Source organism: Candidatus Marsarchaeota archaeon, from assembly GCA_023485295.1.
GTDB lineage: Archaea > Micrarchaeota > Micrarchaeia > Micrarchaeales > Micrarchaeaceae > Micrarchaeum_A.
This window is the reverse complement of record JAMCZQ010000002.1, coordinates 56,204-113,874: the sequence shown is the minus strand read 5'-3', so window position 1 is coordinate 113,874 and position 57,671 is coordinate 56,204. Positions and strand designations below refer to the sequence as shown.

Sequence of the window (57,671 nt, the reverse complement as noted above, 5' to 3'; positions counted from 1 at the left end):
TCATCTGCAGGAAGACTATCTGCAAGAATAATATCCCTACAAGCCCAGCCTCGAGCAGCTGCGGGGTAACTGTGAAAAGCGCTATGAACGTCGTGAGTATGGTCACGACTGCTATGCCCATGCTTGGCAGTATTACTCCGAACAGCATGTAGAACATGGCTATGGCATTCAGCCTCTGGCCATACCTTCTTATTTCTATGACGCGCTCCTGCGAGAGCTGGTCTATGACGCTTTGCAATGCGGTTACGGTATCTCCGCCTGCCTTTATGCTCACTGATGCCTGCAGCATAAGCCTGCGAAACGAGTCGCTCTTCGATTCCGCTATCGTCTGGTCTATTGCAGATTCCAGCGGCATGCCGAGCTGTACCCTCTCTACCACTTTTTGGAATTCCCTGCTCGCGTCGCCGTAGCCTGTGCTCACCGAAACAAGGGTATTGAAAAGCGGCATTCCTGACCTGAGCGCTATTATCATGTCCCTTGCTGCAAACAGTATATCGCGCTCGACGCCCTTGGCGTTTTTCTTGCCCTTGTGTTTCGGAAAACTCATGAATGCGTTCATGCCGAAGTAGAAGACCATAAAGCCTATCAGCACCGCGAGAATTACAGCTGCAGGAAGCGCGACATGCAGATGGGTGAACAGCACGAAGAATGTTATCCCCAATACAACGCCTATCATCATTGCAGCTATGATCATGCGCTGCACGAACGAATAAAGCGTGCCTTTGACCCCTTGCTCCCTGAGGGCCTCTTCAAGGCCTTTTTGCTTGGCCCCAATGCTTTCCACGAATAAGTGCCATCTGCCTGGCCTCTGCGCGGCTGTGAATTTTGGCGCGGGCTTGGGCTGCTGAGGAATCTGAAATTGCGGCTGTGGCTGTGACTGCGGCTGGGGAGAAGGCACGGCCTGGGCCTGCGCATCGGAATTCGGCTGCGATGAGAAGAGCTTTGAGCCAATGCCTGGCTTCGGCTGCAGCACTACATCCTTCCCGTCTACGTTTATAACCCTTGGTTTTTTGCCTCCAAACATCAACTTGCACCTGTGCCTGCTGCAATCAAGTTCATGGCTTCCTGAAGCCTCTGGTTCCTCATGTTCCACATGGACTGCTCAGTCTCATTCAGGGTTATGCGCCTCTTCCTCAGGTCTTTTGACGATTTGTCTATGTGTGCGCTTAAGCCGTATACCTCCTGCATTACCACCTCCATGTGGCCTTCATCGAAAACGTGCTCCTTCAATCCCTCTATTATGCGCTCCAGCTCTGATATTTGGTCGGCTATGGAGAGCTTTGGAAGAACAAGGTCATTTTCGTTATATTTTATCTTTATCTTCAGCTTTTTCTGCGGCTGGGGCTGAGGCACTTCAAACTTGCCCTGCTGCGGCTGGGGCGCTTGGTTGGTGACCTTGCTTATAGACGGACCAGAAGATATCAGCTCCGATGGTTCAATCGGGGCGGTCTTTTGCACACGGACCCTCTGGCCCTCGCGGCCAGTCTCTATCGAATCTATGAGATTGAGCAGGTCTATGTATGTGTGCTTATGCTCTTCTTGTGGGGCAGTATTGAAAAGGCTCGTTAGGTCTATCGTGGCTTGCGGATACTTCTGCGCGTCATTCTCTATGCTGTCTATAAGCGCAAGCATGCGTTTGTATTCGCTTGCATTCTCATCATCTGCTTCAGCCATTAAAACAACTCCTTCGAATATGCAACGTCGTTATTGACAACATCTATTACCCTATCCTTGTTCCTGTAATAATTGCTTACCAGAAAGCCGGCATTGTTTATGTCAGTGACGTTATATTTTATCATCCAACGTATTATCTTAGCCTTTGTTTTTATATCTTCCGCTATCTCGCTTTTAGTCAATCCGCCGTAGAGCGACATTGTTTCTGCGAGGTTGGTCATGTCGCTTATCTGGGCGAACGTATCATCCCTCATATTCCACCTATAAAGCACGTTTGCGTCTCCGGTCCTAAGCATTTCTGCAAATTCCAGCGTTCGCCTTATGCCCTTGCTCCTGTGCCTAAAGAGGCTTACGATTGCACCCAAAGCATTCATCTGTATCTTAGGCGTCGCAATTGGAGGGTTTGTCATCCTGACTATAGTATCCTGAGCGTTGTCTGCGTGCACTGTGGCATAGACTGAGTGGCCAGTATGTATGGCCTCGAACAAGGTTTCGGCGTCCTTGCCAGTCCTGACTTCTCCTACAAGCATTATATCTGGCCTCTGTCGCAGTGCATTGACCATAAGATCGTACAGTGTAACTTCTCCCTTGCCTTCTGGATTTGGCTGCCTTGATATCATTGATACCCACTGCATAGTGTCAGGCAGCGCAAGCTCCCTAGTCTCTTCTACGGAAATGATTCTCCTTGTCGGCGGGAAGAATATGCTAGCGGCATTGAGGAAGCTGGTTTTCCCGCTTGCAGTTCCCCCTGATATCAGTATGCTTATTTCGTTCTGTATGCAGAGCCAGAGCAGGCCGGCGATTTCCGGCGTAAGGCTTCCTGCCTTTACCAGTGCAGGCATTGTCCACGGGTTCTTTGCAAATTTCCTAATAGTTATTGTGTTGCCAACCTGCGATATGGGGTAAAGAGTGGCGTTTACCCTGGAGCCGTCTACCAGCTCTGCGTCCATCAGCGGCGCAAGGTTGTTGAGTTCCCTGCCGACCCTCCTCCCTATTTGCTCTGCTTGGTCGTATATGGCATCCTCATTCTGTGGCTTTATGTTCGTTTTGCACCAGCCTATCCTCTTGTGGAATACCCATATCGGCGAGCGCGACCCGTTTACGGCTATTTCTTCCAGGTTTTCATCGGAAAGCGGCACTTCCAAGTCGCCCAGGCCGAGCATCATGTTCAATATGTAAGCAGTAAGCACGCTCTTTGTCTCTGCATCGGTACTGGGCAGATACCTGTCTATTAGTATGTTGCTAGCCTGCACATACCTCTTGTTCAGTTCCTCCACATAAGACTCGACCTCTACCTTTGTAGGGTCTATCGGAACCATGGTTATCAGCTCGCGCCTGAAAGACATCAGCAGCAGCCTCGTGGCTTCGCTGACCCCCTGGAACGAAACGTAGTAGATTGGCACGAACTCTGCAGCGCTGGATTTTATTGTTACATCGATTACCATGCCATGCGCGTTGAGCATATAGTGCTCTAGCACATTTTCCTGGTCTGCTTCTGCCTTATGACCAGCATTGGCCTGGGCCTGCGCAGCTGCAACATTCCCGTTTTGCGCTTGCGGCTTGTCGGTTTCCTGCTTATTTTCCTCGGCCATTCACACATCACTTCTGGCTATTATCATCCTTATTCTCAGGCGGGTGCTCAAACCTGGTCCTCACGCGCTTGAGGGAAGCTGAAAGTTTCGTCTTGTCATCAAGAATGCTTTTTTTGACGTTTTTGTTCCTTTCATCCAGTTTGCTCAGCATTTCATCCTTTTTCGTAGGGCTTATGTTCTTCATCGTATTGATTGCAGTAAGCTCATCCTTTATCTTCTGCAGCTCCTGCTTGTATTTGTTTATGCTTGGCTCGGTCTCGGATATTGAAGCCTTGACATCTGCGAGATCTTTCATAATGTCGCCAAAATTCCCGAATCCGGAAAGGAGCTGGTTTACCTTTTCCATCACCTCGTTATATTTCGGCGCGAATTCGCCATCAAGCTTGTTTATCGACTCTTTGAATTTGGAAAAGTTGTTGTTGAACTCTGCATGGGCCTGATTGAGCTTTTTCGACATTTGCTCCTCCTCGTTGTGCAGATCCTGCATCTCCTTTATTATGCCCTTGTATTCTGCCGCATGCTTTTCAAGCTCCTTAGCCTGCAGGTCCACCTGCTCGTGCGATTGCTTTATAACCGCATCCAGCCTTCTGTTCTCCTGCTTTATCTGCTCTTCGATGTTCTTTTTCATGTCCTCTATGGTTGAATTAATGTTCTTGCGCATCGTATCCAGTTCCTGGATTGCCGACTTTGCATCACTAATCGTTTGCGTTATCCCTGGAATCTTCGCAGAGTCAAGCTTTGACTGCTCGCTTTCTATCTTCTGCATTTTTTCTGACACTGCGGCGAATTTCTTCTCCATTGCATCGTAATCATCAGCGACAGATTTTTTGACCTTTTCTATATTGGCGTTGTATGCCTTTGCCTCCGAATACAGCTTCGTCAATTCGGAGATCTTCTTTTCCACGTCTGGCGATTCCTTTGATACGCTCTGGTCTGCCTGCATAATATTTGTGGAAAGCGTTTTCAACGTCTGGGCAAGCTTGTCCAGGTTAAGCATTTCCGCATCGACTTCTTCGTCAAGTATAAATTTTTGCTGCTCGACCTTTGATTCCGTAGCCTGCAGCTGCTCCTTTGTGAGCTCCATGGGCGTTATGAACATTTTGCCTACTTCATAGCTGAGCTTTACCAAGTTGCCTGATTCCAGGACCTTGGCCCAGCCTTCCACTACGCTAGGGGCTATGCCCAAGGCGGATGCAACGCTGTTCAAGTCAATCCTCCCCTTAGAGCGTATAAGCTCGAGCATAGTATCTATGGTCGTTTTTGCTTCGGGTTTGCCTTGTTGCTCCATTCCTCAGTGCACCTTATTTTATATTTGCCGCTTAGGCTTAAATACCTTTATAAGTGCATGCATGCAGCTTCAATATGACGGGTATACGGTAAAAAGACCTTACAGCACATTCCTGTAGAACATGGAGAAGAACACCGCTATGAAAAGCATGAAGAATATCTCTATTATAAGACCTGCGATGCTTTGGAAAAGTGCGTAGTAGGCTATGCCCATCAGCACCAATATTGCGCCTAGCGATGCACCGTACACCTGCCTGTTCCAGTACAGCACCTTGGCCCCATCAAGCGGCATTATGGGAAGCATGTTGAAGAACGCAAGCAGTATGCTTATGAACATTACGAATTCTGCAAGCAGGCCTATGTACGTTGCATGGTTTACCATCAGGTATATTATGAAAAATACGGCGAACACTGCAAAGTTGGTGAGAGGGCCTGCAAGGGATGTTAAGCCGTTCTGCCTCTTTGAAAATGAGCTGGTGTATATGACTGTGGCCCCTGGTATGCCGAACAGAAACCCAAAAAGGCTCGTCCCCAAGGTTATGATAAGGCCCATGCGCGATGTGCGGAACGCGGCTATCGCGCCGTAATGCTGTGCAACGTATTTGTGCATGAGCTCATGAAGCACGAAGCTCAGCGTGACAGCGACGAACGCTATTGGAATTATGAGTATGAAGCGGGTGCTTGATATGCCGAACAAGCCGCCGCTCAGTGCCAGTGCAAATGCGAAAGTAAGCACAAGGTCTGCTATGGCTATCTGCTTAAGTTCCTCCTTGCGTGGAATGTTCTCCCTAACGCTCATAAGCAGTATTAGATGGGTAAAATATTAAAATGCATACTTACATATATTAGCACATTAGCTCCATCGTCTAGTGGACATTGCAATCGCAACCGTAAAAGGACGGCGGCCTCTGGAGCCGTAAACGCCAGTTCGAATCTGGCTGGAGCTAATCATATTTCTTTAATGCTTATTTTGAGCGCTATGGCCCTGCTATGGCGTGATTTGGGACTTGCATCTGTAAAACTGCGTTGCCCTTGCGGATTTGACTTTACAATGCCGGTTTAAAAAGCGTGCAGTGCACAACACATTATTATTTAAATTTGAATTTGCATTTTTAAAGCGCAGGTGTTGTTTTTGGAATCGCTTTCAGGTCATACGATAGTTTGCGGCTATGGCATTGTCGGGCAACACATAGTTGAGATACTTGCCGAGCATGGAATACGATTTGTTATAGTTGAAAGCAACCACGATACGGCTGAACACGCCAGGGAAAAAGGCTATTCCGTCATAGAAGGCGACGCCACGACGTCGCATGCGTTGAAAAACGCAGAAATAGCATCTGCGAGGGCCATAGCGATTGCCATGGACAATGACGCCAAAAACCTTTTCACGGTACTCACTGCCAGGGACCTTAACAAGAGCATATTTATAGCTACGCGCGCTAGCGACAATCTGGTCAGGGAAAAAATGTTAGAGGCAGGCGCAGATTACATAGTAATGCCGCAGAATAGCGCCAGCGACGAGATATTGTCGGAGCTTACAAAGTAGTGGATTGCATGAGCGTTGGCAATACCAAAATAGATATGCCATTGGAGTACATTACAGTTTTGGTAGCAATAGTATTGGCCTCCGGGATTATTACCACAATTTATGTCAATTCGAGCGTACACAATATATACGATTCCTCGTATTTTACGCTTTCTGCGCTATTTGACATAAATGGAGTGAAACTGAATCCGACCATTGGCTATTACAGCACGGTGCTCGCAGCGCCCTTCTATTCGTCATTTACAATTTTGATGTTTGACGGCGTTATAAAGATCGTAGCTATAGGTTTCATACTTGCTGGCGTTGTAGAGCTTATAACTTCAATAGATATCTTCGAAAGGCTTAACATAGCGAATATAAAGAAGATGAAGAACGGAATAATAGTGTGCGGGTACAACAGTTTGGCCGAAGACCTATGCACAAAGCTAAAGAGCAAAAAAAAGAGCTTTATTGTGATAGACAAGGACCAAGCAAAGATAGACATCCTGCACAGCATGGGCTATACCTCGATCAGGGGGGATTTTACAGATGCAAACATACTTAAAAAATGTTCTGTAGGAAATGCGAAGTCGATAGTGTTTACAACTGAGAACGATTTCGAGAACCTTCTTGGTACGGTAACTGCCCACTACCTAAATCCGAAATTAAATATAATAACTAGGGCAAGATCTGAGCAGAGCATAACAAAAATGCATAGGGCTGGAGTGACGCTTTGCGTTGTGCCTGAGATACTGGCCGGGTTGGATTTGGGCGACAGGATAAGCGAAACGTTTGGTTTTGGCAGATAGCATGGTCGACGAAAGGCTCTTGGTGATAGTTTACGTTTCAATCGCGCTTTTCATAGTCGCCGTAGGGCTTACTGTTGCTGCTGGCATTGGCTTAGGCGTAGCAGTTGCATGGAATATGCTCCTCGCATTTGACATAGAATATTTCAAGCTCCCAATAGGCGTTGCTGAAACTCCTTTGCTCATACTTGCCAACATAATTGACGTTATTGTATTTGCAATGCTTGCTGTGTGGATAGCGAGCATTTTCTTCGACTTTATAAAGGGGCTCGGCCTGAAGGAGAGGTACATGAAGGCCAAAGTAAGAAGGCTGAAAGGGCATGCGATCGTCGCGCCTTATAACGGCTTCAGTACCACGCTTTACAAAGGGCTCGCTGAAAAAGGAATACCGACCGTTTTTATAGTGAAAAACAAAAATGAGCTAGATAGGGTGATAGAGCTAGGCGCTTTTGGCATAATTGGAAATCTTGATTCAAAAGAGGTGCTGCATAACGCAGGGATTGAAGCGGCAGCCTATGCAATTGCATGCAGTGACGATGATATAAGCAATGGCCTTATGGCAGTTTCAGCAAAATCTGCAAATCACGCAATAAAACTCATAACAAGGGTGGCGCACCAAGAAAATATACCAAAGCTCAACAGGAGCGGAGTATACAAATGCATAATGCCAGAGATGAGCGCAGGCGCAAAGATAGCTGGCAGTATAATAAATCTCTATTCATAGAAGCATTTGATTAAATAGGTAAATCCGAAAATGTGATCAGGCTATTGCTCTGCTTGGTCCTCGTTTTCGCTTCCTTCTTTTTCCTGCTCGGAATATTTCTGCTTTTCTTTATCTGAGTTTTTCTCTTCATCGCGTGCTTTTTCATCCTCTTCCTTTTGCTGCTTTTCTTTTTCGGCCTCATCTTCGTCCTCTTTGCTTTTCTTTTCCTCCTCTTCACTTTTAGACTTCTTAAGCTCTTCCTGCTTCTCTTCAAGGTCTGCCATCCTTTTATTCCTCTCCTCCCTTTTGTCTTTCTCGCTAGTAGCTTTTTCCCCTTCTTGCTTTTCTTTTGCCTGTTTATTCTTCTGCGAAGTGTTACTTCCTTCGCTTTCCCCTTCTTGCTTTTCTTTTGCTTCTTTATTCTCATGTGAAGTATTACTTCCTTTGTTATCATTATTTTGCTTTCCAGTAGTTCCTTCGCTATTATTACCCTGGGCCTTTTCATTTTCTTTACCGCTTCCCTCTCCTTTGCTAGAGGTATTGTCTGTTTTAGACCATGGACCTGATCCAGTAGCATAACCTGCCCCTTCGCCACTTTGTGATGTCATTGAAGGCTTTGAAGAGGATGTTGATGGTTTAGGAGATGGAGATGCAGAAGGCTTTGAAGATGAGGACATTGAAGGCTTTGAAGATGAGGACATTGATGGTTCTGAAGATGTTGATGTCGAAGGCTTTGAAGATGTTGACGTCGAGGGCTTTGAAGAGGATGTTGATGGTTTAGGAGATGGAGATGCAGAAGGCTTTGAAGATGAGGACATTGAAGGCTTTGAAGATGAGGACATTGATGGTTCTGAAGATGTTGATGTCGAAGGCTTTGAAGATGTTGACGTCGAGGGCTTTGAAGAGGATGTTGATGGTTTAGGAGATGGAGATGCAGAAGGCTTTGAAGATGAGGACATTGAAGGCTTTGAAGATGAGGACATTGATGGTTCTGAAGATGTTGATGTCGAAGGCTTTGAAGATGTTGACGTCGAGGGCTTTGAAGAGGATGTTGATGGTTTAGGAGATGGAGATGCAGAAGGCTTTGAAGAGGATATTATTTTTGGATTTGAAGATGAGGACATTGAAGGCTTTGAAGATGTTGACGTCGAGGGCTTTGAAGAGGATATTATTGTTTGGGCCGAGCCTGCTGCTGCAGCTGCTGCTGCGGCGCCTACAGGTGCTGCATTAGCTGCGCCTCCGCCTGCGGCCGGGCCACCAGAACCTGGTGGATTTGAAGGCGGTATCACCCCTCCCTTGCTTTTTGGGTACTTTTGCACCTGCTTGGCAAGTTCAGACTTTACATTTTCCTGCTGTCTTCCTACTTTCTCTATTTGCCTTACCATCTTTTTCCTTTCCTTGAATTGCGCCCTTGTTTCACCAGATTCCTTTACAAGCTTATGTGATGTAAAGTGCTGGCCTATAGGCTTAAGCACTGCAGGTAAAACTGGCACCCCAATAGCCATGGTGTTTTCACGTGCTTTTCGCGGTGTCCCGAAAGCCACAGTCTTTAAAATTGACTGCTGCGGCGCACTGCCTGGAACATTTGCATTGGCCTTATCGCCCTGCACTGAACCGACAAGAAGGGCATTTCTTCCATAAAGCCTATTGTTCTCTTTAAATTCACCATATTTCTGCGAAAATACAGGAACTGAAGTGTTGAATGCTTTGAGATTTTTTACAGCAACATCCTTTTCTTTGCTAAGTTCTGCAATGCGCTTGGAAGATTCATTTCTGAGTACCTTCTTTTGCCTGTTTATTTCATTAGCTAGAGCAAATGCTTTAGCAGGGTCTTGTATCTTAACGCGTTGCAACGAATCGTCCAGCTCCTTTAGCTTTCTGTTTATGTCCGCTTTCTCTTTGGCAATCTTCGAATCTGCGTCCTTGACTTTACCTTCAAGCGTCTTGCGGCTTTCATTTATCTTTTTCTTGATTGCTTTACCACCGAATATACTGCCTACAAATAAGCCTCCAGCCTCGTTTATGCCTGCAACCCTGCGCTTTACAGTAGCTTCTTCAAGGGGTTTTCCAAACTTTTGGCCGTAATTCTTAGTTAATTGGTCTATTTGCTGGCCCAAATTATTGTATTCATTTACTTTTTTGCCTACTTTAGTATTTATTTTATTGATTTTGCGCACTTTCCGCGGCGAAGCTGTGCTCAGCTTTACTCCACCGCCCTGGCCGCCTGGCGTTGCGCTGCCTCCAGAACCGCCACTGGACTTCCTTCCTGCAATTCCTGCTGCACCTGCTGCGCCAGCAGATATGCCAAGTATCGCAGCAGCTTCAGGAGCGTTTGTAAGTATTGCTGCGTTTTGCAGCTGTTCTGAGGACTGCATCTCATGGACCCTTTTTAACTTTCCCATCGATTTTTTGGCTTTTTGATCATAGCTATTTGCTTTTCGCACATATCTTTGCTTCTGCGCTGCCAGCAGACCTGGCTTTTGGGCCTTTGTCCTGTACTTTTGAGCCTTTGCTTCGGCTTTATTAATCCTGTCATTTATTAGCTTTTCCCTATGCGTTAATGCATTCTCGCTGTTCCTGTTCTTGACTGCTTTATGTATGTTCTTCAGCCTGCCAGGAACCCCTGTGTCACTGGCCTTTGAGGCTGCCTTGCCCCTTTGTATAACGTTTGCGCCATATCGCAGCTTTTTCATGCCTTTGCCTGCGCCGCCGCCGCCGGCTTTAGCAAAACCCATTATTGCGCCAAGGCCGAGCAAAGCGAATATGTCAGAGCCTCTGGTGAGGCCAGCTGCAGCTGCTATTAGTATCAAAACAAGTATTACTGGGACTAATGCGAGTATGACATTGAAGCTAAGAAGTATAGGTATCAACCCAAACATACTCTCCAGTATTATATTAGCGTTTTTAATATAAATACCTATTTGTTGGCCCTTTTTCTTTTGCTGCGGTAAGCTTTTGGGCTGAAATACATGTATGCCATTATGCCGGCTATTGCCAGTGCGGTTATTACAAGGCTTATGTCTCCAAAGCTAAGGAAGTAGCTGCCTGTGTCGAACGATACGGCAGTCAGGTTTGGCGCATTCGTATAATTATACTCGAATGTTTTTATAGGAGAGGGTATGCCATACAGCGGGCCGTAGAATTCTTCACAATAGCTTTCAGGGAGCCCGAAAGCTTCGCATGAGTGGATGGCACTTATGTACGCGTCATATGTAGATGAGGGGACTGAAAGGCTCAATACCGAGCCGGTTATGGGATACTGGTTATATATCTGTGGCTCAGGATACGGGCCGCCGAAATATGCAGCCTTGAGCGTGGCAGCCCCTGTGCCGCACACATTTATTGTATTTGTAGAAAATGCTCCGTTAGCATTTGTAGTTACTATCGCCGCGAGGCCAAGCTGGGATGTAAGGGAACCGCTTCCGTTGAGGAAGTCTGGCTGGCAGTATCTCCAATAGCTTGTTATCTCGTTGGCGGCCTCATAGCCTGGCGGCACTACAGCAGGCAGGCCGTTGTAGCCGTAAATATTGCAGTTTATCGGCACTGATACATTCAGCAGGCTCTGCTTTGGAGGCAGGGCGCAATCGCCGCTTGAATTATACTGGGTGTGGAAGGTTATCGTGTTTGCCTCGCTGGCGCCTATTGGGCCCTGTATATATTCGCTCAATGGATTTGCGAGTGTGCAGTTCTCCCCTGGATTTATTCCAAACGCGCAATTTTGGTCATATTCGTAATATTTTTCTTCTTCGCTTATGGTTGTGCCTGGCTGGTAAGTCTTATTGAAATAATTAAATTGGGTATCGTAGTAAAGGTATATGTCTGAGCCCGCAGGCAGCGGGGAATACGTCTGCGTGTACAAGCCCGTGTAATAGCCTGCAGTCCCGTTTACCTGCAATGTCGTTTCGTTCGGATTGAGTGCGTTGATTATCGGATTGACAGCGAGGTCTATTATTGTAGTGTTTGCAAGGTCAACGTCTACAGGCGCATAGATTGTGTTGTTGAACGCATCCTGGAAGTCGTACAGGAGCCTGTTGTAGCCCAAGGCTTGAGGGTCATTGAACAGCGTCAGCCCGATTGTGTCAAGATACTTAAAGAAGCTGTACTGCTGCAGTATGTTTGTATAGCTTTCTACAGTTGCATTTGAATAGCTCAATAGATTGTTGCCTGTGAATACATTGCTTGTTGTTATCATATTTGATCCGTAAATCGGCAATGCCAATGCGTTTGCGGTGGCTATCTGCTCTATTGCAAAGCCGTTATATGTAAATGGCGGGTTTTTGAAATTGGGGTTGCTGACGCTTTGCTCCACAGTATTTAGCTTATAATTGTAGAGCCTCGTCGCGTTTATTATCAGCGGGACGAGTCTCTCGATGCTGTTGTTCACTGATTGGTTTATGTTTATCTGACCGAATAGGCGGTTCGTGAATATGTAATAGCCGATGCTTGGAGGCAATATGAGATCTGCGTCAGACAGATTTGCATTGTAATATGTATTTTTTTGCTGCAGGTAATCCAGATATGTGGGGCCGCCGTCTATAGGTATAACTGAATTTGAAGGCGTTGTAACATTTATTTGAAACGCTGATATGCCGTTATATACAATAGTATTTGAAGCAGGGAATGGATTGGAGCAGCTTGACGGGTTGGAGCGTATGAGCGTCCATGACTTAGATATGGAATAGGTTACATTGTAAGGAAGCAGGGCGTAGCCTCCTAGAGATGTAGTAAGATTTGTAAATAGCGCCTCGTTCGTGAGCTTGGAAAGCGCCGACGGCAGTATTGTATTGCCCGTTATGGAATTGAATGTACCGCTGGTGCCAAGTGTGTTAGACTCCTGGCTGGAGGTCTGCGAGCTCACATAGCTATTGCTTGTATAGGCCCCGGCGCCGTTTGGAAACAGGGACTGTGCCAGTATATCTGCATCGTAATATGTAGCGGCTGCACCTTCGCCGAAGACAAACTTGGACGAGCTTGGCGCTGCAGCAAACGGCGGATATATTTCCGATATATAATTGTTGTTTGTGCAGGAATTCTGCTTATCTGGGGTTACATTTAGCAAGCAGCTGTATGGTGCATATGCTCCAAGCGATATTTTTGTATAGTTTATTATGTCAGGCCTAAAGCGCAGGAATTCTGTGTACACCCCTTGGCAGTCGCCTGCAGCAAAGGCAAACAGTGTGCAGCCTGCAAATCCAAAAGAGCTGAATGAAGGGCTCAGCTGAAGATCGTGCGACACCATATAAACAGTGCCATTGTAGTCCATATAGAAGCCAGTCTGGTTTTCAGGGCCGGAAAGGCCATGGCTGTTTATGAGAGGCCCTATCGGGTAGTAGCCCTTGTAGCTTATGCCGTCGCTCGGGCCATATGTGCATGACTGTATGCAGTAAGAAACGTATTTGCCGTTGCCGATGGATATGTTAGCTGAAATGGGCCATCCATACGGCGGGTTTGACAAAGCTGCGCTTGAACTTCCAACGTTGTAATTTATGCTGGAGCCCAGACTAGAGTTTAGGATCATGTCATCGTATGCCGCCGGGTCTATTTCAACCTGCGTGCCATTCGGGAAGAATACCCGGAGCATCCATATGCTGGATGTGAAGCCGTTAACTGTGAATGTCCAGTTGTCTACCACATACAGCAGGTCGCCATAGTCGAATATTGCAATCGGATGGTGGTTTGAATTTGTATCCATTACATTGGCCTGATTTGCATAAGCCTGCGCTATCTGGCTGCTGCCGAATGGGCCGCCGTGCGCCAAGTACGATGTTATGTTTAGGCCGTACGACACATTTGAGTAAGAGAGGCTTATATTCCTTACATACTGAAGGGTATTTGATGAAAACATCGGTATGTTTGGGTATGTGTTGTTTGACAGGTACAAGAATTGCCCGCCTGCAGTAGAAGCAAGGTATTGCGGCAACGGGAAGCCCGCATCTGAAGTCTCCTCGGCAGTTACATACGTACCATTTGAAAATGATGCTACGAGCTCAAGCTTGTTGTTGAGGCCTGTATCAACGCCGGCCAGGAACTTGTCATCTGCATAATCTGTAGCCATTGAGGTAGGTATGAATTTCTGGACGGCTGCAGCACCCTTGTCTATTATGCAATGGAATGACCATGAGAAGCACACCTTGCTTGTGGAAGACGTAATTGGAGTGACGTTTGTGACGTAGAAGTTCTGCGACTGCTCTATCAAGGCTGCTGACCAATATGTTTTCCATGCATTATCCCAAACATCGTTAGATGTATACAGGGTATTTGTAACAAAGTTTGGCTGTAGATTGGTAAGATTGTAATAACCTGCAGGTATGAACCTTGTCGTAAATAATATTGAATCGGTTGTGCTTGTAAAAAAGCCGTTCTTTGTTGTATGGTTCAATATGTATACATAATCGTTTGGGGCTGAGAGGACGAAAGAAGGTGAGCCCACATAACCCTCCTTGAAACCGCCAACGGTCTTGCCGAATAATGTATTTGCAATGCTTCCAACTATGCTTGTAGCACCAGATTGCTGCGAAGAATTGAGGGATGATATAAAATGTATGTCTGGATTGTCGAAAGCCGAATTGGATGGCGTTTCTACCTCGGATAGCGGAAACTCGGCAAGATAACTGCCACTGCTGTTATCCACAGTCGCAAAAAATCCCGAACCTGTATGCAACGCGAATGGGTCTAGGGAATTCGGATCCAAGTAGTTTGTAGGACTGTACATGTCGAATGATTCGTTCAGGTACTGTGCCCTGCCATTGATATCGCTTGTAGTTGCAGGAGTGCTGAAATTGTATAGGAAGTATGGCAATAAATTAACGCTGTTAAATGTGACAACAGACTGTGGTATTGCATAAACATAGAAATTGCTCGCAAAGCCGAAATCCTTAGAGCTAGCATTCGCAACTAAGTAATCGTCAACAAACGCAGGGTCGTTGGTCGTATACACATATGAGTTGCCGCCGCATTCATAAGCTGGCAGTAATGGATTGCAGCCTGCACCTCCACCTGAGTCCTTATTATTATTGTAAAAGAATCTTGCGTTGTTTGTGACAACATTCAAGCTGTATGGTGTAAGGGCGCTGCATTCACCACCGCCATAAACCCCTCCGTCATAAAACAGGTATACTCCACAGCCTGACAACGGGCCGCCGTTGGTATTTTGCGGGCTTGGCTTTGCAGTATTGGCTTCTGCAACGGTATTATTTGGAAACTGTATCCTGGTAGGCAGGTATGATGTGAGCTGAACAGGCACTGGCATGTTATGATTGCTTATTCCGTCAAATTTGACGCCTTCGCTGAACGTATAGTAGTAAGTGCAAGAGTCAGACTGATTTACGTATTTCAAGTCATTAAAAGATGAGCCTGGCTTTGGGAATTCCCTGACCCTTTGCGTAAGCTGCTGGGCGTTTGAAGGCTTGAAGTTGCTGAAATTTGCGAATACGATGTTCCATGTCCATGCGCCTGCCTCTTCCTGGGTCGGCAGCTGGTTGAATAGATACGCTTGCGAATCGTATGCGTTCGATATTACTGCATTCCCAGATATCGGCAAGTCTGCTTGGCCAAGGAAGCCGAGATTCTGGATTGTTATTATCCCAGGATCATATACAGAGAATGTAGTAGTTGAGTTTGCTATCGTGTTCTCGGTCCATGAAACAACAGTGTTTATTGTAAAAATAGTGTTGAGCGAGCCATCACTTGCCAGGCATCTGTCACCCCCTATGAACGAGTTGTTGTTTGTTTCGAAATACTCGGTAGTATTAAGCACGTTAGGGGCTAATGGGCAGGTAAGAAGCCATTGTGCGCTCTCGTTTGTATAAGCTATCTCATTTGCAGTTACCGGGCTGTTTTCCGATTGCGATGTTACAGTCGCCAATGAGCCCTCTCCGCCATAATCATTTTGCGCAGATGTTGTTATTGAGGTGGTTGTCACAAAAACGCAATAGCCATCAGTCTGGCTGTATGAATCGCCAGCGCCGGTGCAGCCGCTATAAGCCTTTTGTATAGCAAAATTTGATATTATCACAGAGCCTTCTGTGCCTGGGTCGCCGTTTTCACATGGGGGGTTTGATTCTGGGCTTGCCGTTCCGTTAAATGCGGTTACTGACGAATACGAATCGCCTTCATTGCCTGCGCGCAGTATTCCAGGCTCTACAGTTATATTTACTACGCCACCGCCACCGCCACCAGCGCCACCGCAATAGCTACTAGATGAAAGCGCGCCGCCGTTGCCGCCGTTTGCATATATTGTTCCAAGCACCACGTAGTTCGGATTTTCTGTTGTTATGTTCAATTTTATATAGCCACCGCCACCGCCAGCGCCAGGCCATGGCACACCGCCAGCGCCTGGCGAGCCTGATGCGTTTATTATATTATTGTTTATAAAGCGATCCGCATATATCATGATATAGCCGCCCCCTTTGCCGCCGTTGCTGCCACCTCCGAGGTAAGCACCGCCGCCTCCGCCGCCGCCGCTAAAGTTTGCACCGTCAGACTCTAATGCGTTTGCTTCATAATACCCGTATGCATTCGGACCTCCACCACCACTGCCGCCGTTCCCCCAGCAACCCCCTAAACACCCAGATTGATGGTTTCCTGCCCCACCATCACCTCCATAATCCAAGTATGTGTAAGAGCCTGCATTATTCCCATTCTGGGCTGTTCCACTAGAAGCATCAGAATATGCAGCACCGCCTGCTCCGCCATCAAGGTTTTCGACCACTCCGTTGTTGACGAATTCGTCTATTGCATATATGGCAAAGCCGTTGGTTGAAAGCGTAACGCCGCTCGGTATTATAACGTAGTTTGCACACACGTCAGAAGTTAGCGTGGTAGAGCTTGAGGGCTCGTACGTGTTCTGCTGTGCCACGCCTGAAGGGCAGCTGAATGTTGCGACCATCGGCACAGGGGTTATCACATTTTGCGCCTGAACGCTTGCAGCAGCGCTGAATGCATAATTTGGGAAAAGGCCAACAAGCATTGCGATTGCAGCAAAGGCAACTGCAAGCTGCAATACACGCCCGGAACTGTACGCCATCGGTTTCACTATACGCATATTGCAATTATAAATTATTTAAATGTATATAGTCTTGCAAAGGCAGTGCTGCGCCCCTAAAATTTCATGCTTAAGCATGCTATCCGCTAATGCCGATTGCTTCGAGTATTTCGGATGCGGAATCCGCAAGCTCATTTGGGGTAAGGGTGAATACGCGCTTCTCCTTGCGGCTTAGCGATTCTGCCAATGCCCTTGCTTTTGAATCGCTTAGGGAAAGAGCTGCTGAGGAGTCAATTAGCGCATTGCGCAGCAGCTTTTTCTTGTGCTCCATCAAAAGCGCTATTACCGTTAATTCCTGCTTGCCAAGCACATTTTCCGTCACTGGCTTAAGATAGACTATGCTGGAGTCTACTTTTGGCACCGGATAGAAATTGTTCCTTGGCACATCCATCATCCTGTATGCCTTAAAAGAAAGCTGCGTGGTCACGCTTAGCCTGGAATACTTCTTTGACCCAGGCTCTGCCAGCATGTGCTCTACGAATTCTTTTTGAAGGCAGAGCAGCGCTTCCATGCCGTTGCTTGTGAGCCATGATACCGTCTTGCTTGAAAGGTTGTAAGGTATATTCGATACCAGTATGTCAGGGTTGCTGAAGCTTTCAGGCGCAAGCTTGAAAAAGTCCCCGTGGATCAGGCTTAGATTTTTGAATTCGAGGCTCGTAGACAGCAGCTCAAAAAGCCTTTTGTCTTTCTCTACGGCAGTTACGGCTTTTGAAACCATGCATAGCTGCCTTGTAAGCACGCCGAATCCTGGGCCTATCTCTAGCGCATGCTTCCCGATTGCGTATTGCGCTTCTGATGCGGCTATATCCTCGTTTACTAGGAAGTTCTGGCCTAGCTTTTTCAAAGCCCTGAATTCCTTTATTCGCTTCTTGAATTCATCGTCCATTTCCAACAATAGGGATTTATAACATTTCATATAAAAAGGCTATTGCATGCTTCCGCCTCAGTAGCTCAGCATGGTAGAGCGTCTGCATGGTAAGCAGAAGGTCGAGGGTTCAAATCCCTCTTGAGGCTTCTTAAGCTACCGTAAGAGTATTTAAGCATTTCTTATGTATATTATTGATGTACATGGATTTTGAAGAAATGCAGAAAAACCAGAATAAAGAAGAACCTATTTCTGTAAATCCGTTCGAGCGTGGAGAGATAAGGACAGACTATCGCACAGGGCTGAAATCCGTTTTCGCTGTTTCTAGGAAAAACAGGCCAGTAGATTATGTGACCAGCGAAGCGATAGAAGACAAGGGAAGGGAATACTGCCCTTTTGAGCCAGAAAAATACGAGCTTAACAAGACATTTTTTGAGATAGGCAACCCTTGCAGGGTCAGGGTCATCTACAACAAGTATCCGCAATTGGACTGCAGCGCTGTGCAAGCTCACGAAAGCAATGACATATTCGAAAGATTTTCCTATTACGGCTTTAGCCTTGTGATAATAGATTCGAGGGAGCACGAGCAGAGATTCGAGCAATTTAATGCAAATAACATTAGGGACCTTGCCGACGCGATATTAGAGGCAGAAAGAAGGGTGTACACGAACGACGGGATAGATTTCGTTTATCTGAATAAGAACTTTGGAAGAAAAAGCAGCGGAACGCTATCGCATTCCCATTGGCAGACATTGGGCTACGGCTATGCTGATATTCCTGAGATTGTCAGGCTCAGGCTCAAAAAAACATTAGAATTTAGGGAAAAGCGCGGTCAGTGCCTGCTCGAGTATGCTGCTGGTGCAGAGACGCAGAGAAAGCTACTGGAGAACAGCAGCGCAATTGCATTCGCGCCTTTTGCGCAGCTCTACACTGGCGAATCCGTGGTAATGCCCAAAAGGCATGTGAGCATGCTAAGCGAATTGGAAAGCGATGAGCTTTCTGGAATGCTGTCGGCATGCAAGGAAATCGTAGCTGCGAACGACGAATATTTCGGAGCTCACGCATACAACATACTGGGCTACAGCCTAAGGAAAGAGCATGCATTCCACGCATGCATAGAAATAGTCCCAAGGGTGTCTGAGATCGGGCCTATGCAGATGGCAGGATATTACGGCAGCAGCATAACGCCTGAGGAATATTCCAGAAGCATAAGGAGCATTATCAGCCAAAGGCATGAGTAATCTGCAGCTTGTGCCTGAGCTTTAGCCGCTATCCTTTCCCATGCTTATTCTTAGGACTGCATATCGGTAAGGCCTGCTAATGCTTCTGACGACCAGATACCCTCCTGCGTATGTAAGATTGACGCCGTCTATCGAAGAGGCATTAACCAGCATCGCATATGCTGTGCCAGGGTTGCTGCTTCCGGACAGCGCATATCTTGACATCAGGGCGAATGATTGCACGAGCCCGGAGTTCTCATAAGAAATGTACGCATTAGCGAGCGCAGCATGAGAAGCCGACATCTGGCCCATAACGGCTGCAAAGCCCAGTATTATTATGGAAGTTGCGATTATGCACATGCCGAATAATGACATTTTAACCACATACGCTTACGCAGGCATAGGAAGGCGTTAGGTTGTAAGCCACAACCGCACAGTATACATAATTGCTTGGGCAGACTGTGCTGCTTCCAAAATCCGAATGCCTGCCGTTGTAAGAAACCTGCATTGACTGTATGTCGTATGCCTTTACGAATGCCGCTGCTATGTATTCGCATTCGGCTGAAAAGTTCCCTGAGCTTATGCATTTGCCCAAGCTTGCATTTCTCGAAGCGAAAAGCGAGAACGCATATGCTGCATCTCTATGCACCCCATGCACTTGCATCCCGGAATAGAGGCTTGCTGCATACATGAAAGATGCTGCTGCGCCAAGTATTGCAATTGATATCATCGCCTCGATGAGTGCGGCCTGTGCTTTCATTGCTAAACGCCTAGTTTATCCTTATTTCTGATCCAATGTAATTCAGCTCCTGCAAGCTTCCGGAATAGTTGAATATCGTGACTGAAATGTTGTAGAATTGGAATGGCTCAGAAGGCTCGCAATAGTAGTATGCTGTGCTGCCCTGCTTCCGCATATTACAGCCGGTTGAGTTTGCCAGAGATGCGCTTTCCGCCATGCTGGCAAGCGAAAGGTTGTAGTAGTGCATGAGCTTCGATATGGATGCTTGTGCGGACCCGGAATCTGAATTGTTGTAATACGACAGTACGCTTGATAGCTGCTGCTGTGCGCCTTCATAATCTGAATATGGAGTATAGCCAATCGCGTATGCCCCGCTCTTGTTCAGCAGCAGTGCTGCTGGCGGCAACTGGCTTGTGCCGTATATCCCATGGCCCATTTCCACTGTGCCGATTTCTGCACCGTTTAGCATTAACTCTGATTTGCTCGAAGAATTAGTCAGCACCGCTTCCATTGCAGCGCCGGAATAGTTTATCTCAACTGTGATGTTGAAAACGTAGCGTGGCGCGCCTACAAGGCTTGCGATGGAACTGTGTGTTGGGCTGGAATACAAGCAGTATGTTGCAGTTGGCACCTGCGCGTTGCTATAATAGCATCCTGAGGAGAACTGCCAGAAGTACCACGATGCGTTTTGGCATTGGTCCTGTATTGGAAGCTGGTCGCCCCAGAAGTTGAGCGCGCTGCAGTGCGACGTTTCAGAAATCACGCTTATGGCTGTTGCATTCGATATGTTGTAGGCCAGGTATTCTGACGATGGTATGATGCGCGCTTCGATTGCGGCAGTCTGCGATGAAACGGCAGGCTTACTGCCTTGCACTGAGAAATTGAAGCTGATGGTCTTTGACATAATGCTGTTGCCGTAACCGGCAGTTACGGTAAACATTATTTCGCCTCTGAGTGCGTTGGATGGGCGAAACTGGAATGGGAAAACTGCCATTCTGTTCAGCGCAGGTGCGCTAAAGCTGTATTCAGGCATTGTTGCGTTGGTTGCGTTTGCCGTAGCAATTATATGATTCAAACCTGTTGATGAAACGAAGAGCACGCCTGAAGAATTCGAATGCTGGCTTGCATTGCTGCTGGCTAAGATATAAGCTGAAATGCTTATGTTATGCTGCACTGCCTGCCCTGGCGAAATGTCATTGCCTTTGTAGGCAGATTCTATTGCTCCGGAAAGCGATGCATGCACCTGCATGAAATAAGCTACGCTGACTGTAGAGAGGGCGCCTATTGCAGCCAGTATTATTACAAATTCTATTGATGTCTGTGCGTTTGCCATCTAATCCACCCGCATTATGTAAGCAATGCCGTTTACAGGAATTATTGCGCATTCCCCAAGCGATGAGTTATCGCAGTAGCCAGAAATGCTTTTAACGCTGCCAAGGCTTGCAATCCCAAGCTCGGTTGAATTGCCGTATATTGATGCCACTGATTGGGCATTGTGCGAAAATGCATAGAACGACGCCTCTCCCAGAGCGATCCCAATTTCAATCTGGTTTTCTGCATACGAGGACTGCGACGATTCTGCAGAGATGTAGGAGAGCGCATACGTTACGAAAAGCACCAGCGCGGCAATAGCTAGCAGCGATGCGATTATGTATTCAATCCCTGTTGCCATGCCTTTGCTGCTAGCTGCTTCCACATGCAACACCTATGTATAATTGCCAGCCGACTGGCTTTGCCCTGCCGCAGCTGCTGATCCGCTTGCAGAGGAGCTTGCCTGCGAAGCAAATATGCCAGCCACATGTAGACCGTATATGCCTATGCCAAGCAGCATGCCGCAGAGCGCGACGGCCAGCACGAGCTGGACAATGAAGTCTAACGACAGCTGTGCAATCATGGACTAGCACCCAGGCGATACGTACCGTTGAGCATGTACTGCAGATGCAGGTCCTCCACCCTGCCGCTATAATCGCATACGCTCTTCCCAATGCTTATGTCTGCGCCCAGCTGCGTCAGGCTCCCGTTGCACAGGATCGAGCTGTGCGCAGGCGAGCACGAGCATATCGACTTGGGCACGTATGCGTAAAACATAGAATCTGCATAGCCTATGCTTGAATCTATGTCAATGGCCAGGTTTTGCATCTCCGATTCACCTATTGATTTGTGGTATCTTGCGGCAATGCCGTTTGCAGCATACAGCGACCCTGCAAGGGCGGCAAGGCTTATGCTGACATATATCAGGAACTCTATGCTAAGCTGCGCTTTGCCATGTGAGCCGGGCATTTAGCTCGCCTTTGTTATATTTTCCATCTCAGTCTTCAGCGTAGAGATCACGCTGCCGTTCGTACCGTTGAAGAATGTATGCAATGCCGCGCCTTTCAGCTGCGTTATCATTGCCAAGGCCACTACGATTACTATGCTGACAGCCGACAGCATCATTAGGTATTCGATTGAGCTTTGGCCCCTGACTGATTTTGCAATGCTCAGCATTGCCCTGATTTCTGCAGTATATGTTCCCATTTTATCACCTCAAACAGCAAATGACGAAAGCATGTATGCAACTTTCATGCAGATAGCCCCTATGCATGCCCATTGTGCTATGCTTGCAGCCAATCCAACCATGCCGATCCCAGGCTTCCAAAGGGTTATGGAATCGGCCAGCAGCACATAGGCAATGAATATCGCAAACATTGGCGCGAATGCAATGCCGGCAGAATGGCCGACACTGAGCCATGAAGCATTTAGTATATTCATGGTTATGCCTGCAAAAGATGGAAAGAATAGGTTTATGCCTGCAAGGGACATTGCATTGGAGTTTGCGATTTGCGGTGCTATTTTTGACGCAAATGATTCATTTTCGGACTCTCTCCTGGCAAATTCGTAGACAAGCGGAGCCGGGTCTATGCCTTTATCGAATGCATATGCCAAGAGCGTGCCTGCCTGCGCTGCGTGACTTGCAGGCGATGCAAAAGCATCGTCCTTGAGCAATTGCACATTGCCGGTAAGGGCGTACCTTTTAAGCGCATGCCCTAGCTTCGAATATGAAAGCACCTCCATCGGCATTTCCTTTGCCAGCACGCTTGCAAAACTTTTCCCAGGGCTGATGCGCGAGGCTCTTGAAAGGGCCTTTATGAATACTGACCTGGAAGACGCTTCGCGGCGCCTGGAGAGTGATTTAAATGCCTGTGGAACTGCCCCTGCAACGAACAATGGGATTGCTGCAAATACGCTCCAAAGCAGCAATGCCATTGCTGCGGAAAAGGCTGCGATGCTCGCCACGTCTACAGCTTTTGGCGCTATGCCTGCAGCAGGTATGCGTGCTGCACTTTTCACTTTTGCAGCCATATTTGCAATTTTATGCAGCATATGACGATATCACCCTTAGCTTTGACACGACTGCCAGATAAAGCAATGGAATTATCAGCACCATCACGGCGAAGACGGCAGCAAGCATGCTGTCAGTGCCAACCATGATTGAGTATCCAACGAAACCAAAAAGCACGAACGAAGGCACCACTGTAGAGAGCACATTCTGCAGCGTGGTGTACTTATTTATTCCACTGGCTGCCGACTCTGCCCTTGAAGAGATTAGAAATGCAGTCATGTCGCGGCAGCTGGATAGCGCTTTCACTTCGTCCAAGCCCTCATTGTAGTATTCGCCAGCCTTTGCCAGCATTGACACGGCTTCAGAGCCAGCGCATTCGCATGTGCGTATCTGCGAAAGCACAGCCGAGCCGAACTCCTGGTAGCTGAGCCTGCGCAGGATGTTATTGAATAGGGCGCTTAGCTCGCTGCCTTCCCTTGTTGCGCTCATCGACTCTGAAATAGCCTCTGACATTGTGCAGCCGCTTGAATGCTCCTTTGCCAAAGCGGATTCTATGATTCCTGAGAGGCCTTTTAGGCTAGAGATGTTGAGCAAGCTTCTGCTCGACTGCTTTGCTATGCGTATTGAGAAAACTGCGCACAGGAATGCCATAAGCGCTATCAGCGCATAGTATCTGCCCAGAATAATGTAAGACGCAAGATAGGCTGATGCTGCAAGTATCGCAGCAAGCGCAATTGCATATGCAAGCTCCGCATAAGACTGTTTTTGTTTCATCCTATGACCAGTAGTCAGTTATCTGTTTTTCAAGAGTGCTTGGATCACGCTTCATTGCTTCTTTTATGAACTTTGCCCTCTTGACGAATTCAGCGAGCGCTTCTGTTGGAGAAATGCCGTTCTTAATAGCGTATCTTATTATGGCCTTTGAACGCTTCAGCGCGGATTTGTCAAAAGTTGCATGGTCGAATTGGCGCTTTATCTCAACTTTAGACTGAGCTGTGCCTGGGTCTATTTCTGCCCTCTGCAGCCAGAAGTAGTCGTCTATGGCTGCAAGGCGCCTGGAAAGGTTTTCCCCGATCTCCATAAAGATAACTATGTCAAGGTTGGCAATCAGCTCCTCATCGACCGACATGGGCTTTGACTGGAGGCGCGCAATGACGCTAAGGCCGCTCGAATTTGAATGCATCGTGGCCATGAAGGGCACTCCAGTATTTGAGCCAAAAAATACGTCTTTGGCCTCACTGCCCCTTATTTCGCCTATTACTAGCCTATCAGGACGGAGGCGAAGAGCGTTGGCTACTTGCTCCTGGAATCCAACCCTGCCTGATTTCTTACCTATCAAGTACACTGCGTTTGTGAAATTGCTCTGGAAGTCTACTTCGTTAGCTTCTTCCTCTATAGATACGATGCGCTCATACCTAGGCATAAAACTCTTCAGGGCGTTCATCAGCGTAGTTTTCCCAGAAGCTGGAGCGCCTGAAATCAGAACGTTGAGGCCAGCTTCTATCGCAATCCATATGTATGCAGCCTGCACATCGTTTACAGTGTTGTTTTTCAAAAGAGATGCAATGCCTAAGCCCTTTGTATGCGCTATGCGTATAGACGCCATTATGCCGTTTGCAGAGTACGGCTGCGTTTGCGCATGCATCCTTGCGTCAAGCGCCACTCTGGCATCTACCACAGGGTTTGCATCGTTTAATTCCTTGTCGGCTGCAGAAAGCATCCTGTTTATGTTGAACCTGGCATTTGCCTCTGAATTGAACTTCATGTTCGTAATGCAAAAGCCGTATTTCGAATGGTATACGCAGATGTTTGACGTAGGGCCGTTCACCACTATCTCTTCAATGTTTTCCTTGTCCTCCAGGATAAGGCTTAGCGGGCCGTAGCCGAAAACATCGTGTGCGACAGCTTTTGCCAGCACGGTGGAGCTTAGCCCGGCATACTTTTCTGCTATCCCTGCCGCCTCCTTTATAAACGAGGCGTTCTTGAAGGCTTCTCCTGGCGAAGATATTGCATTACTGACGGCCATTTCAACTAGATGCTCCTTGGCCTTCATCATGCCTATTTTGTCAGCTTCCCTAACGCTTCCGGCATTTATTGCATAGATGTTGGCTTTAGCCCTCTTCCCAATAACCCTGTCATCCATTGGATTTTCATAGGCAGTATCAGGATAGTCTTCAGTGAATGAGAACGTCATTTTATATGACAGGTACGACTGGCTGCCAGGCTCGGGCTTCCGGAACTGCTTGAGCATTTTTAGAAACATATTATCCATGATATTTTATTAAAGTAAATATTTATATACTTTTGTATAAGACATCCGAATCTGGCCTGATTCCTGCTGCAGCAATGGGTGTTATGGGCTTTGGCGGGCAATTTGCGAATAAATGGCAAATATATATAAATCTTTTACAAAAAGAATTATTATGGTAAAAAAAGAAAAGCAACGGGATGCGATTTGGGCTTTAAGAAAGGCAATAAGCAGGCCGAATTATGCAGTCATGGACCTATTGTTCCAGAAGTCGCCTAGGACGACCAAGGAGATCTATTCCATGCTTGAAAAGAAGTTTACCAGGAAGACCCTCATCATCTCGCTTAGGGAGCTTTCCCTTGACTTGAATGTCATACAGCCTACGCACATAAGGATTTCAAGCGGCTACAGCCTTGGGTACAAGCTCAATCCGAAGGTAAAGGATATAATAAAAGGCCTGCAAAAGTTCTCCAAGACCATAGAGACTGCAAGGGCAGTATGATCTGCGGTTGACTATTCAGGCACCCTGACCTTTTTCTGCTGCTTAAAGAGCTCTATTATCTCTTTCGTCGTTGTTGCATCTGCAGGGCCTTTGTCCGACCGTATCGCCTCGTCCCCGGCCAGCCTCGGAAACCTGAGGGCATAGCCGGTCTCGATTCCGTTCTCGTCCTTTGACATGCCGCAGGTGTGCGTGGGCGATTTCGTTATTTCGTCTGCACGCACAGTGATTACATACTTCGGGTATACCCAAAAGTCTGGCTCTATAATTGCGCTGACGCGCGCAGGCTTGGACTGCACGCGTATCTTTTCGAGCGTTTCGCTCAGCTCCTGCATCTGTTTTTCGGTGAAGCCAGTGCCTATCTTCGAAACAGATTCAAACATGTCTGTTTTGTCGTTGTACACTGCGCACAGCAGGCCTCCAAAGCCGAATTGCGTCCTGGAGCCCTTCCCCCTGTAATAGCCTATTATTACAAGGTCCAGCGTATCCGACAGCTCGCCCTTGTAGCTGCGCTTGAGCTTTATCCAGGAGAATTTCCTTGCGCCAGCTATGTACTGGGCGTTAAGGTCCTTTGCAACAATGCCTTCAAGGCCGTTTTCTATTGAGGATTCGAAAAATTTCTCGAGCTCCTTGGCCGAAGAGGTTACTATCCTGTTTGAAGTGCCTATCACATTCCCGTTGGAAGTTAGCGACTCTAGCTTTGCCCTCCTGGCGCTATACGGCTCGCCCATGTAGTCCTTGCCTTCCAGGTACAGCAAGTCGAATGCCATCAGCTTCAGCGGCAGCTCCTCGCTCTTCTCAGAAATCCCGTGCTTGCGCTTGCGCTGTATAGTTTCCTGGAATGGCATGAATTCGTTCGTAACATCGTTGAATGCAAGCGCTTCGCCCTCGAATATGGCCTTTTCCGCCTTGATCTCGTGCTGCACTGCAGTGACAAGGTCCGGGAACATGCTAGTTGTTTCTTCAAGCCTTCTGGAATATATCTTGACGCGTTTCCCGTCCTTGTGAATCTGGCACCTGAAACCGTCATATTTCTGCTCCGCAGCGCATTTGCCGCCCATCTTTTCTAGTATCTTTTCAACGGTGGGCAGTCGCTCCGCCAAGGCTGGCCTTATGGGCTTGAAAAGCGTTACGCTTAGCGATTTGATGGCCTTTATGCCGTTGCTCTTTAGCTCCTTTGCAACAACGCCCAGGTCGCTGCAAATGTTATATGCGCGCTCAAGGTCTTCCTTGAGCTTGCGCTCGCCACTTTCCATTACCGAAAGCGCCTCCAGCATCGTTGCGTCCCCAAGCCCAAGTCGCAGCTGCCCGAGCGGATACCTTACAATGTATCTTGCCTCTATTGGCGAAGCCTGTGCTATCATTGAAGCTAGCATGCGTATCTTCTGGTCCTTGCTGCCCTTGCCTGATGCCTGCGCAATCTTGAACATCGCCCCATAGACTTCGGTAACCGAAAGCTTCGAGCTGGACATGCGCTTTAGCTTTGATTCCCCGACTAGCTTTTCTGCTGCGCTGCCCAAGTCCCCAAGCTTCCTGAAGGAATTCTCAACCTCTTGCTTGCTGAAGCCTGAAGCTATGGCTATGGCTTCCTCGGCCATCTTTTCCGCTACGCCAAACTCGATTCCTTCAAACGGAGGCGCAAGAACGCCCTGCGTCATATATACTATCTTGTCTATTTCGTCCTTCGTTGAGCTTTTGAATATTGACGACATTACCTCTATCATTTCTAGCCTTGAGGATATGCCTTCTAGCCTTTCATAATAAGATGCCAATTCCGAAAACAACATTCTATCTGTTTAATTTGCCTAGAAAATTATAAATTAGTTAGGAGTTATTTAAGCCAATTGCAGTTATCTGCTGAGGAATACGAAATTCCGCCTGCGTCGGAGTTTGCAGTGCTTGATTGGGATGACAATAGGCATTCCATCCCATATATTATTCCGTTAAACATATCGTCCTTGTATAAGCCGCCTGTAGAGTTTGAAATCGTAGCGCCTATTCCAGTGCCGGGCTCCGACAAGTCGTGTATCATATTTAAAGAAGTAGAACTTTGAATGTCATAAGCCAGCTCAGAAGTCACGCTGGTGTTTTCCACGCTGCCATCTGACGAACTGAATATGGCCACGCCTATGGGGGTGCCGTTTATGCTGACGTTGTCTATGCCGAAATTCTTGCTTGCAGAAACATGGATCCCGTAACCTGTGAAGGATGAATTTGGCGGGATATAGCTGGAACCTATGACATCGTTTATCACCTGCACGCTTGAATTCGATATTGATATTGGCGTGGTGAAGCCCTTGAGGTAGCAGTTTTCGATGACGTCATCTTTAACATTCTTGAATGACGCAAAAGTGCCGCCGTTCGTAGCTATTATGGTATGGCCATTGCAATTTATCGTTGTTGCGTTTGAATACACTCCGTAGCAGAGCGCTCCTAGGCCGTATGCCGCATCAGATGAGATTGAATATGTGGTTGGGGAGAAGAACGCATTGCACTCCAAAGGCGGCGCATTTGTTTGGATTGCTGCAAGCCAGTGGCAGCCATGCGTCGTAACCCCGTAGTTCACTCCGCCATTTTCGGCATTTATGCCTGAATTGCCGTTTGAGCAGTAGTAATCAGAAAGCTTATTGCCCAGCATCTTGTTGTACATTACCATATTATTGTTGGACGAGCCGTTAAGCACCAAGCCATAGTCGTTTGAAGACTCGTTGTTGGATTCCAAGGTATTGTTGACAGAATTTACCAGCGCTATTCCGGCGCCGGGGCCGCTCATTATAAGGTTGTTGCCAACATAGTTTGAAGCAGAGTTGGAAAGCAGCACACTGTACTGCGAACCGGAATAAATGCTGTTGCTTATTGAACTTCCGGATGAATCATTCAGCACAACAGAATACGTATCGTCGCTAAACGAATCGTTCATAAGCGTGGAATTCGTAACCCTTGACATATAAACCCCGTATTTTGCGAAATCCACCCCACAGCCATCTATTTTTATGCCGCTCATGTTTGAGGCGTAGATCCCATAGCCTGAGCCCTTGTAGGTTTCATATATCTTGTAGCCATTGCATGAAAGGTTGACATTGCTCGCATTTATTATTATGCATTCAGGGCTTGCTGCGCCTATATCGTTCTGCAGGGTGTAGTTGCCGCTGCGTGAAATCTGCGTGCATGAGCCTATCGGATAGTATTTAAGCTCTGGCTTCACGTGTGTAGTGCATGTCGCCCATATGGCATCAGTAACTCCGCATGAGGTTGCTGCTATGTAGTCATAGCTCGCGTTTATCGAGTTGTTTGTGGCATAAATGTCCATAACACGGTTGTTACCTGCTACCCCGTGCTCGAACAGGTTGCCTATCGCAGAATCCACGTATATGCCATATGAATCCTTTGACATGTTGAAAGAGCTTAGGGTGTCTAGGGTGGATGAATAAATGTATGTCCCATAGGTATTGTGCGTGGATGTTGCATTCTCGATCTTGTTTTTATTTGAATTTGACAGGTATATCCCATATCCAGAACCTGAAACTGTGGCGTTTGACACTGATGAGCTATTCACATTGTCAAACTCAATGCCGTATTCAGATTTTGATACGTTGCAATCTGCTATAGAGATTGCATTCGTGCCGTTTGAATATATTGCTGCACCGTTCTGCACATCTGTTATGCTGTGGCCGCCGCAGTAAAGGTTCACGTCAGGCACGCTTATGCTTATGCAGTTCTGGTTTTTGGTATAATTTGCATAGGCGTATGTCAATGGAGATGAATACGAAGATCCGTTAATGTTCTTTGACAGATAGTAATTGCCAGGGCTGCTTATCAGTCCGCATGTTGCTATCTCGTGCCCCAACCTTATCTGTGTTATGTTCACTGGCGCGTTTATGCCTCCGCACGTGCTGACAAAAAGGCAGCCGTAATTATTCGTGCATCTGTTCTGCAGGCCCGAGCTTGCAGTCTGGAATCCTGCGGCACCTGAGCAGTAGAATGACGCAGGCGTGCCGTTTATATAATTGTAATCTACGGTCTGGCCGTTAGCGTATATTTTTATACCTACCTTTGCGTTGTCAGTTACTGTATTGTTAAGTATGCTGTTGTTGTACGAGTTCATGCCTATAAGCAGGGCTCCCTGCGCACTTGATGCGCCGGATAGGATATTGAAGGATATCTGCGATTTGGATGTGCCGTTAAGCTTTATGTTTGACATGGTGTTGTCCGAAACGTTGCTGTGCTGAACGCTTATGCCTGACGAATTTAGCGCAGCGATGCCGTATGAAAAGGAGCTTATCCTGCAGTTGCTTATCGTTACGTTGCTCCTGCCATTTATGTAGACTCCGTAGCTGTAGGGCGTTGTATTGCTGTACGGTCCTGAACCTGTAATTGATCGGCCATTGCATATGAGCGCAACGTTGCTTGAATTTATTACAATGCACGGTGCATCAGTTACCTTCGTTGCTATGTTTCCAGAGGGATAATAGCTGCCAGGCGCGTTTATGCTTTCGCACGAATCAAACGAATATACGTTCTGCTTTATTGTAGTTGTATACACCGTAGTTGCCGGAGCAGGCTTGCTGGTTACGTGAAGCGCTATTACCACTGCGATGATTATTACAACCGCTATTATTGCATATTTCAGGATATTCGAAGGTATTGGCTGCTTTTTATTTTTTGCCTTAGAAGAAGCTATTTCAGGCTTTGGTGGCTGCACAGGTCTTTCAGGAGTTACGTTTATTTTGTACCCTTGTGGCTGGGGATTAGGCGAATATGCAGCACCGCCGCTGTTGTTAATGCCATTGCCGTTGTTTATGCCATTGGAAGGTCCAGTTTCCATGTAAACGTCTCCTTGCAGCATTAATCTATCAGTGTGTATCCATCGGATTAATAAATAATATACATACTCAGTATTTTTATTACTTTCATTCGCAACTTTATCGGCAATTGCTTTTCCAGCAATATGTATTTATTTTGATTTCTGCATATCTATCTGTTTACTGCCCCAGTAGCTCAGTGGTAGAGCGCCTGTCTCGTAAACCCTGTAGGCGCAGGGCCGTGGAAACAGGAGGCCGAGGGTTCAACTCCCTCTTGGGGCTCTTAACCCATAGTAAGGAACCCTTATAAAAAACTAAAGAAAGCCAAAGGCAACATAGCACTTAAAGAAAAGGATCCGCTACTATATGAATTTATACAGGACTTGATGGAGGAGGTGGAGGGGGAGTAATGTTATCTGGTTTAGATTTAATCCCTATCTGGCTATATATGATATAACCAATTATAGCACCGATAACTACTATTGCTACAAGGTAAATAGTAAAGAACAAAAATGTCAGGTGGTATATTCCTATTCCTGCAATAATATAACCAGATACAATTCCACCCAATACCGCAACAAAATATCGTTTAATAAATTCATCCCACTTTTCAGCGTTAATCTTCATAATAATTTACCTATTTCTGTTAGCAAGCCATCTAGCACCCTTAGGGTATGCTAAAATCAGTCCTATGGCAATCAATACTGCACCTATAAGTATGCCAACTAAATCCCAGAATATGCCAGAGAATAAGAAGGTAAAGTTGGAGGTGCTTATCGTTTTATGGTAGCTAGTTATGTAAGCATTATACGATAAAGCAAGGATAACTATCGCTATGATGATGAGAACAAGGCCTGTAATCTGTCTAATCTTTCCCGATGCGTCACCGTTATGTATACTAGTGTGAGTCGAATGTTTTGATTCTTTAGGTGGGAATCGTATTATCTTACCATTATTGATAAGTTCTTTATCATGCTTTTTATTCCAAGCCCCAGTATATGCTGGGCACGGGTGACCATCTGTTCTATTCCAATCATCAACATATTTTTTGTATTTTATCGGATCAGATTCTCTCAAGCCTGTTAAATTCCAAGCCTCTCTAGCTGACATTACAAGTATCGGGTCACTGTGTTCTTTGCAGAATGTCTTTTTACAATACATACATCCAGCGACAGCTTTATTACGGCAATTATTCATGCTACAAATGTTATATTTCGGTGAAGGCAGCTTCTCCAAATATCTCACCGCTAATTCAATATTGTATCGCTTTATTAAATAGTTTATTATTTATCTAATTTATAGTATACAATAGGCAAGGGTATGAGCAACTGGAAGTTTTGGTTAGTTTTAATTAGTCTGATAATCGCGACTGGCTTCCTTGGATTTTTGTCTTTTATAAGTGCTTTATTTTTTGGCATCGATTTTAGCACGTTAACTGTTGTTGTGCTATTTATCCTAGGTTTATACGTTATAATTAAAGTAAGCATAATAAGAAAGCATGAATCTAAACATATCAAGGGCGATAACCATTAATAAACGGCGGGTTCCTTATCGACAAGAGAGCACTCTCTTGGGGCTTATTGAATTACGCTCAGCAGACAGTTTTAATGCTTGCATTCATGCTAAAATAGCTTGGCCGATCAAAACATGGTATTCTATAAATAATCTGGCAGGTTATTTGGTATGATGCAATGAAGGGCTACATCGGGCATACGCTGAAGGGGCTTGAATACGCGCTGATATTTGCAGCCCTCTATGCGATTGTATCGGCAGCAGAGGGCAGTTGCAGTGCCCCGATAACCAGCAATGTCTTCCTATTCGCCACATCACCGTTCAACCCTATAGAGAATTGTGCACTGCTCGTTGAAGGGCATCCCGCTTTTATGGAGCTTGTCGTGAATTTCTTGCTTGTTGCGATGCTCGTATTCGCTGCGGGCTTCTATTTTGACCGCTTCGAAAAGCTTTCAGGGGTGCGCTTCTTTATGCTTTATGTTTTTGCCTCTGGAATAATAACAACGTACATAGCTTCGGCATCTTCTTGGGCTTACATTGCTGCGTATCATGGGGTTAATCTGCATGTAGCTACAGGCACATCCATACTGGGGTTCGACATGTGCCTTTTCTTGGCAGTATTCATGAGCATAGAGCTTTTCTACATGCTAAGTAACAAGAGGGGCAAGCGCGGTATAAGCAGTAGTGGCAGGGGCAGCATCGCGCTATTTGCATATGCCTTCATGATAACTGTGTGGGTCTTAGGCATTGCGGCATATCTGCATAACGGCCTTATACATATTGCAGGGATTCTTGCACTGCCGGTATTTTTCGTTTTGCTCATAGGGCTGGGCCGTACTAGCCTGCCTAGGCTCATGAAAAGCATAAAGAGCCGCTCTCTTGGTTCAGGCCTGCATTTGTAGCTGCAGCTTGTGGGCAACGCACTGCGCACAATGCTTTTAATACTTGCTTGGGATTACATATAATGCCAGTTTGGCAATGGAATACAGCTTATGACAAAGACAAGCATTATTAGGCTTGATTATTCTGGTTCTGCGTACTCTCCGTCCCCAGCAGTGAAGAGGGCTTTGAGCGCCTCTTTGAGGATGGTGAATGCATACCCTTACGAATGGTATGAAGAGCTGAAAAAGGCCATTGCGGATTACAGCAATGTCAAGCCTGAAAACGTACTGCCCACTAACGGGGGAGACGAAGCAATAGGCATGCTGACGTTCCTCTTCGGAAAGCGCGTGCTTATACCTGCACCGACATACGGAGAATATGAGTACATAGCGAAAGGAGCTGGTTCGCAGATCAGGCTGAAGCAGTGCATGGCTGATGGGCGCAATTACGAGCTGCGCTATACTGACAGCGACCTAAGATGGGCTACGCTCACATGGATATGCAACCCAAACAACCCTACTGGCACCATTACTGAAAGGGAAAGGATAGACTCTTTTGTGGAAAAGGCAAAGGGCATAGCAGTGGTTGATGAAGCATACATGGAATTCTGCAATGAGAGCGTTGCGGACCTTATAGGCAAGCACAGGAACCTGATTGTGCTCAGGACGTTCTCAAAGGCCTTCGGGCTTTCCGGCATAAGGCTTGGCTACCTGATTGCAAATGCCGATCTTATACGCAGGTTGAACAATTCTAAGCAGGAATTTAACGTGAACAGGTCTGCAAGGGATGCTGGCATTGCGGCGCTTAAAAGCATGGGCTACTACAGGAGGAAGATTGCAGGCGTGATAAGGGAGCGCGACATCCTGGAGAAAAGGCTCAGCGATGGGGGCGTGTTCACGTTCAAGTCGAACGGCGGTTTCGTGTTCATCAGATTTGAAAGCAATTCAGAAATGAGATATGTCTATTCAGGGCTGAAAAAGAGCAATATAATAGCGTTCATCGCTTCTGACCCGGAATTCAGCGGGCTCCACGGCCCTTACATGCGTGCAGCCATAGGCACCCATTCGCAAATGGTAAAATTCGCGGAACGCTTGCTTGAGCTTGTCGCAGAATACAGGAAGTGAATTCACTTTTTGCGCGTATAGTTTATCTTTGCGTCCTTGACCTTGCCTAGGGCATCCATCAGGAAGTATGCCTCAACGCTCTTGCCTTGCAAGATCTGAGGAAGCCAGTATTTGTCGTCGTCCCACATCAGCCCGAGCGGTATTTTGCCTATCCCGACCCATTCGGGTTTCATCTCTTCGCTCTCCGCAGGCTCACCGCGCCATTCATATACGAGGTACACATGAACTCGCTGGTTCAATTCGGCCTCTTTGCCAGGGTAGTCGAAGTAGAAGTTTATGACCCCGGCTTTTTCGTATCTTTCCGGTACCGAGTGCGATTCCTCTTCAGCCTCGCGCACCATGGCTTCTTCTACTGTTTCGCCGGCTTTGACTTTGCCCCCAAGGCCGTTGTATTTGCCTGAGCCGAAGCCGCGCTTCTTCATGGCAAGCAGTATCCTGCCGGCGCTCTTGTCTACGAAGTAGCACAGCGTGACATCCCTGAGGTTCGGATAGCTCCTTATAAATTGCTCAAGCTTTGTATCTGATTCCATTGGCTCGGATTTTTTACGCATAGATAATTTATTAGGCTTTCCATGAGCTATATCCATGTGATTGCATGGAGGTAAAGGAAGGAGGCAAAGCACCGGATTTCATGCTCAAAGGCTCGGACGGCAAGAGCCATTCGCTAAGAGAATTTGCAGGCAAATACGTGGTACTGTATTTCTATCCGAAAGACAATACCCCTGGCTGCACCATGGAGGCAAACGAATTCAACAAAAAGCTTGACAGCATAAAGAAGCTGAATGCCGAGGTAGTAGGCATCAGCAAGGACGACTTGAAATCGCATGGGAAATTCATAGATAAATACGGCCTCAAATTTTTGCTGCTCGCAGATCCTGACAGCTCTGTGATAAAAAGCTATGGCGCATACGGCGACAGGGGCATTTTCGGCGTAGGCACCCTCAGGAATACTTATATTATTGACAAGGCAGGCAACATAGCAAAGATATTTGAGAAAGTAAGCCCGAAAGGGCATGCAGATGAGGTAATCGAATTTTTGAAAAGCAAAGCGAAGTGATTTTTTGGCAAAAAGTACAAAACACCAGGGTAAGGCGGACTATGAATCTAGGATAAAGCAGCTGCTGCAAAACCCTTCAAAGCAGAATTGGGAAAATGCAATGGACGCCATAAGGCGCTCAGGGGCCAAATATTACAGGATATTCTACGGTTCTGGCCTTAAGGACAAGGACAGCTTGAAGGACGCATATGCAATACTTTATGACAAGTCTTACAAAAGGCTGTTCAAGGTGCCGATTATAGAAGTCTCGGGCAAGAGGTTCAAGGGCGCGACAGCATACCTCAAGGGCCTCAGCATAAACAATAAGGAATGATGTGCAGTGCGGTCAGACGAAGACTATGGATGCATAAGCCACAACGCTTGAGTAGTCTTTTGTCACGTCCCCTGAATTGGAATACTTCAGCAGTATGCCTTTGCTGCTGCCTGCGCTTTTAGCGTATATTGCAGCCACAGTTGTGGGGCCGTATCCGCATGTGCTGTCCATAATCTCGTTTACAAGAAGGTTGAAGTGCTCTGGATTGAGCGCCTCAAGCTCCTTTATGAGCTTGAAATCCTTGGATTTGGCTATTTCCGCTGGCTCGTAGTGGTCAAAGTCCGAACTCGCTATCACCAAAGGCTTTCTGCCAAGCTCCTTTGCAGAAGCAGATATGGCTTTTGCAAGCTCCTTAGATGCAGGCAGGCTCTGATTGCCCATGCAGATAGGGACAATTGGAAGGCCTTTAAAATAATACTGCACGAACGGAAGCTGCACCTCTATTGAATGCTCCTCCCTATGCGAAAGCTCATCGTGCTCCACGCCGTTGCCGCTTTCTATTATCTTGTGCGCAAATTTCGAGTCGTTTTTTATCTCACCGAGAGGGGTTCGCCAGTCATCGATTGAAACGCCGATCTGCAGGCCCATGCCAGTATGGTTTGGGCCTATTATCACTACGGAATCAAAGCCGTCTGCTTGGGCCGAAGCTGCCTTGTATGCAAGGAGCGCAGTAGTGCCGGAGTAAACATAGCCTGCGTGCGGGACGACCATTGACAGCACCTTTGAAGTGCCAATGTCCTTGCCTTTGATGCCTTCTCCCTTTACAAACTCTTGCAGCTCGTTTCTGCCCCTTGGGTAGAAACTGCCAGCGAACATTACTTCTCGCATTCGACCACTTTTGTCTGCTATTTCATTGCTGCTTATGTATTTTATCCTTTTGCCTCAATAGAATGCACTGCACTACAAATCTGCTATTGCATTTCCTGCCCTGGTTGAATGCTTTATAACCTTGCGCAGGCAATTATTGCATGAGCCCTGCTGGCTGTTGCACATGCTTATGGTATCGCTATGGTTTTTGTATTGTACATAGACATGGATTATTTCTTTGCTGCGTGCGAGGAACAGCGGCACCCGGAATTGAAGGGAAAGCCGTTGGCCGTCGGGACAGCGCCTGCTAGCGAAAGGACATACGGAGTGGTGCAGACTGCAAATTACGAGGCAAGGAAATTCGGGATAAAAAGCGGCATGGCCACCGCAGAAGCATTTTCGCTTTGCAAGGATCTTGCTTACCTCCAGTCTGACGAGCCCTATTACGAATCGATTTCCGTAAAGGTCATGGACATCGTAAGGAGCTTCGGCAGGCCTGCTGAAATCATAAGCATAGACGAGGCGGCTGTGGACATATCAGGGCTTGATGACGATGCCGCTTTGGAAATGGCGAAAAAGATCAAGAAGCGCATAAAAGACGATTTCGGGCTGACATGCACGATAGGGATATGCGAGGGGAAGGCCTTTGCAAAAATGGCTTCGGACAAGGCAAAGCCCGACGGCCTGCTGCTGGTAAAGAGGCAGGAGCTTAGCAGCTTCCTGGCTGGCGAAAAGCTGGAGAACCTGCCAGGTATAGGCAAGAAAACCTACGAAAAGCTGCTGGGCCTTGGGATAGACAGCATAAAGAAGCTTGCAGAAGCAGATCCGATGATGCTTATAGACCATTTCGGGGTCGCTGGCAAGGAGCTGTATATGCTAGCCAGGGGCATAGACAACTCGAAGATTGTGGAGTACTACGAAACCCTCAGCATAGGCCGCGAGGTAACGCTCAAGAAACCTGTAGAAAGTGTCGACGAAATAAAGGGCGTGCTGCGCAAGCTTGCCGACGAGGTAATCGGCGAAGTGCACAAGAAGGGCTACCTGTTCAAGAATGTCGGCGCGAAGGTAAGGTATACCGATTTCACAATAAGCGCAAGGAGCGAAATGCTGCACAATTATACAGATTCCGAAGAGCAAATGCTTGGCATAGCAGAAAGCCTTATCAGGCTGCTGATAAAAAACAGGCCCGCTAGGAAGGTTGGCATCAGGGTTTCAAGGCTCATAGAAGTCAAGGGCCAAAAAAAGTTATTTTGAAGCTCCGTACGCAAGGTTCTGGAGGTAAGCCCTTACTTCAAGCGCGGCCTTAGTGCCGCTTGCCGCAGCTGTGACTGCCTGCCTGTAAACATGGTCTGCGACGTCTCCTGCTACATATACGCCCTCTACATCGGTCTTGACTTCATCCTTTGTTACTATGTAGCCTGCCTCATCTAGCTTAAGCTTGCCCTTTAGGAAATCGGTATTCGGCTTATAGCCTATTGCAACGAATAGGCCGTCTGCCTGCATCTCCTTTGTTGCGCCGGTCTTTACGTCCTTTATTACAACGGCGTTTACCTTGCCATTCCCCTTGACCTCCAAGACTTCGGCATTCCAGATGACCTTTATCTTGGGGTTTGAAAGCACGCGTTCTTGCATTATCTTGCTTGCCCTGAATGCGTCGCGCCTGTGGACTATAGTTACGCTGTTAACAAATTTCGTAAGGAATAGCGAATCTTCCATTGCAGTGTCGCCTCCCCCTACAACTACAACGTTCTTTCCCTTGAAAAATGGCGCATCACAAGTTGCGCAGCTGCTTATGCCCTTGCCTATAAACTGCTTTTCTGAAGGTATGTTAAGCCATTTTGCAGAAGCGCCTGTCGCTATGATTATGCTGTTCGCTTCGAAGCTGCCAGACTGCGTCGTTACCTTGTACGGTTTTGAAGACAGGTCTATGCCCTCCACGTTTTCTCCCAAGAATCGCGCACCGAACTTCTCGGCCTGCTTGCGCATGAGGTCTATGAGCTCAGAGCCATAAATGCCGTTCGGGAATCCTGGGAAATTTTCAACTGTAGTGGTAAGGAGCAGCTGCCCGCCGGCCTCGACGCCTGTTATTACCAGCGGCTTGAAGTCCTCCCTTGCAGTGTACAGCGCAGCGGTAAGCCCTGCCGGGCCCGATCCTATAATTATTAGGTTATCGACCATATTATCATCGTTTAGTATTACATATTTTTGTCTTAAACTATTTAGTTTTAACCTTGCAATTATCCTAGGCGACTGCATGCAGAACAGGGTTTTTAAGTCCATATCGCTAGATGCAAGGGCAAGCGGAGCAGACATGGACTTCGTATCGCATGCTCACAGCGACCACATTGCAGCTGCCAGAAGCTCAAGGGCGATTGTCTGCAGCAACCAAACCGCTGAGCTGATAAATGTGGCTTACGGGATATCTCCAAATCTGGTAGAGGCTGTTCCACAAAACGTCAGGCTGCTCGATTCCGGCCACATGCTCGGCTCAAAGCAGCTGCTTATAGACTGCGGCTTTGACAGCAATAGCGTTTTATACAGCGGCGATTTCCAGATGATGGAAAGTGCAGCGGCAAGCAGGATACAGATAAGGAATGCAGATATCCTGATAATAGATTCCACCTATCCAGACCCAGCATTGAACTTCGACAGCAAGGATGTGATTGAAGATATGCTTTTGAAGTGGGTGTCTAGGGCGCTGAAAGAGGGCATTGTTCTTTTCAAAGCCTATGCGATGGGAAAAGCGCAGGAACTTATAAGGATATTGAACAGGGAATCAATAATTCCAGTGGTGAGCAGAAAAATCAGCGCCATAAATAGCGTTTATGTCAGGAACGGCATCGGCCTTGAATACGCATCCTATTATGATATTGACAGCGATTATGAAAGCCTTGTGCGTGGCAATTTCGTTGGAATAACCGACTCCCAAAGGTTTTATGACATTGCAGGCGTGATGGAGCACGCATACAAGAAGCGCGTTTACACCGCAGTTGCAACTGGATTTGCAAAAAGCTTCCGCTTTAGGTCCGATGCGCAGTTCGCATTAAGCGACCACGCGGATTTTAGGCAGAGCTGCGAATACATAGATGCAGTATCGCCAAAAAAGGTATACACATACGGCCAAAACAGGGAATTATTCGCGGCAAACCTTTCCTCGCATGGTTATAAAGCTGAACCTTATCAGAAGAAAGCGATAGATGCCGTCTGAGCACGAAAGCATGACTAATGCATGGTTAGGAACAAGGCGCGGCCATGCAGCTGCCTCGCAGTGCTGGCTTTTGCGGGAATCTACTTGGTCCCAAGCTTTTCTTTGCAGACCTTATTGGCCTGTTTCCACACGTCCCAAGCAATGGCAAACCTTATTATATCCATCTCGCTGCCTTTTGTAGCCTTCTCAAGTGTTATCTTGTACTTCTTTTCCATGTAGTCTAGAAACTCCTTGTCGTATTCCTGCATTGTTATCAGTCAGGTTTTTGGATTCATCTTATTAAAAATATTTGCATTTAGGCAAATGCTAGCGGCGTTAAACTGCAAAAAGCTTTTATGGGCCCGGAGAGATTTGAACTCTCGACCTCCCGATTATCAGTCGGGCGCTCCAACCAGGCTAAGCTACGAGCCCGTGCTATTTATTAGGCACTAGAAGCATTAAATATTTATGAGATTTCCGCTTTGGCGCACAGCTTATAATATTTGTATCACTTTTCCGCCTGGCGAGTCCTCCTTAAAAACCTGCGTGGTAAAGGAGTAGAGCCTGACGTTCTGGTGGCGCCAATAGTCTTGCGGTATGCCGGCTTTCAGGCAAACCTCGTTAAGGAACCTTTCCTCATCCCATCCCTCCTCGACCGCAACTATAGGAAGCAACAGGCCGCTATAGATGCCGTATTCTACTATAAGCCCGTCGCGCCCTATCTTTACAGAATGCAACCTTTTGTTTTCAGGGCCTGGCAATTCCTTGAGGCCTGACAATACGCTTACTTCAACGATCATGTCATTTAATTCCTTATGCGACACCGGAACAAATCTTGGATCTTCAAATGCTGCCGCAGCTGCAGCTTCAACCACTGCCTTTTTCAAAGGCATTACCGGCCTAGGAAAGCCTATGCATCCGCGAAGCTCCTCAGTCGGATAATGGTACAGGGTGACAAATACTCCGCTAGGCTCCGAGAAGCCGTTAATTTGCTCGTGGACTATTGATTTTTTAAAATAAGGATTTTTTATATAGAGCTCTATGGTGTTCCTGGCTGCATGCACAAGTTCTGTGCCTTCTTCGATTGATAGGTTACGCAAGTGTAACGCCTTTTATAGGTTTTTATTGATAATTTGTTGTTAAGAGCTAAATATTTGGTGGATTGATGAACGCTGAGCCGATGGACCATGATATTGTCATATACACTGATGGTGCAGCAAGGGGCAATCCTGGAATAAGCGCATCCGGGTTTATTGTTACAAGCGGCGAAGGCAAAGTGCTTGCAAAAAGAAGTTTTTATAACGGCATTAAAACAAACAATTATGCTGAATACACAGCAGTCATAAAGGCATTGGAATGGTGCAGGAACCATATACCGCAGCATGAGGATAAGAGAATAATGCTTGTTTCGGACAGCGAGCTTGTGATAAGGCAGCTAAATGGCGAATATAAGATAAAGTCTGAGGAGATGCGCATGCTCAACAAGACAGTGGCAGCATTGAGAAGGCACTTTGCAAAAGTGGACTTCGTGAACAGGCGCAGGAGCGATAAGGGAATAAGCAGCGTGGACAGGGCGCTCAATGCCCTCCTGGACAATGTAGAGACTAAAAAAGAATTATAAATGTAAGGCATTTATATATAAAAGTGGAATAAAGTAATGTTATCATGAAGGTTATCAGATGATGCGATGAGCGACCCACAGGCTGAAAGCAAACACGAGCCGGACCCAGCAGCAAAGGAGCACTGGAGGCAAGGCAATTCACTTTTTGAATCCAGCAAGTTTGACGAAGCGATAGTAGAATTTTCCGAGGCAATAAAGATAGACCCAGAGTATGCAGATGCGTACTTTAACAGGGCGCTTACTGAGCGCATAACCAGGAATTTTGACGCTGCAAAAGATGACCTAAAAAAGGTTATGGAGCTCCAGCCTTCCAGCCCTGATGCTCCGCTGCTTTTTGGCGACATAGAGGAAACTAACAACGATCTTCTCGATGCCAGGTATTGGTATGAAAAATCGCTTTCAATAAGCCCGGATTATTCAGAGGCAAAAAACAGGCTTGAGCACTTGGATTCGCTTATGCATATGGATGTCGGCGAAGGACAGCAGATGCAGGCAATGAAACAGGTGCAAAAGGATGAACAGGCTGAAGGCAACACTGAATTGATAGAAGAGGGCCAGATAAAGCACGTTGCATTCTATAAATCAAAGATAACGTTTAAGGATGTAATAGGATCCGAAAAGATAAAGAATTACCTGCATGACAATGTCGTCTTGGCCGTGCAGAAACCAGATCTGTTCAAAAAGTATGGAAAGGAACTTGGTGTAGGATTGCTTTTGTACGGCCCTCCAGGAACCGGAAAGACTTATATGGTCAATGCGATAGCAGGCGAAGCCGGGGCGAACGTCATAATAGCACAGATAAACCAGATAGTCGACATGTACACCGGCAACACGGAAAAGAACCTACATGCTATATTCGAGCAGGCAAGGCATGCGCTGCCATGCATAATCTTCTTTGACGAACTTGACGCTTTGGGCGTTAAGAGGGGAGGGGATGGTGCCAGCGGCGGCGGTGAGAGCTCTGCAATGAGGCTGGCCGTAAACCAATTCCTAGTAGAAATGAACGGCGTGCAGGAAAAGCCTGACGGTCTATTTGTAATCGGTGCGACAAACCAGCCATGGGACATAGACCCGGCGCTGAAGAGGAGCGGCAGGTTTGGCGACAGCCTTTATGTACCTCCGCCGACATACAAGGAGAGGAGGGCATTGTTTGAGCTTTATACGAAGAACAAGCCCAGGGGGCACCTGAGCTATGGGAGGCTTGCAAGAGCCACTGCGGGATACAGCCCTGCTGACATAAAAAGGATATGCGACAAGGCAGCAATGCTGCCACTTCTGCACGAATACAAATATAGCAAGGAAAGAAAACTCACCATGAGGGACTTGCTTGCCGTACTGAAAGACAAGGATTACAGCGGCAGCTCCCTGGATGAATGGTATTCGATGGTCAAGAAGGACGTAATAAGCAAGACGGAAACACAGATAGTTGATGGCAAAAAGCAGGAGATTGTTAAGGAGGGCAAGCTGGACGCTCAGGAAAAAGTGCTTTACAAATCCATGGTAAAGGACATAAAGAAGAATACAAGCCCTTCAAGGATAAGGCTTAAGAGATTCATGCGCTCGTGGGCATTGCACTTTTTCTGAAATGCTTTAGCGTGCAAGCATTGATTGCCCAGGTGCGCAAAACCGTTTTAGGCCTTAGCCGGGAGTTGAACCCGGGCTTGAAGATCCACAGTCTTCCGTGCTAACCGTTACACCACTAAGGCACGGTATTATTTTTACCTGCATTAATTATAAGCTTGCCGGCAAATCAATGCCTCTGCAGCCTTTCCACAGATATTCGCCAAAGCAGATAATTATAGCCTATCGATTTCAATCACTCTCGTAAACCGTAGAAAAGCTTAAATATAAAATAAAATTTTTTAAGGAAAACTATAAATATTAAGAAACCAAAATACAAATGGCGATCGCGTGCGGAAAGCCATTAGCTTTATTTTGATTATGCAAAACATTATTTATTTGATGCTTTTAAAAAGATACTGCGCAGGGATGGCGGAGCATGGTCAAACGCGACGGACTCAAGATCCGTTGGCCTAGGCCTACGGGAGTTCAAAATCAGTCATGAACAAATCTCCCTCCCTGCACATGCTTATGTTAAAAAGGTGAAAAAAATGGCAAAAACAAAATCAACCAAGAAAAGTAAAATTTATGAGATACCGAATTACGCTCAGTCAGAAGAATTTACAAGTTCTGCGGCATGTGCCATAATGGTGCTGAAATACATAAACAAGAATTATAAGCCGAAGAAGGAGGAAGAATTCAACATCTGGCACGAAGCGGTAAACGGCAGCGTATGGCACGGATCTAAATACGGGCTGGCATACGCACTGGCTAAGCGCGGCGCTAAGCTACATATAATAAGCAGCAACCAGAAGGACGAGGGGTACGAAAGAAAGCTTGCGGTGTATGAGGGGATAAACCTTGATGCGCTCAGGGCTTCGTACAATGAGATCAAGGAGAAAACGAAAAAGCTCAACATAAAAGAAGTGCACGGTATAGTAACTACAAACACTATAAAAAACACGATAAACAGCGGCAACATACCAATACTGCTTGTAAATGCAAAGGCGATCAATCCTTATCTGGAACAGTCTCCGCATTGGGTAGTCGTAAAAGGCTATGACGAGGATTCGTTTTATATAAACGATCCGTATTCCGACAGCACAATAGCAATAGAGCCCTATGCATTAAAGGATGCAATAGGATACGACAACGAATACCACATGCTAGTGGTGAAGGCTAGAAAATAAGTTCTATCCGATTAATTGTTAGGCCATGGGCTATTTAGGCATTTAAGCCATGCTAGCTTGCATAAGTTCGGCAAGGCTATGCAATGAAACGCTGGCCTGGGCCTTATGCGTGCTCAAGGACCTGGCGTATCAGCTGCCTTTTTGCGGATTTCATCAGCATCCTGTGCCTCTCGCTTTTATACAGATGCTTATTCTCTGCTTTTGATGCGAATGTAGAATAGCATTGAACGCATGCGAGCCTGCTGTACAATCGCACTTCCTTAGCCCCGAAGGACTTTGACGGCAATACGAACTTGACTTCGTCTTTTGACATCGTCCTTCCACATATGGCGCATGTGCTCTTTGCCAGATACTCGCGGTTTACCTCCTCTGCGCATTTCGCACAGTAAAAGTTTCCATCCGCTTCAGATATCCTGCCAGACTGACTGCTAGTGGCAACACCACATCTAGTACAGTATGGAATTGGCTCTGTTTTATATTCCCCCATCTACTTCCCCCATTTACCCACTCATATACATTTTCTCTGAACTACTATATATATTTTTCTGATTTTGGAAGCTGCCGCTAACTTTTTTTAAAAAAGTGGCATAAGATGACGACAGATATGAAAATTCAAGATAATAAAGATTCTTAAGCATTTGCTTTTGCCGCTATGGCTTAACGATGGCAGAAATCCTAGCCTTCAGCTCGTTTACATCTGCCTCAGTCTTTATACAGCTCTTTTCAAAATGCGTGAGAGAAGCTCCGATGCCTGAAGCCTGCAGGGATTTCACGACGTCAAATGGGCTTACTGCCCTGATGTGCATTAATTTAGTCAGTTTCGGAATGCTGTAATAAAACGGCGTATTGCCTTCATGAATTACGGTTTCGACAAACTTCGATTCTGAATCGCGGCCCTTAAGCATCTTTGTCATTCTGCCTCCAATCTTTTTCGCTACAGCATCGCTTTTTATTTCTCCAAGCCAAAGCCGCCCCGACCTCAATATTTCGTGAGAGCAGTTCGGGCATGATTGGATGCTGGTGAAATAGCCTTTTTCCATACCAAGCCATCCGCAATGCTCGCACTTGTACGCGAATCCAGAAGAATTCACTGATTTTACTGCGTGCTTGCTTCCGTGCGCAAGCCTTACTATAACACGTATGTAATGCAGGTAAGAAAAGGCGAACTCAACGCTTATTCCGAAGTTAAATTGCGCAGCAAGATCAGCTATAAAGCATGCAAGTATGCGTACGCCTGCCTCGTGCCCAAGCTCATTGTGCATAGGTACAGAATGGTAAATCTTTTTGCATGCATTAGGCTGCGCCCCGCAGAGCACCGCAGTGTCTGTAGCCGTTACCATGATTGATGTTCCATCATGTGCAACCTTTAGGGCGTCATACATGTATGGCGCAGGGCTTCCAAACGGGTCTATGTCTATGGCATCGAATTTTGGAGAATCCTCCATGTTGCAGAATTCCTGCACGCTTGTGTTGTAAGCTTTCGCATTGTCCATGGAATTAGACCTTAGGTTTTTGGCCATTGAATCGAATGCATTCTTGTTTATCTCAAGCATTGTAACATCATCTATGCCGCATTCCTTTGCGTACCTTATGCCGCGTATTCCAGTGGCTGACGTCATGTCCAAAGCATTTGCCACTGAACCTCTGGCGAGCAGGTATGCTACGCTGATATCCCTAGAGAGCCTGGCTTTTGGATTTAGGAACGCCTCTCCGGCTTCTATTCGAGCTGCGCCTTCCTCATACATATTTGCTCGCACCTACGAAGGACATGGCCGCATCCAGTAATCCATGTGCATATGAAATGCATGAAAATGACGTAAGCAGGTCACCTTTGTCCAGGTAGTGCTTCGAGTCTGCAGCATACATTTTTGACAGCTCCACTATCTCTTTGATACGCAAATCCTGCGAAAATTGCTCAGCGATTTTTATGCTTTCTTCAAATGCCATGATGTCTTTTTTTATCCGCGCCGACGCGTCTTCTGTTTCCATGAAAACACTCATATATCTATGCGTTCATAAATATATTATAATGCTATAGGTGTTATCAATGGCCGATGATACAGTTACCGATTTATGGAGCGAGGAGACAGGTATTGTTATAGGCGCACTTGAGCAATCAATACTTCAGGAGTATGGAATATCATTGACAGACTTGCTCACAAATCCAGCATCCTACGCTTCGAAGAACGGGATTGCGCAGACCGTAGAAAATATACGCAAAGAAGCGAATGATTACATAAATGGCTTGAGGTCAAACATGCAAAAGGAGAAGGAGGACCTTGAAAAGGACGGCCTAAAATGCGATTCTTTGACAAAACAGCTTGCACAGGCTATAGCTATGCGCGCAAAGCAGGACAACATACCGCTTATAAAGCCACAGGCCATAGACAGGGGCAGCAGCGTCGAGGAAACCATATATGTAAACGATGCAGATAGCGGGATAAATGCACTGATAGGGCGGCTTTCTGCAAATTCAAATTTTGTTGCTGATTTCTCCACAACGTATAGCACTTATTCATTGGGGCAGTGGCTTTTCGATGGACAAAAGAATTATATGATAGTCGTTGCACTGCAGCCCAATCCCCTTATAGACCTTGATACTGCAGAAAATGAGCTCGGCGACCTGTTCGATAATGTAGATAGTTATATGAATAAAGGTGCACAGCAGTAATGCAGGGAAAAAGCAAGCGCATATTTGCAATAACTGGAACGCCAGGCGCTGGGAAAAGCCATTTCGCAAGAATGCTGTCAGCCGCTTTGTCGCGCAATATGATAAGCAATGTAGTTATAGAGCTAAACGACATTGTTATTAAAGCACACGCTTATTATCGCGAAGATGAAAATGGATCAAAGGTGGTAAATAGCAATAAGCTTAGCGCAGCGTTGAGGGCCGAATTGCGCAAAACACCAGAGCTTAATGTAATAATTGTTGGCCATCTTGTCCCGGAATTGAAATTGAAGCCCGCAATATGCTTTGTAATACGCGTGCCGCTTAAAAGGCTTGCACGCAGATTGGAAGCGCGGGCCTATGGCTTAGCAAAAATACGCGAGAACATAATTTCAGAGGCGATGGATTACTGCGGGTCTGCAATGCGCGGAAATGCCAAAGAGATATATGAGATAGAAACAGGAATTGAGAAGAGGGAAGCAATAAATTACTTGGTAAGCAAATTGCTTGGAGGCAAGGCAACCCCTGCGCCAAAAAAGTCTAAAAAGGATCATTTTACGGAATTGAAATCGATCATCTCAGGTGGTAATCGCTATAAGCTTTAAGCTTAAATGCCAAGCTTCTCCACAAGCCCGTGATAAACGATTAGCGCATAGTCTTCGCTTAATTCGTTATTTGCTATCTTGACAGCGCTTTTCTTGATGTCTGGAGTAAATTTGAACTTTTTGTCCAGTATTATGCCTTGCAATGCTCCAAGTACATCTGCATTTGCAGGCTTATCTATTGCTATGAGCCTGCTGCCCTCTACGGATACGCTGAGCGCAGAGCCATGCGCCCTGGCAAATTTTTCAGCTGCGCCAATTATTGTAACGTCCGGGCCAATCCTCTTAATCGTGTTCAACCTGTCATATGCAGGTAAGAATACAATGACGCCTTTGCCGTATTCAATCCTAGAAAACGACAGCGCTATGCCAAAGCCCGACTGCTCGAGCTCCCTTACAATTCTGCCCCGCAACTTTTCAAGCTGCGGCCATAACGTATCCTCTGATATTTTTGGAAGCTTGAAGCACATTGCCTGGATTGAAGCGCCTTTGGCACGCCTGAATTCCTCTATGCTTTTGACAGGGTCTTCATCCGAATACATCGGACCATAGAACTCCTTTTTTGCAGGATTTGCAAGCAGATTCCTGGATATCAGCATGAGCCTGGACAATGATTCTATAGAAACGCTGGCTGCTACATTCCTGTTCTTGTCCGTAGGGTCTATAACTATCAAAGGCGCGTTAAAATGGCGTGATGCTTCGGCTGCTGCGCTGGCATCTGCATCTTTTTTGTATAGATTTATGTATATTGGAATCTTGGCTTCGGAAAACGCCTTCAGCACATTCTCTGCAGACCCGTAATAGCATACAAGCAATTCGCATAGATAGCCGGAAAATGCATGCCTGCTCGATTCCGCGCCATATATGTTGTGGCGCTGCAGCAGGTATTTTATTATCCTTACATCATCTTTTTGCTTAGCGTCAAGATTCTTTAATACAAACACATTATGCAATTGGGTGCGGTCTACCGAGGTTGCCATTTCATCAGCATCATTTATTTTAAACGCAGGCACTATGTCTGCATTTAAGGATCTGCGTTTGTTTATGAGCTTTAGATACGGGTGCTCTGCATAGTTTATTTCGTAGTATTCTCCAAACTCATTGCGCACTATCCTTTTTGCCAGGCTGATTGCTTTGGCCTCCATCTTACGCTCTTCTAGATTTCTTGGGAAAAGCAGAAATATGTCTATGTCTGACTTGCCGCGTACCTGTGTGCCACGCGCAAGAGAACCTGCAAGTATTATCTCAACGTCTTTGGGCGCTACCTCCTTTAGCCTTGCCATCAATTCGTTTGAATACTCGCTTACGTCGCTTATTTCTTTCTGAGTGGGCTTTATGTCCTTCAGTATCTGTTTGAAAAGTTTTTTTAACCTAACATCGTTTGCCAGGGCCATAGAATCAAATATTTATTTGGACCATCATTATTAAAAATGGTGTAATATTTGCTTGACATTGGAAATTTATTCAAACGCAGAATCCATAAGCAGCATTTGGGAAAGAGAATTGGCGACGAAATAGAGGCAAAGGCAGCCAAGGCGGAAAGCTTAATATCAAGCGTTCAAGAGGAAATTGATAAAATTTATGGCCACGAACGCATTGACAAAAACTTGCAAGACGCTTTTAAAGTGCTTGACATAAAGCAAACAAACGACATTAAGGCAGTGAGGAACGCATACATAAAGCAAGCAAAAATATGGCATCCCGATATATCCAAGCACAAAAATTCCCAAGAAACAATGAAGGCCATTAATGAAGCTTATTATAGGATATTGGCATCGCACGGAAAACTTGGACTGCGAAATGAGCCTATGCCTATCGCAGATATTGAACGAAGGCTCATAATCAGATATTCTGCTGCAAAGGAACACGACTATGCCTATTTTTTAAACGCCTTGAATAATGCAGTAACAAGGAATGATGTGCTCGGCCTTATAGGCGTCCTTGCAGATTGGGAGGGCAGGCTTGAAAGAGCACGCGCTGAAATGCTTAAAAGCCTAAAAGCTAAAAAGGTAAAACTGCTTTTGTATAGGAGATGGTTCGAACGCATGCAAAACGAAAGCATGGCAAAGAGCGAACTAAAAAGCATAGATGCATGTGTTGCAGGCATTGACGATGTATTTAAATCGGTTGACACTGCATTCAGAGATGTTGCAAGTATAATAGGCCCTGCAGAACGCAGGCAGATTGATAAACTTTATAGCTCATTGTCATAGAAATATATTATTGATTAAGGCGGGCTCTTGGCTCAGTAGTAGAGCACCTCGTTCGCAACGAGGGGGTCGCGGGTGCGAATCCCGCAGAGTCCATAAACTTATTCTTGTGCAAGTGCTAGTTATTTTGATGCATTAGCATTGCAATTTTATTGCCTATTAAAATGGATAAGCCAGCTTTGGGAAGGTTTAAATTAATTTTTTTGAATAGTATCAAAGAAGAACATGCAAAAATTAGCAATCCTTTCAAAGCGCATGAAATCTCAAAGCGCTATGGAATACCTGATGACATACGGATGGGCGATACTGATTATTGCAATAGTGCTTGCAGCGCTGTTCTCCCTTGGGGTTTTCAGCTCTGCTTCTCTGGTTGGCACAACGTGCCTTCCGAATTCTGGCTTCCTTTGCAGCGGGCCTGTTGCGCATGGAACAACTTTCACTGCAATCATAGGCCAGGCAACAGGCGCTGCATGGAGCAACGTAGTCCTGTGCTTCGTGCCAAACAGCGCTACTGCGCCCTCTTCTTGCGCAGGATATCCATCGGTAAACGTAGGTGACATGAGAAGCGGCATGTCAGGCACGTATTCTTTCACGATAGATTCGTCCAGCAGCACTGCGGATGGGCATATATGGGCGCAGTATGACGAGGCAAGTTATTCTAACCTATTGTCGCAAATCGCAACTGTTACAATAGCAGGGCTGACTCCAAGTTCCGCAACTGTGACTACGTCAACATCATTCGCCCTGCCTTCTGGAATAACAAATTATGCAAATGTGGTGATAACTAATTCGCAGGGCACAGCAACGCCTGCACCATTCCAGCAAGAGGTTCAGATACCCGAATCGGATTATTCCAGTTACTTGGCATATAACGGAAATGCTGCGAACTTCGAATTCTTCTATGATGGAGGCGCGATAATACCTGCATGGATAGAGAGCAACAATTCCGGCACAATTACTGCATGGTTAAAGCTACAAAACGGCATACCTGCAAATTCCGCAATAACAATATACCTGGGATTCGCGCCAAAGACTACAAACCTTCTTTCAAGCAGCGGCACAACAGGCATAGGCGAAGCCCCTGCTCTAAGCGGCACCTATGGCGAATACGATGATGGCGCGAGCGTGTTCCTTAATTATTTTTCAGGAGATTCGCTAAGCGGGTTGACAGCAGTTGGCACGGCAGGCCAAACAGACTCTGCACCGTCAGGATCGCCTTTTGGGACAGAGGCGCTATACGCGTTGAACTATGGGGGGAACTATCTGTATGGGCTAGCAGACGGCCAATCCACAAATATGATAATAGAATATTACACTTACATCATCAGATTGAATGACGTATTCTTTCTAGAAAGTTCAGGCGGAAGCGGGCAGCTATCAAGACAGGGATATGGCACCGGGTGGTATGGAATAGCAGGAACATCCAGTTGGACAACATGGGATGCACCTCCTGATACTGGAACGTGGGATAACGAATGGGTGCTTTCTGGAGTAATAGTAGATAACGGGATCGCTACAGAGTACTTATCCACAACTTTGGGAAATTATGGGTCTGAATTTTACCAGAACCCGTCTAATGAATATACGGTCGCGAATAACGGTGAATATCTTGGCTTCGTCGGGGACGGAGGCGGTACTGAAGATGAGTACTGGAACGGGCTTATAATACGCGCATATCCTCCTGGTGGAGTCATGCCAAGCGCAAGCCTCGGCAGCGTGAGTTAGCCCTATGCCTGCCTAAAAATGCAAAGGCCTTAGAAAGACTTTTATATAATACACGCATATTATAATCTAATAGTGGTTGGATGGCGATGAAGAGCACGATGCATGTATCAGACGCAATGAGCTACTCTGCAATAACAGGCAGCAAGAATGATAAGGTATCTGATTTGGCCCAGATCATGCGTGATAAGAAAATAGGTGCTGTAGTTATAGTCAACGAAGATGATGTACCGATAGGCATGGTTACAGAAGGCGATATGGTACGGAAGATTGTCGCTGAGCATAGGGATCCTAGAAATACTACTGCAGCTGACATAATGACAACGCCGGTCATAACAATAACAGAAGACATAAGCTTAGATGCTGCCGCAAGGTTAATGGCTTCGAACCGCATAAAGAAGCTCTGCATTGTTGATTTGAACGGCAAGCTAAACGGGATACTTACAGAAGGAGACATAGTAAAGCATGCAGTAGGGCTCATAGGGATTTTTGAGCAGTAGTCAATACTTATAAAACCCTTCTCCGGACTTTCTGCCAAGTTTGCCGCTTTTCACCATTTCAACAAGAAGCTTAACAGGCTTGAATTTCTCATCCTTAGTCTCGGAATATATGGAATCCATTATGTCCTTGCACACGTCAAGGCCTATGAAATCCGCAAGTTCCAAAGGACCCATTGGATGATTCAGGCCTAGCCGTACTATGGCGTCTATTCCTTCCTTTGTTGCGACGCCATTCTCCAGCAGCAATATCGCTTCGTTGATCAATGGCATGAGAACGCTGTTGGCTACAAAGCCAGGGTAATCATTTACCTTTATAGCAGTTTTGCCGGCCCTTGATGCGATTTCAAGCGCCTTGGCTTCAGCCTCGCTTGACGTAAACTGCGTAGTTATGAGCTCTATAGGCTTCATTACAGGAACAGGGTTAAAGAAATGCATTCCAAGAAATTTTGAAGGATCCTTCAGCTTTGCAGCTAACTTGCCGAGCAGTATAGAGGATGTATTCGTCGCTAGAATTGCTGGGCCGCAGTTTTTCTCCGCTTCCTGCAAAACGCTGACCTTCGCATTGAAATCTTCAGTCACGGCCTCTATGACTGCTATAGAGCCGGCTGATTCAGCATAGTTTGTTGTACTGTGCAGCCTTGACAAAAGCAACGTCTTCTGCTCCCTAGTCATGCGTTGCTTCTCTATTGCCTTGTCCATGCTTGAGCTGAGAAGCGCCATGCCCTTGTCCAGCGCCTCTTTGCTCCTGCCTATAAGCAGCACATCATAGCCTGCGGCCAGCATTACTTGCACTATGCCCGTACCCATCTTTCCGGGCCCTATGACAGTTATCTTTTCGCTCATTCAATCTACCCTGCTGAGCACCATCGAGGCTGAGCCGCCGCCTCCATGGCATAATGACGCAATGCCATACTCTGCCTTCCTGTTTTTCATTGCGTGTGCAAGCGTTGCTGCTATTCTGGCGCCTGACGCGCCAATAGGATGCCCAAGCGCTATTGCCCCGCCATTGACGTTGAGCTTCTGCTTTTCTATGCCTAGTTCCCTTACGACTCCAAGAACCTGCACAGCAAAAGCCTCGTTTATTTCTATGAGGTCCATCTGGCCCAGCTTTAGGTTTGCCTTCTTTAGAGCGCTTTTCATTGTTTCAACAGGAGAAAGCCCATACCATTGCGGGTCTATTCCCCCTTCGGAATATGATTCTATCTTTGCTATGGGCTCGACCCCAAGGGCCTTTGCCTTCGAGCCAGACATTATCAATGCAAATGCAGCGCCATCGCTGAGCTGCGATGCATTTCCTGCGGTCACCGTGCCGTCTTGCCTAAACGCTGGCTTGAGCGACGAAAGCTTTTCCATGCTTGTATCGCGCCGTATGCCTTCGTCAGTTTTTACATAGCCATTTTCTGCCTTTATCTGTATAATTTCGTCCTTGAAAGCCCCTGAATCTGTCGCTTGCGCAGCTTTCTTGTGGCTTTCATATGCGAGCGTATCCTGCTCCTCCCTGCCTATTCCGTATTTCTTACCAATGCTCTCTGCTATGGCACCCATGTGCATGTCTGAATAGCAATCCCACAGGCCGTCAAATATCATTTCATCGATAAGCTTTTGATCCTGCTGGCCAGATTTAGACGCATATTTGTAGAACTCCGAGAGGCTTACATCTCCGAATTTTTTGAATTCGCGAACGTCACGCAATAGGTGCGGTGCGCTGCTCATGCTTTCCATCCCGCCTGCAAGCACAACGCCGTAATCCCCGAGCTTTACTGCCTGGGCTGCAAGCGATATGGCTCTAAGCCCAGAGGCACAAACCATATTCACGTTAAGCGTTGGTATGCTCTTTGGCATTTCCGAAAACATGATCACCTGCTTTGCAGGGTTCTGGCCCACGCCTGCAGAAAGCACGTTGCCGCATATTATTTCCTCCACATCATCTTTTTTGAGTCCGGTTTTGGCGATAAGCCCTTCAACTACCTGGCTTGCAAGCTTTGGAGCAGTAAGCTTTGAAAATGAGCCCAAAAACTTACCGACTGGGCTTCGAACCGCATCTATTATGTATGCATCCTCCATCGAATCACGTTAACCAAATTCAAGGCATTATTTTTTATGATTAAGGAAAGCTGCCATGGCAGACTTGGCTTCTTTGTCGAGTACACTTTTTATGAACAGGCGCTTTTCATTTTCATAGTCAAGCTTTATTGCAGAATTTATCGCAACCTTTGCACGGCTTATGGGGTTTTTTGCAAGCTCCAAAGCGAATTCCTTTGCGTATGCTACTGCATCCTTTTCCGCAATTGCATCGACAAGGCCCATCGCAAGCACAGCCTCTGCAGTAAAGTTTTCCCCTTGCAGTATCATTCTTCTAGCGTTCTGCAAGCCTATCAGGATCGGCAGTCTGTATGTTGCGCCGCCTCCAGGTATTATGCCAAGCTTTACCTCAGGCTGTGAGAATACCGACTCTCGGGTAGCTATTCTGAAATCGCACGAGATTGCTAGCTCGTTGCCACCGCCTAGGCAGTAGCCGCTTATGGCTGCTATTGTCGGCTTTGGCGAATCCCATATGCACTTGTATGCCGAATAGAATGCTTCAAAGGCTTCTATGGCCTCTTTCTTGCTGCTTATGCTATAAAGATAGCTTACATCTGCCCCTGCAGAAAATGCCCTGCCGCCGGCACCGCTTATAATTATCGCTTTGCATTTGTCGTTTGAAGATGCAAGCGAAATGCTTTTCGAAAGAGACTGCAATGTTTCGTAGTCCAGGGCATTGTGCTTCTCTGGCCTGTTTATTATGATTTGTGTTATTTCTGATCCTTTTACGATTATATTAGCCATGCGATAACCATATCCCAGTCCGTAGATATATTTCAGCGCATTTCTTAAAGTCTTTGCATCAGCAATGCCGTATTGGCTGCAAAGCTGCGCGCGAAGCGCTTTTAAAGCAGTGCTAGAAGAAGTAGGCTGTTGGCATGCGGGCTTGGCTCAGAATGTGCCATCTTTATAAAACTTCTTTATGGCATTTGCGTAGGCATCCATCTGGGCCTTTTTGCTGTATTCCTTTGCTATGTCCTTTGAAAGCTCCAGCAGCTGATTCCTTAAGGCTTTGTCATTTAGCACTGCAGTTATCTTGTTCCTGAGCTCTTCTATGTCGTTCGGGTTAAAAAGCATGAGCTTCCTGCCGAACCTTTCTTCTATGTCCTTGTTTATCGCGTTCTCTGACAGCAGAAGCGGCGCGCCGAACGTAGCGGCCTCTATAAAGGTTGCGTTGAAGGATTCCCATATTGAAGGAAGCACGTACAGATCAGCAATTGAATAGTACAATGGCAGCATATCTTCAGGCACTCTCCCCGCCAGGATTATCCGCCTGTCCTTTGAAGCCATTTCTTCATATAGCTGCCTTGATTTTCCGTCGCCAACGATCAGCAAGCGCATGGATTCGTCGTCTATTTCTTGGAACGCCTTTATCAGTGCGCTTACGTTCTTCTGCGCTTCCGAAAGCCTGCCTAAGTACAGCACTATCCTCTTTCCAGCAAGGCCCATCCTTTTCTTGAAGCTTGAGATTTCTGCTTCCGTTGGCTTTTTGCCCTCAAGCAATGAGCTGCTGTGTATTATCGTCACGTTTTTATTGTACTGCTTTATTGCTTCGTATTGCGGTATATTCAATGCAATTATGCCGTCGAAGAATTCAAAGAACCTTTTCCTTGCTTTCGCAAGGCCTACGAATCTTCCAGTGCCGAATGTGAGATGCATTATGTTGTAATCAAACGCGCCGTTATATGTGCCTGAAGCGTTCGCATGGTCCACATAGATTATCTTGGCATCTGGGACAAACCTTCGCACTTTTTTGAGTATTACATAGTCTGTTATTGAGCTGGCAAGTATTACGTCTGGCGCTATTTTTTTGAGAAATGGCACCATATCGACGGTGTTTATTCCGCGCAGCGAATATATGGTATAATACCCAATCCTAACGATCTTGCTTTCTATAACCTTGTCAACCTTGTGTTTTTCGAAGAATTTCTTTAGCTCCCGTTGTTTTGAAGGCTTCAAAAACATAACATTTTTTTCGGCATGATTTAGGTAATCAGTCCTGTAGCCGAGATAGAATGTTTCAAGCCCGCGCTTCCTAAGCTCGTAGAAAAGGTTCGCAGCAACCCGCTGGGCTCCGCCTACTGTGTCAAGGCGCGAGCTTGTATCAAATATAAGCACCCTTGCCAATCCCATCACTAGAATATTGGTTTGTAGCGCGCATCTGTTTCCGCAGCGCAGTCAAAATATTTCAGTATTGTAGGGGCTACATTGTAGACGTACACCTTGCTTTTGGATATGTCCTTGTAATCGATTGGTTCGCTGGTCGATAGAAGCCCCAATATGCCGTTCCGCATGTGGTCGCCGCGCTTTGCCATCTCTGGAGCCATGAAAAGCCTGCCGCTTTTCTGGTAACCGAAAACGTCTATCAGGTAACCGCGCTTTATCTCTGCCATTATGTCAGGAGCTATAAAGAGCTTTGTGCCTTCATAATAATCATCTGCATCGAATACCTTAACGATCAGCTTGCTGCCGTCGCTGTCCTTTATTGCTGCAATCTTTTCCATAAGCTCGCGCTTGAGCTTTTTCTTTTCGGTTTTGCTCACTATGCCATGTGAAAAACGTGAGTCGTTTATGTATATTGTGCAGACTATTGTATTGGCAATGCTTGCAAAGGCTTTGGTCCTGCGCATGTCGTAGTCGAAGTCGTGTATGCGTACATAATCATCTTGCGACACGCCCTCAAGCAGTTTCGAAAACGTGTTCTTCGAAAGGTTTTTTAATTTGATTGGCAGCTTGTCGTAAATCAGCTTTCTGGAGCCGCTCCTGTTGACTCTCTTTAGCACCTTTTCCCTTAGACTGTATTTCATGGTGCTCAGCGCAGTAGTATTCTGAAGGGCCGCTTCCAGTTCGGGCTTCAGCCTTGCATAGCCCTCTTTTATAAGCCACCCATTCATCAGGAATTTCTTTTTTATCGGCTGCGCCCCGTGGTCCGAAACCATCATTATTGTGCCATTTCCCGATTCCAAACGGTGCTCGAGCCACAATAGGAATTCCGATATGCGCTCGTACAATGGCATTACGTAATCCCTCCAATCCTTCAAGTTAAGCGTAAAATGCTGCAAGCGGTCTTGCTCGGTAAAGCAAACAAAAACGAAGTCGTAGTCTTTTTCATTCATCATGGCTTTTGCTACGTCGGCTCTTTTGACTATGCTTTCCTGGAAAATCTTCGATGCCTCTGCGAGGCTTATCTTTCCAGATTTCATGTCAGCCTCTATGTCCGGCTCGCCTGAAAATTTAAATGCAGCGGCAACCTTTTGTATGCGTTTTGAGCTGAATTTTGAAGGCAGCGGGAATCCAGTTATCATGTCTATATTCTCGTTCGCAGTTGGCCTCACCAGCATTGCTGGCGTTATTACAAGGCATTTATGGCCGTTTTCCGCAAGCGCCTCCCAGAATGGCTTCTTGATCGTAGGGTCGTAGTATGCCACCGACTTTGTATAGCTCGGCTCCATGCGCAGGAATTCCGGAACGCCATGGTCCCCTGGCCTGAACCCAGTGTATATGCTTGGCCATGATGGCCCTGTCATGGGTGGCAGCGTCGATTCCATGTCCATCAATAAGCCCTTCCTGAAAAATTCTCCGAATCCAGAAAGCTTGTATTTGCTCAGGTTTTCTTTTAAGATCCAAAGCGGCGCGGCATCTATTCCGACAAGGTATAATTTTTTGGGCATTTGATCATTCTATAACGCTTAGCACGCATAGGCTTTTTATGGGAAGAGCCTGTTCACCATACGCGGGAATGGAATTGCATCTCTTATATGGTCAAGATTGAGCATCCATTTGATTAGCCTTTCGGTGCCCAGGCCAAATCCGGAGTGCGGGACACTGCCGTATCTGCGTAGGTCTATGTACCATTCATAATTCTCCATGTTAAACTTTATGCCTTTTGCCTTCTCGAATTCATGGAAACGTTGCATCAGCTCGTCATAGCGCCATATCCTTTCGCTTGCGCCTATTATTTCGCCATGGCCCCTTGGTGCCTGCAGGTCTGCGCTCATTGTAGTTCTTTCGTCCTTTGGGTTTATCGGCTGGTAGAATGCTTTCATTTCCCTAGGCCAATACATTACGAACACCGGCTTTTCTTCATCTTCGGTAAGAAGCCGCTCCTCTTCAACACCAAGGTCGTCGCCCCACTTCATGTTCTTGCCCTTCTGGTTTAGAACCTCTAGCGACTGCTCGTATGTCAGGCGCTTAAACGGCGGCCTTATCTTTTCCAGTGCTGCTTTGTCAACATTGAGCTGATCCAGTATGTCTGCATTCTTTTTTAATATGCTTTGGGCTACATAGCTTACCATCTGTTCTTCGAATT

Annotated in this window: 56 protein-coding genes and 7 tRNA genes (2 of these 63 running past the window's edge); 24 read left to right on the top strand and 39 right to left on the bottom strand. The window is 46.5% G+C overall.

Annotated elements, in window-relative coordinates; translation table 11 throughout:
* From M1125_01145 to M1125_01125, 5 genes are all read right to left on the bottom strand, one after another.
* On the bottom strand, positions 1–1,024 hold the 5' portion of the coding sequence (locus M1125_01145) for a type II secretion system F family protein (protein ID MCL5404431.1). The gene continues 32 nt to the left of window position 1, outside the view; only the first 1,024 of its 1,056 coding nucleotides appear in the window; its start codon is at positions 1,022–1,024; its stop codon lies off the left edge, out of view.
* Complete coding sequence (locus tag M1125_01140; protein MCL5404430.1) at positions 1,024–1,674, bottom strand: hypothetical protein; 651 nt, start codon at positions 1,672–1,674, stop codon at positions 1,024–1,026. The genes M1125_01145 and M1125_01140 overlap by 1 nt, the downstream gene beginning before the upstream one ends.
* Complete coding sequence (gene tadA, locus M1125_01135) at positions 1,674–3,266, bottom strand: Flp pilus assembly complex ATPase component TadA (protein ID MCL5404429.1); 1,593 nt, start codon at positions 3,264–3,266, stop codon at positions 1,674–1,676. The genes M1125_01140 and tadA (M1125_01135) overlap by 1 nt, the downstream gene beginning before the upstream one ends.
* Positions 3,267–3,273: 7 nt before the next feature.
* Positions 3,274–4,554, bottom strand: a complete 1,281-nt coding sequence (locus M1125_01130; GenBank protein MCL5404428.1) for a hypothetical protein — start codon at positions 4,552–4,554, stop codon at positions 3,274–3,276.
* Positions 4,555–4,653: 99 nt separating this feature from the next.
* On the bottom strand, positions 4,654–5,352 hold the full coding sequence (locus M1125_01125) for a site-2 protease family protein (protein MCL5404427.1): 699 nt from the start codon (positions 5,350–5,352) through the stop codon (positions 4,654–4,656).
* Between the two features lie 56 nt (positions 5,353–5,408).
* Between M1125_01125 and M1125_01120 the strand changes: the two genes are divergently transcribed.
* From M1125_01120 to M1125_01105, 4 genes are all read left to right on the top strand, one after another.
* Positions 5,409–5,500, top strand: a tRNA-Gln gene (locus M1125_01120).
* 185 nt (positions 5,501–5,685) lie between these two features.
* On the top strand, positions 5,686–6,099 hold the full coding sequence (locus tag M1125_01115; protein ID MCL5404426.1) for an NAD-binding protein: 414 nt from the start codon (positions 5,686–5,688) through the stop codon (positions 6,097–6,099).
* Between the two features lie 8 nt (positions 6,100–6,107).
* Positions 6,108–6,887, top strand: coding sequence for an NAD-binding protein (locus M1125_01110; protein ID MCL5404425.1), 780 nt, complete (start codon positions 6,108–6,110; stop codon positions 6,885–6,887).
* Positions 6,871–7,608 (top strand): NAD-binding protein, encoded by a 738-nt coding sequence (locus M1125_01105; protein ID MCL5404424.1) that lies wholly within the window; start codon positions 6,871–6,873, stop codon positions 7,606–7,608. Before M1125_01110 ends, M1125_01105 begins: the two co-directional genes overlap by 17 nt.
* Before the next feature lie 41 nt (positions 7,609–7,649).
* Here M1125_01105 and M1125_01100 read toward each other — a convergent pair whose 3' ends face one another.
* The 3 genes from M1125_01100 to rsmA all read right to left on the bottom strand — a co-directional run bounded on the left by M1125_01100 (position 7,650) and on the right by rsmA (position 17,516).
* The gene (locus tag M1125_01100) at positions 7,650–10,466 is read right to left on the bottom strand and encodes a hypothetical protein (GenBank protein ID MCL5404423.1); all 2,817 of its coding nucleotides are present in this window, start codon (positions 10,464–10,466) and stop codon (positions 7,650–7,652) included.
* 38 nt (positions 10,467–10,504) lie between these two features.
* A complete protein-coding gene (locus M1125_01095) occupies positions 10,505–16,612 on the bottom strand; it encodes a hypothetical protein (GenBank protein ID MCL5404422.1) in 6,108 nt (2,035 codons plus the stop codon).
* Between the two features lie 97 nt (positions 16,613–16,709).
* Complete coding sequence (rsmA, locus tag M1125_01090) at positions 16,710–17,516, bottom strand: 16S rRNA (adenine(1518)-N(6)/adenine(1519)-N(6))-dimethyltransferase RsmA (GenBank protein ID MCL5404421.1); 807 nt, start codon at positions 17,514–17,516, stop codon at positions 16,710–16,712.
* Positions 17,517–17,570: 54 nt separating this feature from the next.
* Between rsmA and M1125_01085 the strand changes: the two genes are divergently transcribed.
* Together M1125_01085 and M1125_01080 are read left to right on the top strand one after the other, a co-directional pair.
* Positions 17,571–17,644: transfer RNA gene (locus tag M1125_01085), tRNA-Thr, on the top strand.
* A gap of 54 nt (positions 17,645–17,698) precedes the next feature.
* Positions 17,699–18,736 (top strand): hypothetical protein, encoded by a 1,038-nt coding sequence (locus M1125_01080; protein ID MCL5404420.1) that lies wholly within the window; start codon positions 17,699–17,701, stop codon positions 18,734–18,736.
* 21 nt (positions 18,737–18,757) lie between these two features.
* Here the strand turns inward: M1125_01080 and M1125_01075 are convergent, their stop codons facing one another.
* The 10 genes from M1125_01075 to tadA (M1125_01030) are packed head-to-tail and all read right to left on the bottom strand — an operon-like array spanning position 18,758 to position 25,039.
* On the bottom strand, positions 18,758–19,090 hold the full coding sequence (locus tag M1125_01075; GenBank protein ID MCL5404419.1) for a hypothetical protein: 333 nt from the start codon (positions 19,088–19,090) through the stop codon (positions 18,758–18,760).
* A gap of 1 nt (position 19,091) precedes the next feature.
* Positions 19,092–19,475 carry a hypothetical protein gene (locus M1125_01070; protein MCL5404418.1) on the bottom strand — a complete coding sequence of 128 codons (384 nt, stop codon included), beginning with the start codon at positions 19,473–19,475 and terminating at the stop codon, positions 19,092–19,094.
* A 10-nt stretch (positions 19,476–19,485) separates the two neighbouring features.
* The gene (locus M1125_01065) at positions 19,486–20,787 is read right to left on the bottom strand and encodes a hypothetical protein (GenBank protein MCL5404417.1); all 1,302 of its coding nucleotides are present in this window, start codon (positions 20,785–20,787) and stop codon (positions 19,486–19,488) included.
* Positions 20,788–21,150, bottom strand: a complete 363-nt coding sequence (locus M1125_01060; GenBank protein MCL5404416.1) for a hypothetical protein — start codon at positions 21,148–21,150, stop codon at positions 20,788–20,790.
* A 9-nt stretch (positions 21,151–21,159) separates the two neighbouring features.
* Positions 21,160–21,348 carry a hypothetical protein gene (locus M1125_01055; GenBank protein ID MCL5404415.1) on the bottom strand — a complete coding sequence of 63 codons (189 nt, stop codon included), beginning with the start codon at positions 21,346–21,348 and terminating at the stop codon, positions 21,160–21,162.
* Positions 21,345–21,734, bottom strand: coding sequence for a hypothetical protein (locus M1125_01050; protein MCL5404414.1), 390 nt, complete (start codon positions 21,732–21,734; stop codon positions 21,345–21,347). Before M1125_01050 ends, M1125_01055 begins: the two co-directional genes overlap by 4 nt.
* Entirely contained in the window at positions 21,735–21,971 is a 237-nt protein-coding gene (locus M1125_01045; protein ID MCL5404413.1) for a hypothetical protein, read from the bottom strand.
* A gap of 9 nt (positions 21,972–21,980) precedes the next feature.
* Positions 21,981–22,796, bottom strand: a complete 816-nt coding sequence (locus tag M1125_01040) for a hypothetical protein (protein MCL5404412.1) — start codon at positions 22,794–22,796, stop codon at positions 21,981–21,983.
* Between the two features lie 10 nt (positions 22,797–22,806).
* Positions 22,807–23,550 (bottom strand): hypothetical protein, encoded by a 744-nt coding sequence (locus M1125_01035; protein MCL5404411.1) that lies wholly within the window; start codon positions 23,548–23,550, stop codon positions 22,807–22,809.
* Position 23,551: 1 nt separating this feature from the next.
* Entirely contained in the window at positions 23,552–25,039 is a 1,488-nt protein-coding gene (gene tadA / locus M1125_01030) for a Flp pilus assembly complex ATPase component TadA (GenBank protein MCL5404410.1), read from the bottom strand.
* Positions 25,040–25,199: 160 nt separating this feature from the next.
* Between tadA (M1125_01030) and M1125_01025 the strand changes: the two genes are divergently transcribed.
* A complete protein-coding gene (locus M1125_01025) occupies positions 25,200–25,526 on the top strand; it encodes a hypothetical protein (GenBank protein ID MCL5404409.1) in 327 nt (108 codons plus the stop codon).
* 11 nt (positions 25,527–25,537) lie between these two features.
* On the opposite strand, the gene M1125_01020 is transcribed toward M1125_01025, so the two are convergent.
* Both M1125_01020 and M1125_01015 read right to left on the bottom strand, forming a co-directional pair.
* Positions 25,538–27,310: an ATP-dependent DNA ligase gene (locus M1125_01020; protein MCL5404408.1), complete on the bottom strand. Its 1,773-nt coding sequence runs from the start codon at positions 27,308–27,310 to the stop codon at positions 25,538–25,540.
* Positions 27,311–27,354: 44 nt separating this feature from the next.
* Positions 27,355–30,348: a right-handed parallel beta-helix repeat-containing protein gene (locus M1125_01015; protein MCL5404407.1), complete on the bottom strand. Its 2,994-nt coding sequence runs from the start codon at positions 30,346–30,348 to the stop codon at positions 27,355–27,357.
* A gap of 162 nt (positions 30,349–30,510) precedes the next feature.
* Here M1125_01015 and M1125_01010 point away from each other — a divergent pair.
* Positions 30,511–30,607, top strand: a tRNA-Thr gene (locus M1125_01010).
* 90 nt (positions 30,608–30,697) lie between these two features.
* Here M1125_01010 and M1125_01005 read toward each other — a convergent pair.
* Both M1125_01005 and M1125_01000 read right to left on the bottom strand, forming a co-directional pair.
* Positions 30,698–30,952, bottom strand: a complete 255-nt coding sequence (locus tag M1125_01005; GenBank protein MCL5404406.1) for a hypothetical protein — start codon at positions 30,950–30,952, stop codon at positions 30,698–30,700.
* A gap of 6 nt (positions 30,953–30,958) precedes the next feature.
* The gene (locus tag M1125_01000) at positions 30,959–31,435 is read right to left on the bottom strand and encodes a hypothetical protein (protein MCL5404405.1); all 477 of its coding nucleotides are present in this window, start codon (positions 31,433–31,435) and stop codon (positions 30,959–30,961) included.
* Positions 31,436–32,016: 581 nt separating this feature from the next.
* On the opposite strand from M1125_01000, the gene M1125_00995 reads away from it, so the two are divergent.
* Both M1125_00995 and M1125_00990 read left to right on the top strand, forming a co-directional pair.
* A complete protein-coding gene (locus M1125_00995) occupies positions 32,017–32,739 on the top strand; it encodes a hypothetical protein (GenBank protein ID MCL5404404.1) in 723 nt (240 codons plus the stop codon).
* Positions 32,740–32,829: 90 nt separating this feature from the next.
* On the top strand, positions 32,830–33,843 hold the full coding sequence (locus M1125_00990; GenBank protein ID MCL5404403.1) for a histidinol-phosphate aminotransferase family protein: 1,014 nt from the start codon (positions 32,830–32,832) through the stop codon (positions 33,841–33,843).
* A 2-nt stretch (positions 33,844–33,845) separates the two neighbouring features.
* Here the strand turns inward: M1125_00990 and M1125_00985 are convergent, their stop codons facing one another.
* Positions 33,846–34,373: an 8-oxo-dGTP diphosphatase gene (locus tag M1125_00985; GenBank protein ID MCL5404402.1), complete on the bottom strand. Its 528-nt coding sequence runs from the start codon at positions 34,371–34,373 to the stop codon at positions 33,846–33,848.
* A gap of 65 nt (positions 34,374–34,438) precedes the next feature.
* On the opposite strand from M1125_00985, the gene M1125_00980 reads away from it, so the two are divergent.
* Both M1125_00980 and M1125_00975 read left to right on the top strand, forming a co-directional pair.
* On the top strand, positions 34,439–34,900 hold the full coding sequence (locus M1125_00980) for a peroxiredoxin (protein MCL5404401.1): 462 nt from the start codon (positions 34,439–34,441) through the stop codon (positions 34,898–34,900).
* 4 nt (positions 34,901–34,904) lie between these two features.
* Positions 34,905–35,213: a hypothetical protein gene (locus tag M1125_00975; GenBank protein MCL5404400.1), complete on the top strand. Its 309-nt coding sequence runs from the start codon at positions 34,905–34,907 to the stop codon at positions 35,211–35,213.
* 12 nt (positions 35,214–35,225) lie between these two features.
* Here the strand turns inward: M1125_00975 and amrB are convergent, their stop codons facing one another.
* Entirely contained in the window at positions 35,226–36,041 is an 816-nt protein-coding gene (gene amrB / locus M1125_00970) for an AmmeMemoRadiSam system protein B (GenBank protein ID MCL5404399.1), read from the bottom strand.
* A 180-nt stretch (positions 36,042–36,221) separates the two neighbouring features.
* Here amrB and dinB point away from each other — a divergent pair, with 180 nt between their 5' ends.
* Complete coding sequence (gene dinB, locus M1125_00965; protein MCL5404398.1) at positions 36,222–37,274, top strand: DNA polymerase IV; 1,053 nt, start codon at positions 36,222–36,224, stop codon at positions 37,272–37,274.
* Here dinB and trxB read toward each other — a convergent pair.
* Entirely contained in the window at positions 37,266–38,198 is a 933-nt protein-coding gene (gene trxB, locus M1125_00960; protein ID MCL5404397.1) for a thioredoxin-disulfide reductase, read from the bottom strand. The two genes, dinB and trxB, sit on opposite strands and share 9 nt — an antisense overlap.
* A 76-nt stretch (positions 38,199–38,274) precedes the next feature.
* Between trxB and M1125_00955 the strand changes: the two genes are divergently transcribed.
* Positions 38,275–39,228: a hypothetical protein gene (locus tag M1125_00955; GenBank protein ID MCL5404396.1), complete on the top strand. Its 954-nt coding sequence runs from the start codon at positions 38,275–38,277 to the stop codon at positions 39,226–39,228.
* 80 nt (positions 39,229–39,308) lie between these two features.
* Here M1125_00955 and M1125_00950 read toward each other — a convergent pair whose 3' ends face one another.
* The 3 genes from M1125_00950 to M1125_00940 all read right to left on the bottom strand — a co-directional run bounded on the left by M1125_00950 (position 39,309) and on the right by M1125_00940 (position 40,307).
* A complete protein-coding gene (locus M1125_00950; protein ID MCL5404395.1) occupies positions 39,309–39,476 on the bottom strand; it encodes a hypothetical protein in 168 nt (55 codons plus the stop codon).
* Positions 39,477–39,564: 88 nt separating this feature from the next.
* Positions 39,565–39,639 (bottom strand) — tRNA-Ile (locus tag M1125_00945).
* Between the two features lie 62 nt (positions 39,640–39,701).
* Entirely contained in the window at positions 39,702–40,307 is a 606-nt protein-coding gene (locus M1125_00940; protein MCL5404394.1) for a TIGR00296 family protein, read from the bottom strand.
* A gap of 65 nt (positions 40,308–40,372) precedes the next feature.
* On the opposite strand from M1125_00940, the gene M1125_00935 reads away from it, so the two are divergent.
* The gene (locus M1125_00935) at positions 40,373–40,828 is read left to right on the top strand and encodes a ribonuclease HI family protein (protein ID MCL5404393.1); all 456 of its coding nucleotides are present in this window, start codon (positions 40,373–40,375) and stop codon (positions 40,826–40,828) included.
* Between the two features lie 66 nt (positions 40,829–40,894).
* On the top strand, positions 40,895–42,412 hold the full coding sequence (locus M1125_00930) for an AAA family ATPase (protein ID MCL5404392.1): 1,518 nt from the start codon (positions 40,895–40,897) through the stop codon (positions 42,410–42,412).
* Between the two features lie 50 nt (positions 42,413–42,462).
* On the opposite strand, the gene M1125_00925 is transcribed toward M1125_00930, so the two are convergent.
* Positions 42,463–42,534, bottom strand: a tRNA-His gene (locus M1125_00925).
* Between the two features lie 277 nt (positions 42,535–42,811).
* Here M1125_00925 and M1125_00920 point away from each other — a divergent pair.
* Positions 42,812–42,912, top strand: a tRNA-Leu gene (locus tag M1125_00920).
* A gap of 27 nt (positions 42,913–42,939) precedes the next feature.
* Positions 42,940–43,578: a peptidase C39 family protein gene (locus M1125_00915; protein MCL5404391.1), complete on the top strand. Its 639-nt coding sequence runs from the start codon at positions 42,940–42,942 to the stop codon at positions 43,576–43,578.
* 103 nt (positions 43,579–43,681) lie between these two features.
* Here the strand turns inward: M1125_00915 and M1125_00910 are convergent, their stop codons facing one another.
* The 3 genes from M1125_00910 to M1125_00900 all read right to left on the bottom strand — a co-directional run bounded on the left by M1125_00910 (position 43,682) and on the right by M1125_00900 (position 45,567).
* Entirely contained in the window at positions 43,682–44,065 is a 384-nt protein-coding gene (locus tag M1125_00910) for a hypothetical protein (GenBank protein MCL5404390.1), read from the bottom strand.
* A gap of 163 nt (positions 44,066–44,228) precedes the next feature.
* Entirely contained in the window at positions 44,229–45,323 is a 1,095-nt protein-coding gene (locus tag M1125_00905; protein ID MCL5404389.1) for a methyltransferase, read from the bottom strand.
* Complete coding sequence (locus M1125_00900; protein ID MCL5404388.1) at positions 45,316–45,567, bottom strand: DUF357 domain-containing protein; 252 nt, start codon at positions 45,565–45,567, stop codon at positions 45,316–45,318. Before M1125_00900 ends, M1125_00905 begins: the two co-directional genes overlap by 8 nt.
* 58 nt (positions 45,568–45,625) lie before the next feature.
* Between M1125_00900 and M1125_00895 the strand changes: the two genes are divergently transcribed.
* Positions 45,626–46,249 (top strand): hypothetical protein, encoded by a 624-nt coding sequence (locus M1125_00895; protein ID MCL5404387.1) that lies wholly within the window; start codon positions 45,626–45,628, stop codon positions 46,247–46,249.
* On the top strand, positions 46,249–46,851 hold the full coding sequence (locus M1125_00890; protein ID MCL5404386.1) for an AAA family ATPase: 603 nt from the start codon (positions 46,249–46,251) through the stop codon (positions 46,849–46,851). Before M1125_00895 ends, M1125_00890 begins: the two co-directional genes overlap by 1 nt.
* 2 nt (positions 46,852–46,853) lie before the next feature.
* On the opposite strand, the gene cca is transcribed toward M1125_00890, so the two are convergent.
* Positions 46,854–48,242 (bottom strand): CCA tRNA nucleotidyltransferase, encoded by a 1,389-nt coding sequence (cca, locus tag M1125_00885; GenBank protein ID MCL5404385.1) that lies wholly within the window; start codon positions 48,240–48,242, stop codon positions 46,854–46,856.
* Positions 48,243–48,290: 48 nt separating this feature from the next.
* Here cca and M1125_00880 point away from each other — a divergent pair, with 48 nt between their 5' ends.
* The 4 genes from M1125_00880 to M1125_00865 all read left to right on the top strand — a co-directional run bounded on the left by M1125_00880 (position 48,291) and on the right by M1125_00865 (position 51,280).
* Entirely contained in the window at positions 48,291–49,061 is a 771-nt protein-coding gene (locus M1125_00880) for a DnaJ domain-containing protein (protein MCL5404384.1), read from the top strand.
* 21 nt (positions 49,062–49,082) lie between these two features.
* Positions 49,083–49,154, top strand: a tRNA-Ala gene (locus tag M1125_00875).
* A gap of 177 nt (positions 49,155–49,331) precedes the next feature.
* Positions 49,332–50,783 (top strand): hypothetical protein, encoded by a 1,452-nt coding sequence (locus M1125_00870; GenBank protein MCL5404383.1) that lies wholly within the window; start codon positions 49,332–49,334, stop codon positions 50,781–50,783.
* 80 nt (positions 50,784–50,863) lie between these two features.
* Positions 50,864–51,280: a CBS domain-containing protein gene (locus M1125_00865; protein ID MCL5404382.1), complete on the top strand. Its 417-nt coding sequence runs from the start codon at positions 50,864–50,866 to the stop codon at positions 51,278–51,280.
* Here the strand turns inward: M1125_00865 and M1125_00860 are convergent, their stop codons facing one another.
* The 6 genes from M1125_00860 to asnS form a co-directional block, all read right to left on the bottom strand.
* Complete coding sequence (locus M1125_00860; GenBank protein MCL5404381.1) at positions 51,281–52,123, bottom strand: 3-hydroxyacyl-CoA dehydrogenase NAD-binding domain-containing protein; 843 nt, start codon at positions 52,121–52,123, stop codon at positions 51,281–51,283.
* The gene (locus tag M1125_00855; protein ID MCL5404380.1) at positions 52,124–53,344 is read right to left on the bottom strand and encodes a thiolase family protein; all 1,221 of its coding nucleotides are present in this window, start codon (positions 53,342–53,344) and stop codon (positions 52,124–52,126) included. It abuts the gene before it with no gap.
* A gap of 27 nt (positions 53,345–53,371) precedes the next feature.
* Positions 53,372–54,106, bottom strand: coding sequence for an enoyl-CoA hydratase/isomerase family protein (locus M1125_00850; protein MCL5404379.1), 735 nt, complete (start codon positions 54,104–54,106; stop codon positions 53,372–53,374).
* A gap of 147 nt (positions 54,107–54,253) precedes the next feature.
* Positions 54,254–55,480 carry a glycosyltransferase family 4 protein gene (locus M1125_00845; GenBank protein MCL5404378.1) on the bottom strand — a complete coding sequence of 409 codons (1,227 nt, stop codon included), beginning with the start codon at positions 55,478–55,480 and terminating at the stop codon, positions 54,254–54,256.
* Positions 55,481–55,497: 17 nt separating this feature from the next.
* Complete coding sequence (locus tag M1125_00840; protein ID MCL5404377.1) at positions 55,498–57,033, bottom strand: alkaline phosphatase family protein; 1,536 nt, start codon at positions 57,031–57,033, stop codon at positions 55,498–55,500.
* A 36-nt stretch (positions 57,034–57,069) separates the two neighbouring features.
* Positions 57,070–57,671 carry the 3' end of an asparagine--tRNA ligase gene (asnS, locus tag M1125_00835; protein MCL5404376.1) on the bottom strand. The gene runs 709 nt beyond the window's last position, so 602 of the gene's 1,311 nt are visible here — the last part of the coding sequence; its start codon lies beyond the right edge, outside the window — the gene reads right to left on this strand; the stop codon is at positions 57,070–57,072.

Coding starts and splice junctions, on each gene's coding strand:
- M1125_00910 (MCL5404390.1), bottom strand. CDS start 44,065: ATGGGGGAATATAAAACAGAGCCAATTCCATACTGTACTAGATGTGGT.
- M1125_01000 (MCL5404405.1), bottom strand. CDS start 31,435: ATGTCAGCTAGAGAGGCTTGGAATTTAACAGGCTTGAGAGAATCTGAT.
- M1125_01110 (MCL5404425.1), top strand. CDS start 6,108: ATGAGCGTTGGCAATACCAAAATAGATATGCCATTGGAGTACATTACA.
- M1125_01095 (MCL5404422.1), bottom strand. CDS start 16,612: ATGGCGTACAGTTCCGGGCGTGTATTGCAGCTTGCAGTTGCCTTTGCT.
- M1125_01005 (MCL5404406.1), bottom strand. CDS start 30,952: ATGAAGATTAACGCTGAAAAGTGGGATGAATTTATTAAACGATATTTT.
- rsmA (MCL5404421.1), bottom strand. CDS start 17,516: ATGGACGATGAATTCAAGAAGCGAATAAAGGAATTCAGGGCTTTGAAA.
- M1125_00985 (MCL5404402.1), bottom strand. CDS start 34,373: ATGGAATCAGATACAAAGCTTGAGCAATTTATAAGGAGCTATCCGAAC.
- M1125_01015 (MCL5404407.1), bottom strand. CDS start 30,348: ATGGAAACTGGACCTTCCAATGGCATAAACAACGGCAATGGCATTAAC.
- M1125_01050 (MCL5404414.1), bottom strand. CDS start 21,734: ATGCCCGGCTCACATGGCAAAGCGCAGCTTAGCATAGAGTTCCTGATA.
- M1125_00915 (MCL5404391.1), top strand. CDS start 42,940: ATGGCAAAAACAAAATCAACCAAGAAAAGTAAAATTTATGAGATACCG.
- M1125_01065 (MCL5404417.1), bottom strand. CDS start 20,787: ATGGCAAACGCACAGACATCAATAGAATTTGTAATAATACTGGCTGCA.
- M1125_00930 (MCL5404392.1), top strand. CDS start 40,895: ATGAGCGACCCACAGGCTGAAAGCAAACACGAGCCGGACCCAGCAGCA.
- tadA (MCL5404429.1), bottom strand. CDS start 3,266: ATGGCCGAGGAAAATAAGCAGGAAACCGACAAGCCGCAAGCGCAAAAC.
- M1125_00840 (MCL5404377.1), bottom strand. CDS start 57,033: ATGCCCAAAAAATTATACCTTGTCGGAATAGATGCCGCGCCGCTTTGG.
- M1125_00870 (MCL5404383.1), top strand. CDS start 49,332: ATGGAATACCTGATGACATACGGATGGGCGATACTGATTATTGCAATA.
- M1125_00895 (MCL5404387.1), top strand. CDS start 45,626: ATGGCCGATGATACAGTTACCGATTTATGGAGCGAGGAGACAGGTATT.
- M1125_01035 (MCL5404411.1), bottom strand. CDS start 23,550: ATGAAACAAAAACAGTCTTATGCGGAGCTTGCATATGCAATTGCGCTT.
- amrB (MCL5404399.1), bottom strand. CDS start 36,041: ATGCGAGAAGTAATGTTCGCTGGCAGTTTCTACCCAAGGGGCAGAAAC.
- M1125_00890 (MCL5404386.1), top strand. CDS start 46,249: ATGCAGGGAAAAAGCAAGCGCATATTTGCAATAACTGGAACGCCAGGC.
- M1125_00905 (MCL5404389.1), bottom strand. CDS start 45,323: ATGTATGAGGAAGGCGCAGCTCGAATAGAAGCCGGAGAGGCGTTCCTA.
- tadA (MCL5404410.1), bottom strand. CDS start 25,039: ATGTTTCTAAAAATGCTCAAGCAGTTCCGGAAGCCCGAGCCTGGCAGC.
- M1125_00935 (MCL5404393.1), top strand. CDS start 40,373: ATGAACGCTGAGCCGATGGACCATGATATTGTCATATACACTGATGGT.
- M1125_01040 (MCL5404412.1), bottom strand. CDS start 22,796: ATGGCTGCAAAAGTGAAAAGTGCAGCACGCATACCTGCTGCAGGCATA.
- M1125_01140 (MCL5404430.1), bottom strand. CDS start 1,674: ATGGCTGAAGCAGATGATGAGAATGCAAGCGAATACAAACGCATGCTT.
- M1125_01025 (MCL5404409.1), top strand. CDS start 25,200: ATGGTAAAAAAAGAAAAGCAACGGGATGCGATTTGGGCTTTAAGAAAG.
- cca (MCL5404385.1), bottom strand. CDS start 48,242: ATGGCCCTGGCAAACGATGTTAGGTTAAAAAAACTTTTCAAACAGATA.
- M1125_01125 (MCL5404427.1), bottom strand. CDS start 5,352: ATGAGCGTTAGGGAGAACATTCCACGCAAGGAGGAACTTAAGCAGATA.
- M1125_00855 (MCL5404380.1), bottom strand. CDS start 53,344: ATGGAGGATGCATACATAATAGATGCGGTTCGAAGCCCAGTCGGTAAG.
- M1125_00980 (MCL5404401.1), top strand. CDS start 34,439: ATGGAGGTAAAGGAAGGAGGCAAAGCACCGGATTTCATGCTCAAAGGC.
- M1125_01080 (MCL5404420.1), top strand. CDS start 17,699: ATGGATTTTGAAGAAATGCAGAAAAACCAGAATAAAGAAGAACCTATT.
- M1125_00955 (MCL5404396.1), top strand. CDS start 38,275: ATGCAGAACAGGGTTTTTAAGTCCATATCGCTAGATGCAAGGGCAAGC.
- M1125_01130 (MCL5404428.1), bottom strand. CDS start 4,554: ATGGAGCAACAAGGCAAACCCGAAGCAAAAACGACCATAGATACTATG.
- M1125_00990 (MCL5404403.1), top strand. CDS start 32,830: ATGACAAAGACAAGCATTATTAGGCTTGATTATTCTGGTTCTGCGTAC.
- M1125_00950 (MCL5404395.1), bottom strand. CDS start 39,476: ATGCAGGAATACGACAAGGAGTTTCTAGACTACATGGAAAAGAAGTAC.
- M1125_01075 (MCL5404419.1), bottom strand. CDS start 19,090: ATGTCATTATTCGGCATGTGCATAATCGCAACTTCCATAATAATACTG.
- trxB (MCL5404397.1), bottom strand. CDS start 38,198: ATGGTCGATAACCTAATAATTATAGGATCGGGCCCGGCAGGGCTTACC.
- M1125_01045 (MCL5404413.1), bottom strand. CDS start 21,971: ATGGGAACATATACTGCAGAAATCAGGGCAATGCTGAGCATTGCAAAA.
- M1125_01020 (MCL5404408.1), bottom strand. CDS start 27,310: ATGTTGTTTTCGGAATTGGCATCTTATTATGAAAGGCTAGAAGGCATA.
- M1125_01055 (MCL5404415.1), bottom strand. CDS start 21,348: ATGATTGCACAGCTGTCGTTAGACTTCATTGTCCAGCTCGTGCTGGCC.
- M1125_00860 (MCL5404381.1), bottom strand. CDS start 52,123: ATGAGCGAAAAGATAACTGTCATAGGGCCCGGAAAGATGGGTACGGGC.
- M1125_01100 (MCL5404423.1), bottom strand. CDS start 10,466: ATGTTTGGGTTGATACCTATACTTCTTAGCTTCAATGTCATACTCGCA.
- M1125_01070 (MCL5404418.1), bottom strand. CDS start 19,475: ATGAAAGCACAGGCCGCACTCATCGAGGCGATGATATCAATTGCAATA.
- M1125_00850 (MCL5404379.1), bottom strand. CDS start 54,106: ATGGCTAATATAATCGTAAAAGGATCAGAAATAACACAAATCATAATA.
- dinB (MCL5404398.1), top strand. CDS start 36,222: ATGGTTTTTGTATTGTACATAGACATGGATTATTTCTTTGCTGCGTGC.
- M1125_00995 (MCL5404404.1), top strand. CDS start 32,017: ATGAAGGGCTACATCGGGCATACGCTGAAGGGGCTTGAATACGCGCTG.
- M1125_00865 (MCL5404382.1), top strand. CDS start 50,864: ATGGCGATGAAGAGCACGATGCATGTATCAGACGCAATGAGCTACTCT.
- M1125_00900 (MCL5404388.1), bottom strand. CDS start 45,567: ATGGAAACAGAAGACGCGTCGGCGCGGATAAAAAAAGACATCATGGCA.